Source organism: Zobellella denitrificans (assembly GCF_002407485.1).
Taxonomy (GTDB): Bacteria; Pseudomonadota; Gammaproteobacteria; order Enterobacterales; family Aeromonadaceae; genus Oceanimonas; species Oceanimonas denitrificans.
The window spans coordinates 2,043,520-2,100,140 of the sequence record NZ_CP012621.1 but is presented as its reverse complement, the minus strand read 5'-3'; the positions used below and the strand labels follow the sequence as shown (position 1 = coordinate 2,100,140).

Here is a 56,621-nt window from a genome sequence, read left to right as displayed (position 1 = left end):
GCTCGGCATGCTGATTTCCCGGGCGCCGGGCTTCGGCACCTTGGTGTGGCTGCGCGCCCTGCAGGGCTTTTTCCTGGCCGGGCTGCCGGCCACGGCGGTGGCCTACATGGGGGAGGAATTTACCCCCAAGGCGCTGGTGACCAGCATCGGCATCTACATCGCCGCCAATTCCGTCGGGGGCATCGCCGGGCGGGTACTGGGCGGGCTGATCGCCCAGTGGGCGGGAGGCTGGCAGGCCAGCTTCCTGATGCTCGGCGGGCTCAGCCTGCTGCTGTGGCTGCCGCTGCTGAAGCTGCTGCCCCGCTCCCGTCATTTCGTGCCGGCGGCCAGGGGGGAGGGCGCCAGCGCCCTGCTCGGGCATGTGCGCAATCCCCTGCTGTGGCCGGTGTACCTGGTGGGCGGGCTCAACTTTATGGTGTTTCTCAACCAGTACACCTATGTGGCCTTTTACCTGGCGGCGCCCCCCATCAGCCTGGCGCCGGCGGCCCTGGGGCTGTTGTTCCTGACCTACCTGACCGGTACCTTCGCCTCCGGCATCAGCGGCTGGCTTATCCACCGCTTCGGCCTGTGCCAGACCCTGCTGCTGGCCATCGGCATCATGGCGGTGGGCAACCTGGGGTTGCTGAGCGAGCGGCTGCCGCTGATCCTGCTGGCGCTGCTGGTGGACAGTTTCGCCTTTTTCCTGGCCCACGCCTGCGCCAGCAGCTGGGTGGGGCGCAGCGTGCAGCAGCACCGGGCGCTGGCGTCGTCGCTTTACCTGGTGTTTTACTACCTGGGGGCCAGCCTGGGCGGGCTTTATCTCTACCCGTTCTGGGAAGGGGCGGGCCTGCCCGGGGTGGCGATGGGCATGATGCTGGTGCTGGGGGTGACGGCGGGGCTGAGCCTGCGGCTGTGGCGCCTGGAGCGGCGGGTGCCGGTCAGCGCCTGAAGTAGTCCGCGGGTACCGGCACCACCTCATTCCGGGCGATTTCCGCGGCAATGGTGTCCGCCAGGCTGTGCAGATGGAACTTGATCTGACAGGGGGGCAGGGCCAGGGTCAGCTCCGGCGGGTTCTGCCGCAGGCTACTGGTGTCGAAGGACACCCGGGGATAGTCCCGCAGCAGTCGCTCCAGGCTCGCCACCACGATTTCGCCGTGCTCCAGGCCGGGGTGGTGGACCTTGCCCGGCTTGGGCGCGGCCAGCTCCAGGCAGGGGACGGGGCCAAAGGGGCTGGCCAGCGGCTGGTGCAGCCGAAAGGTGACGATGGGCCTGCCGCCTATCATGCCTTCCACCAGCACCTCGCCCGCCGCCGCCAGTGAACGGCGCAGTTCAAGGTACTGGTCATTGCTTGTCGTTCGGTAACAGACATGGTCCATGGGCCCCAGGTCGAGGGGCAGACCCTGTTGTTCCATCCCCCGGGCCAGGTGGTCGAAGAAAGGCCGGGGATCGCCCAGTATCGGCTCCAGCATGGGCGTTACCACTTGCGCTTGGGCTGGAACAGCACATCGAGTTCGGAGGTGACTTTCTGCTCTTCCCGCTCCTCCTGCTCGCGCATGGCCTTGTCCTGATCCTGGCTGAGTTCGTCAAGCCGGTTGCGCAGGGCTTCTTCCATTCTTTTCAGCTGTTCGTCCTTGTCCGGGATCATGCTGACCGCCTTGACTCCTTTCTCAAGCATTTGCCGGGCCATGTTGATTTCCCGGTTATCGAAGGCCGAGCGTGCCCGTTTGATCAGGTTGGTCAGGTTGATCTTCAACTGGATAAGCTCCAGCCGCCGATCTTCCAATACGAAGTGCTGGGTCCCCAGCTTGCCTTTATTGTGTTCGGCGCGCAGCACCATCCTCAGTCGTTTGACGATCTGCAGCATATGGATGGCTTGCTGATCCGACTCCGGGGTTTTGATCCCTTCGGATTCCATTTGATAGTGATCGCGCAGATGCTGGAACTGTTGTTCGACACCGGCAATGCGGCCTTTTATTTGCGGATTGTCGGGATCCTGCTGTTGCATGGCTTGCAGGCTGCCGAGGATACGTCCGTACAGCACCAGCATCAGGGTTTTGCTGTAGGGTAACTGGCTGGCACTGAGCAAAAGCTCGTCCGTTTCATTGATCTGGTGCTTGTGTTTCAGCATCAGGGTGCGCTTTTCGGTTTCCTGCTTTTGCCGGTATTGTTGAATCACATTGTATAGGATGACCAGAAACAGCAGGGCGCCTATGGCTATGAGTACCAGGGTCAGAATCATCTGTCAGCGGCTCGCTTCGGTTAGGAGGATGGTCTGGATGGAAATGTTAACCCAGTAGCGACGCTTTGGCTAACTTCCCGCGCCCAAGGAGAGTAAAACCGGCGATAGTTCAGGCGATTAGGGGGGATTAAAACGATTCTCTGCGGCCACTATCGAGGATATTCCGCCAAGGTCTGATAGTATTTAGCTAAGTCACCCTAACCCCGAGCCGCCATGAAACTGCAACAGTTGCGCTACATCGTGGAAGTTGCCAACCACAACCTGAATGTGTCCGCCACCGCCGAAAGCCTGTACACCTCCCAGCCCGGGATCAGCAAACAGGTGCGCATGCTGGAGGACGAGCTGGGCATTCAGGTGTTCGAGCGCAGCGGAAAGCACCTGACCCAGGTTACCCCGGCGGGCAGGGACATCATCCGCATCGCCGGCGAGATCCTGGGCAAGGTGGAGAGCATCAAGGCGGTGGCCAGCCAGCATACCCATCCGGATCAGGGCTCGCTCAATATTTCCACCACCCATACCCAGGCCCGTTATGCCCTGCCCGCGGTGATCAAGGGGTTTATCGAGCGCTACCCCAAGGTGTCGCTGCACATGCACCAGGGCACGCCGGCGCAGATCAGCGAGTCGGTGGCCAAGGGCGCCTCCGATTTCGCCATTGCCACCGAGGCCCTGCACCTGTATCAGGATCTCATCATGCTGCCCTGCTATCACTGGAACCGTTGCATCCTGGTGCCCAAGGGGCATCCGCTGGCGGCCATCGAAAAGCCAGGCATCGCCGATATTGCCCAGTATCCGCTGGTGACCTATGTGTTCGGTTTTACCGGTCGCTCCGAGCTGGATATCGCCTTCAACCGGGCCGGCTTCGAGCCCAAGGTAGTGTTCACCGCCACCGACGCGGACGTGATCAAGACCTATGTGCGGCTGGGGATAGGGATAGGAGTGCTGGCCAGCATGGCGGTGGATCCGGTGCAGGACGCGGATCTGGTGGCCATCGATGCCAGCCACCTGTTCGCCGCCAGTACCACCAAGATAGGGTTTCGCAAGGGCACCTTCCTGCGCAGCTACATGTACGATTTTATCGAGCGTTTCGCGCCCCACCTCACCCGGGAGCGGGTGGACAAGGTGATCTCGCTCAAGGCCCCGGACGAAATCGACAAGCTGTTCGAGGGGATAGAGCTGCCTTATCGGTAGCCGGGTTGGAGCGCGGGCGGCCCGCCCGCATTGGGGCTTGCACCGGGTTTCCCGCAGTGCGGGAATGCAGGCGGGCCGCCTGCGCCCCATGTCAGCTTTACTCCCCCAGTCCCTTGCCGGCGTCTTTCTTGGCGATCAGCTCAATCTTGTAGCCGTCCGGGTCTTCCACAAAGGCGATGACGGTGGTGCCGCCCTTGACCGGGCCCGGCTCCCGGGTCACCTTGCCGCCGGCGGCGCGGATCTGCTCGCACATGGCGTAGATGTCGTCGGCTTCGATGGCGATATGGCCGTAGGCGGTGCCCAGATCATAGCGGTCGGTGCCCCAGTTGTAGGTCAGCTCCAGTACCGCTTCGTCCTTTTCCTCGCCGTAGCCGACAAAGGCCAGGGTGTACTGGTATTCGGTGTTTTCGCTGGTGCGCAGCAGTTTCATGCCCATGATATCGGTGTAAAAGGCGATGGACTTGTCCAGATCGCCGACCCGCAGCATGGTGTGCAAAATACGCATATTCAAGACTCCCGGTAGTTGAATGTAAAATCAGTCCGTTATGGTTATTCCACCATGTCCAGTATGGTGTCGATAATGTCGGTGATGGTAATAAGCCCCACCAGGCTGTTGTTGTCGAGCACCAGTATGCGGTTGAAACCGTAGCTGGTCATCAGCCGGGCCACGTGCTTGATGGCCAGGTCCTGGCCCACGGCGATGGCCGGCTTGGCGCAGACATCGTAGACATTGATAAGATCGATGTCGCCGCTTTCCGCCACTATGGTCTTGATGATGGTGGAGTAGGTGATAAGGCCGTAGGCGTCGTGCTCGTTGGCCTTGTCCACCACCAGGCATTTCACCTTGTGCCGTTTCATCAGGCTCAGGGCTTCCCGCACCTTGGCGAAGGGGGAGACGGTGATGACCTCGGTCACCATGATATCTTTTACCAGCATGTGGGTGCTCCTTAACTACCTGGCCCATCAACCGGGTATCACACACAGACACGCCGTAAACCCATCCATGGGGGCTCCGCCGCGCCATCCCTGGCGCGGAGGGTCTGCTTAGCGATACCCGGTCGCTGTTCCGGGTTATCTTCTGTTTAAAAGTCATCCTTGATAAAGCGTTCGAACTGTTCGAGCTGGGCCGCCTCTATGCCGCCCAGGTGCTCCAGGGGCAGGGTCAGCACCACGCCCTTGGAGGCGCCTTCTTCCTTGTCCTTCGGGATGATGGCAAGCTCCGCCTGAATGGCCTTCAGCACATGCAGCGACAGGTTCTTCTCCAGCACCATCAGCAGTATGCTCTGGGAGCCCTCGTAGGTGAGCCCGAAAAAGGTCTTCTTGCTGCTGGTGCCGATGCCCCGGCCATTCATGATGGTCACGCCGCCGGCTCCGGCCTCCTTGGCCGCATCGATGCAGCCCTGCTCCAGCTCTTCGGGCACTATGGCCACCAGTAACGAAAATTTCATGAAGATGCTCTCCGGTATTTAAATAGCAGATCCGCTGCGATGGCGTAGATCATCACCGTCACTATGGGGTAGATGGAGGCGAAGGCGATAAGGCCAAAGCCGTCGATCAGCACGTTGCGCCCCTCGATATGGCTGGCCAGGCCTATCCCTAAGGCGGTGATCAGCGGCACCGTCACCTCCGAGGTGGTGACCCCGCCCAGATCGAAGGCCAGCGCCAGTATGTTGCGCGGGCAGATCCAGATCAGCAGCAGCACCAGCAGGTAGCTGCCGATGATGAAGTGGTGGATGGAGCCGCCGCTGATGATGCGGTGCACGCCCAGGGTAATGCCCAGGGCCACCCCCAGGGCCACCACCAGGCGGATGGCCCGGGCGCTCAGTTCGCCGGGGGCGGCCTGTTCCGCCTGGTGGCCCACGGCGATCAGCGCCGGCTCCGCCATGGTGGTGGCGAAGCCGATGGCGAAGGCGAACAGGTAGATATAGAGCACCCGATCCTGGCCGATCAGCTGTTCGGCCATGCGGGTGCCGATGGGAAAGAGGCCGAGCTTGAGGCCGACCACGAAGGCATAGAGCCCCACCAGCACCATCAGAAAGCCGAAAAACACCCGGGTCGGGTTGGACAGGGAACGCTTGAGCACCAGGTACTGGAAGAACAGCACCACCACCAGTATGGGGGTCACGTCCCGCAGCATCAGAACGAGGTCGAAAACGACCCTTAGCCAGGGGGAATGGATAACGGTGTCCTGGATGTCGTTCGCCGGCACTGGCAGGGGGGCCGCGCCCAGGCTGTAGGTGACGATGCCGTAGAGCTGCACGCTGACCATGGGCACCATCACCGCCAGGGCCACCAGGCCGAAGCCGTCCATCAGCGGGTTGCGGCCCTTGATGGAGGCGGCCAGGCCGATGCCCATGGCGGCGATCAGCGGCACCGTCACGATATTGGTGGTGACCCCGCCCGAGTCGTAGGCCAGGCCGACGATTTCGGGCGGGGCGAAGAAGGTCACCAGCACCACCAGGCTGTAGCCGCCTATCATGTACCAGTGCAGGCCCTGGCCGAGGATGATGCGCAGCACCCCGGCGGCCATTACCAGGCCCACCGACAGGGCCACGATCAGGCGCAGGGTCAGGGCCTGGATGCGGCCCTGGCTGACCAGCTCGGCCTGGGAGGCCACCGCGATCAGCGCCGGCTCGGCGATCACCGCCGAAAAGCCCATGGCGAAGCCGAAACAGAGCAGTATGGGCACTGAGCCCTTGCGGGCGAACTGGTTGGCCAGGCTCTTGCCGAGGGGAAAGATGCTGAGCTCCAGCCCCTGCAGGAAGAGGGCGATGCCGGCCGCCACGATAAGCAACCCCAGCGCCATGCCGGCGGCGTCCTCCGGCCACTGGCCGAGCAGCAGCTGGAACAGCAGCACCACCCCTATGATGGGCAGCAGGTTGTTCAGGGCATGTAAAAAGGCGCCGGCAAAGAGCCTGAGGGTATGCAAGCCATGCTCCTTAGGTTACTCGGTTGAACCCCAGTCTACCCCCGAACAGGGGGACGGGTCCAAGCCCGGGCTTCAGGAATCGGGATATTGCTTGTCTTTATACTCGCACAGATCCTCGATGATGCAGGCGCCGCAGCGGGGCTTGCGCGCCAGGCACACATAGCGGCCGTGCAAAATAAACCAGTGGTGCACGTCCAGCTTGAATTCCGCCGGCACCCACTTCAGCAGCTTCTGCTCCACCTCGTCCACGTTCTTGCCCGGGGCGAAGCGGGTGCGGTTGGCCAGGCGGAAGATATGGGTGTCCACCGCTATGGTCGGCCAGCCGAAGGCGGTGTTGAGCACCACGTTGGCGGTCTTGCGGCCCACCCCGGGCAGGGCCTCGAGGGCTTCCCGGTCTTCCGGCACCTCGCCGCCGTGTTTTTCCAGCAGTATGGCACAGGTCTTGATGACATTTTCGGCCTTGGAGTTGAACAGCCCTATGGTCTTGATGTGCTCCTTTACCCCGTCCACCCCCAGGGCCTGCATGGCGGCGGGGGTGGGGGCGGCGGCAAACAGGCCCTTGGTGGCCTTGTTGACGCTCACGTCCGTGGCCTGGGCCGAGAGCAGCACGGCAATCAGCAGCTCGAAGGGATTGGCGTAGTTCAGCTCCGTGGTGGGGTGGGGGTTGTCCGCCCGCAGCCGCTCCAGGATCTGGCGGCGTTTTTCCATGTTCATAACGAGGTGACCCTTGCTCTGGTGATCTCGGCCTTGGGCGCCGGGGCGCGGCGGGCCGCCAGGCGCCCGTCCAGCCAGTTTTTGGCGGCGATCAGCATCCCCAGGCCGATAAAGGCGCCGGGGGGCAGTATCGCCAGCAGGAAACCGTTGTCCAGGTGCAGCACATCGACGCGCAGCCCCGCCGCCCAGTCGCCCAGCAGCAGCTCGGCGCCGTCGAACAGGGTGCCCTGGCCCAGCAGCTCGCGCAGCCCGCCCAGCACCAGCAGCACGGCGGTAAAGCCCAGGCCCATCATCAGGCCGTCGAGGGCGGCCAGGGGCGGGCTGTTCTTGGAGGCGAAGGCCTCGGCCCGGCCGATGATCACGCAGTTGGTGACGATAAGGGGGATAAAGATGCCGAGCGACTGGTACAGCCCGTAGGTATAGGCGTTCATCAGCAGCTGCACGCAGGTGACGAAACTGGCGATGATCATCACGTAGATGGGAATACGCACCTCGTTCGGCACCCAGCGGCGCACCAGGGAGACGGTGAGGTTGGAGCCTATCAGCACCAGCATGGTGGCCAGCCCCAGGCCCATGGCGTTGGTCAGGGTGCTGGTCACCGCCAGCACCGGGCACAGGCCGAGGATCTGCACCAGGGCCGGGTTGTTCTTCCACAGCCCCTGGCGGATGATGTCTTTCTGTTGTTCGGTCATAGGGTCTCTCCGCAGCGGGGAGCCTGGCTCAGCAGCCCGGGCTCCTGTTCCAGCATCAGCAGCACCTGGCGCACCGCCTTGACCACCGCCCTGGGGGTGATGGTGGCGCCGGTGAAGGCGTCGAACTGGCCGCCGTCCCGGCGCACCGCCCAGCGGGGGTCTTCCTCGCCGATCAGTTCCATGCCGTCGAAGGCCAGCACCCAGGGGGATTTTTTCAGTTCTATCTTGTCGCCCAGGCCCGGGGTTTCGTTGTGGGCCAGCACCCGCACGCCCGAGAGACGGCCGTCGGCGTTCACCCCCACCACCAGCTTGATGGCGCCGCTGTAACCGTCGGGGGCGATGGCCTCGATGGCATGGCCCCGCACTTCGCCGTTTTTCACCGCGGTAAAGGCGGGCAGGGGATCCCGGCTGCCGAGGTAGTGTTCGCTGGCCACCAGGGCGCAGTGGTTGAACAGGGGCTCGTCGTGGCTGTCGGGGGGCAGCAACTCGTTCAGTACCAAGAGCAGTTGGGCCTGCTCCTGGGCCACTATAGTGTGGCGGGTCAGGCTGTGGGTAACGGCCACCAGGGCGGTACAGCCCAGGGCGAACAGCGCCAGGACGAGGCCGTTCTTGCGCATCATCTCCAGCATCAGCGGGCCTCCCCGTAGGTCTTGGGCTTGGTCAGGCTGTCTATCATGGGCACCGTCATGTTGGCCAGCAGCACCGCGAAGGCCACCGCGTCCGGATAGCCGCCGAAGGTGCGGACAAGGTAGATCAGCAGGCCGATCAGGGCGCCGTAGACGAGGCGGCCGCGGAAGGTGGTGGCCGCCGACACCGGGTCGGTGGCGATAAAGAAGGCCCCCAGCATGGTGGCGCCGGAAAAGAGGTGCATCATGGGGCCTATGGTGCCATCGGGGGAGACCATAAAGCCTACCAGGCTGAGCAGGAAGAGGGTGCCGAGCATGGCCACCGGGATGGGCCAACTGATGAGCCGCAGCCGCAACAGGGCGAGGCCGCCGGCCAGGTAGGCCAGGTTGACCCACTGCCAGCCGATGCCGGCCAGGCCGCCGAACACCGGGCCGGCCAGGATTTCACTGCCGGTGTGGCCCTGGGTGAAGCCGGTTTTCAGGGTATCGAGCGGGGTGGCCATGGTGGTGCCGTCGGCCAGCTCGCGCAATTGGTGGGGGGCGAAGCCGTCCAGGGTGAAACCGGTGAAGATAGCCGACAGGCTGTCCAGCAGCCCCGGCGGGTAGGTCTGCAGCGCAAGCGGCGGCAGCCAGCTGGTCATGGGCAGCGGAAAGGACACCAGCAGCAGCACATAGGCCACCATGGCCGGGTTGAACAGGTTCTGGCCCAGGCCACCGTAGAGCTGCTTGGCGACGATGATGGCGAAGGCGGTGCCGATCACCACCAGCCACCAGGGCGCGAGCGGCGGCACGGCGATGCCGATCAGCAGCGCCGTCAGCAGGGCCGAGTTGTCCCTGAGGGGAGCGAAGCGCCGCTTGCGCAGGGCCAGCACCAGGGCTTCGGCGGCGTAGGCGGTGGTCACGGCCAGGGCTATCTGGACCAGGCTGCCCCAGCCGAAGAACCACCACTGCACCAGTATGCCCGGGATCAGGCAGTAGCAGACCCGCCGCATCAGGGTGGCGGTGTTCAGGGGGGCGTGATCATGGGGTGAGCTGCTGAGTGTAAACGCCATTAGGACTCGTCTTCTCGATCGGGTTGAGAGGGGGTGGCCTGCTGCTGGGCCCGGCGGGCCTTGGCCCGCTCCACGGCGGCCTTGATGGCCGCTTTTTTGGCGGCGTCGGCATCCTGGGTTTCAGCCGGCTGTTCGGCCGCAGGGGGGGCAACGTCTGCTCCGGCCGGGGCGGCTTCGCCTTGCTGCTCGGCCTTGCGCGCCTTGGCGCGGGCGATGGCGGCGGCCACGGCGGCCTTTTTGTCGCCGTCGGACTTTTCCGCCGCCGGGGCGGCTTCGCCTTGCTGCTCGGCCTTGCGCGCCTTGGCGCGGGCGATGGCGGCGGCCACGGCGGCCTTTTTGTCGTCGTCGGACTTTTCCTCCGCCGGGGCGGCCCCGGCTTGCTGCTCGGCCTTGCGCGCCTTGGCGCGGGCGATGGCGGCGGCCACGGCGGCCTGCTTGTCGTCGTCGGACTTTTCCGCCGCCGGGGCGGCGTCGGCTTGCTGCTCGGCCTTGCGCGCCTTGGCGCGGGCGATGGCGGCGGCCACGGCGGCCTGCTTGTCGTCGCCGGATTTCTCCGCCGCCGGGGCGGCCTGAGCCTCCTGTTGGGCCTTCAGTTCCCGGTTGCGACGGGCTTCTTCCTTGCGCGCGGCGCGGGCGGCGGCCATGTCGTCGGGGCTCTGCTCCTGCTGGCGGGCCTTGACCCGGGCCAGGGCGGCGGCCACCGGATCCTCGCCACCGGCGGCCACCTGCTCGGCCATGCGTGCCTTGCGTTCGGCGGCGGCCTTCTCCTGGCGGACCTGGCGCTCGGCCTTTTCCCGCTCCAGCCGCGCCTGGCGGGCCTCGAAGCGGTGCTTGGCCCGCTCCGCCAGCTCCGCCTCGCGCTGGGCCTGGCGGATATCGGCCTTGGCCACCCGGTAGTACTGCACCAGGGGGATCTGGCTGGGGCAGACATAGGCACAGGCGCCGCACTCGATGCAGTCGAACAGGTTGTGGCTGTTGAGCTTGTCGTGCTCCTGGGCGCGGGCAAACCAGTACAGCTGCTGGGGCAGCAGGCTGGCGGGGCAGGCGTCGGCGCACTGGCTGCAGCGGATGCAGGCCAGCTCCTCGCCGGGCGGCGGCAGTTCGGCCCGGGTCGGCGCCAGCACGCAGTTGCTGCCCTTGATGATGGGGGCGCTGGCGCTGTGCAGGGTAAAGCCCATCATGGGGCCGCCCATGATGATGCGCTGCTCCGGCTCGGGAGCGAGCCCGTAGCGCTTGAGCAGGTAGCGCACCGGGGTGCCGATATGCACCCAGGCGTTGCCGGGTTCGGCAAAGGCGTCGCCCGCCAGGGTGACCACCCGGCGGATCAGCGGCTCGTCGTCCAGCACCGCCCGTTTCACCGCGAAGGCGGTGCCCACGTTCTGCACCACCATGCCGATGTCGGCGGGCAGGCCGTTGTGGGGCACCTGGCGGCCGGTGAGGATCTCGATGAGCTGCTTCTCGCCGCCGGAAGGATACTTGGTGGGCACCGCCACGATCAGGATCTGGTCGTCGCTGTTGGCCGCGCGCAGGGCGGCCAGGGCCTCGGGCTTGTTGTCCTCCACCGCCAGCACCGTCACCCGGGGCTGGACGATATGGCGCAGTATGGCGATGCCCTCGAGGATCTCGGCGGGGTGTTCGCGCATCAGCCGGTCGTCGGCGCTGATATAGGGCTCGCATTCCACCCCGTTGATGATCAGCGCCTCTATGGCCTTGCGCCGGGGCATCAGCTTGACGTGGGCCGGAAAACCGGCGCCGCCCAGGCCGGTGATGCCGGCGGCGTGGATGCGCTCCAGCAACACATCGGCATTGAGTGCCTGGTAGTCGGCGATGGGGAAGCGCGGCCGCCACTGATCTTCGCCGTCGGGCCTGAGCACCAGGCAGGGGCCGTCCAGCCCCGAGGGGTGGCACAGGGGCCTGTCCTCGATGGCGATGATGATGCCCGAGGTGGGGGCGTGCACCGGTATCATCATGGGGTTGAGCGGCTCGGTCAGGGGCTGGCCCTTCAATACCCGCTCGCCGGCCTTGACCTTGAGCCGGGCCGGCTGGCCGATATGCTGGCGCAACTGCAGCACCAGCTCGTCCGGCAGGCCGGCGTCGCCGATGGGGCCCTGGTTGGCCGGCGCCTTGCGTTCGGGCGGATGGATGCCGCCGTGAAAACCGTGCAGCTTGCCTGCGTTCAGATCCTGTAACAGCGACATCTTACTCTACCTGCTTGATGGCGATGGGTTGCAGTTGCCATTTCCAGTTGTCGGGGGTGGCCGGCAGCGGGATCATCTCGATACAGTCGGTGGGGCAGGGATCCACGCACAGGTCGCAGCCGGTGCATTCGTCGCGGATCACGGTATGCAACGCCTTGGTGGCGCCGACGATGGCGTCCACCGGGCAGGCCTGGATGCACTTGGTGCAGCCGATGCACATGTCCTCGTGGATAAAGGCCACCTTTTTCACCGGCTCGGCGGCTTCCTCGCCCATGGCCTGGGGCTCCACCCCCATGAGATCGGCAATCTTGCGCATGGTGGCGTCACCGCCGGGCACGCACTTGTTGATGTCGTCGCCGTTGGCGACGGCCTCGGCGTAGGGGCGGCAGCCCGGGTAGCCGCACTGGCCGCACTGGGTCTGGGGCAGCAGCTCGTCGAGCTGGTCCACTATGGGGTCGGACTCCACCCGGAAGCGGACCGCGGCAAAGCCCAGCACCAGGCCGAAGATCAGCGCCAGCAGCGCCAGTACCGCGATGGCGATTAAGATATGCATCATGTTACAACTTGACCAGTCCGGTGAAGCCCATAAAGGCCAGCGACATCAGGCCGGCGGTGATCATGGCCAGGGCCGCGCCCCTGAAGGGGGCCGGCACATCGGCCCCGGCCAGGCGCTCGCGCATGGCGGCGAACAGCACCAGCACCAGGGAAAAACCGAGCGCGGCGCCGAAGCCGTACACCAGGCTCTGCATAAAGTTGTGCTGCTCGTTGATGTTCAGCAAGGCTACCCCCAGCACCGCGCAGTTGGTGGTGATCAGCGGCAGGAAGATGCCCAGCAGCCGGTACAGGGTGGGGCTGGTCTTGTGCACCACCATCTCGGTGAACTGCACCACCACGGCGATCACCAGAATAAAAGACAGGGTGCGCAGGTATAAAAGTTCCAGCGGCAGCAGTATGTACTGGTTGACCAGGTAGGAGCAGGCGGCGGCCAGGGTCAGCACGAAGGTGGTGGCCAGCCCCATGCCGATGGCGGTTTCCAGTTTTCCCGACACCCCCATAAAGGGGCAGAGCCCGAGAAATTTCACCAGCACGAAGTTGTTGACCAGCACGGTGCCGACAAACAGCAGCAGGTATTCAGACATGATCACTCGGCGATATTAAATGGCGGCCGGTATTATCGGCCTTTATGCCTCGTTTAACAATGCCACATATTCTATGGGATTATGACAAGGTATTGATTAACATGCCGATAACCGCCAGGGTGCAGAGCGCGAGCGAGCCGTAGTGCATCACCGGCCTGGACACCAGGTGCAGCGTCTGCACCGCCAGCCAGTTGCCGAGCAGGGCCGCCGGCACCAGGGGAGCGGCCTGCAGCAACTGGGCCTGGCCGAAATAGCCGCCGCCGATCAGCGCGATCACCGACATCAGGCTCGACACCAGGAAAAAGCCCGCCAGGTTGGCGCGGATGCGATGCATGTCGGCGCCGTGCAGCACCAGCACCATGGGCGGCCCGCCGATGGTGGTGCTGGTGCCCATGACCCCGGACAGAAAACCGCCCAGGGAGAGGGTGGCGCCGTTGGTGGGCAGGGCCAGGTTGCACAGCCGCACCAGCACCCCCAGCATGATGGTGAAGGCGATAAGGATGGCCAGCCACGACTGGGACATCACCCCCAGCAGCCAGACCCCCACCAGGCTGCCGGGAATGCGGGCCAGCAGCGCCGGCGCCAGCAGGTTGAGTTCCAGCCCCTTGCGAAAACGCCAGCCGTTGATCAGGCACATCATCAGGATCACGAAGGACAGGGGGCCGGGCACCAGGGCCGGGTCCAGATAAAACATCAGGGGCGCGGCGATGATCGCCATGCCGAAGCCGATGGCGGTCTGCACATAGGCGCCGGTAAAGCAGGCCAGGGCGGCGAGCAGCAATACCTGGGGATCGAGTTCGATAATGTCCAGCATGTCAGGGCCTTGGAACAGCAAACAGGGTGCCATTATGGCCAATGGCGGCAGGTGGGGGAAGGATGAGCGGGGCTGGCCTTATGGATATTCCGGGTTGGCACCACCGGAGCGCAGGCGGCCCGCCTGCAATGTCATTGCATAGGTGACCGTTGACCCGTCATTGCGGGCGAGCCGCCCTCCCTACGGAGGACAAGACCCGCGCTCCTGACGGTTTCACACCTGGAGCGCAGGCGGCCCGCCTGCTTTGCCGCGCAGCGGCAACCCCTGAAACCCGGGGTTGGGATTGGGAACTCAGGACTTTTCTTCCTGCTTCTGCTCCGCCTGTTGCTGTTGTTCCGCTTGTTTCTTGTCCTGCTCTTTGTCCTGGCCGCCGCAGGCGCCGCAACATCCGCTCATGCTGTTCTCCTCTGGGTTGATGATGTACGGGAGCATAACCCCGTGATGACGAAGGCGCTTTGATCGGGAACAAGAAAGGTGTATTCAGGATGATAGTTAAGGAAGGGGGGAACGGAGGTAAAGCCAGGCAGGCGGGGGCGCCCGCCTGGCGCACCCTCAGAACAGGGTGTTGGACAGCTGGTACATCTCTTCGTTGAAGGGACGCTTCAGGTGCTTGATGCAGTCGATGATGTCGTGGTGCACTATCTGGTTGTTCTGCAGGCCCACGCAGCGGCCGCCATAGCCCTCGAGCAGCAGCTCCACCGCCCGCGCGCCCATGCGGCTGGCCATGATGCGGTCCTGGGCGGTGGGGGTGCCGCCGCGCTGGATATGGCCGAGGATGGTGGCGCGGGTATCCCGGCCGGTGGACTCCTGGATTTCCCGGGCCAGGGCGTTCACGTCGCACACGTTTTCGCAGATGGCCACGATGGCGTGCTTCTTGCCTTTGGCCACCCCTTCGTGGATTTGCTTGATCAGCTCGTGCTTGTCGAAGGCGATTTCCGGCACGATAACGTACTCGGCGCCACCGGCCACGGCGGCGGAGGAGGTGAGGTCGCCGCAGTGGCGGCCCATGATCTCCACCACCGAGATGCGGTTGTGGGAACTGCAGGTGTCGCGCAGCCGGTCGATGGCCTCCACCGCCACGTTCAGCGCGGTGTCGAAACCGATGGTGAACTCGGTGCCGGCGATGTCGTTGTCGATGGTGCCGGGAATGCCGATGCAGGGAAAGCCCATCTCGGTCAGGCGCATGGCGCCCATGTAGGAGCCGTCGCCGCCGATCACCACCAGGGCGTCGATGCCGTGCTTCTTCAGGTTTTCGACCGCTTCCACGCGCACCTTCTCTTCCTTGAACTCGGGAAAACGGGCCGAGCCGAGGAAGGTGCCGCCGCGGGTGATCACGTCGGATACGCTGTGGCGCTCCAGCTGCTTGATGTCGTCCTGGTGCAGGCCCAGGTAGCCGCTGTAGATACCGAACACTTCCAGGTTGTGGTGCAGGCCGGTCCGCACCACGGCGCGGATGGCGGCGTTCATGCCCGGGGCGTCGCCGCCGCTGGTCAGTACCCCAATTCGTTTAATCATCAACTTGGCCTCAATTCAAAATCGTGGTTGAAACCCGGAAAAGGGGGCATATGTAGTAAAGTTACCGATATGCCCCGACGTTGTCAGGCGCCTGCCTTGATAATGGCAGCAAATTCGTCCGCCTGCAGGGCGGCACCGCCCACCAGGGCACCGTCGATGTCGTCCATGGCGAACAGGCCGGCGGCGCTGGCGCCCTTGACCGAACCGCCGTAGAGGATCTGCACGCCGGCGGCCACGGTGGCGTCCTGCTGGGCCAGGAAGGCGCGGATGGCGGCATGCACGCCCTGGGCAATCTCGGGGGTGGCGGTCTTGCCGGTGCCGATGGCCCACACCGGCTCATAGGCGATGACCGCACTGGCCAGGGCCTGGATGCCGCTTTGGTCGATTACCGCCTGCAGCTGGCGCTCCACCACGGCCTGGGTTTCATTGGCCTCGAACTGCTCCAGGGTTTCGCCGATGCACAGCACCGGTACCAGGCCGGCCTGCTGGATGGCGGCGAACTTGGCGGCCACCACGGCGTCGGATTCCGCGTGCAGGGTGCGGCGCTCGCTGTGGCCCACCAGCACGTACTGCACCCCGAACTCGCCGTACATGGCCGGGGAGTTTTCGCCGGTGAAGGCGCCCTGGGTGTGGACGTCCGCGTCCTGGGCGCCCAGGGCGATGGTGCTGTCGGCCAGCAGCTCCTGGGCCTGGCCCAGGAACAGCACGGGCGGGCACACGGCCACGGCCACGTTGCCGGCCTCGGCGGCGGGCGCCTTGAGGGCGTTGATCAGTTCCGCCACCATGGTCTTGCTGCCGTTGAGCTTCCAGTTACCCATTACCAGTGTTTGTCTCATGAGTTGTTTCCTTTCAGTTAAATAACGTCATTATAGGGATTTGAACCGGACGAAACCAAGAGCCAGGGCACGGTTTGATGTAATTTTTCGACTTTTGTATGTTTTTGATCAAATGCTGCTCAGCCCGCGCCCCATCGCCGCCACAGCAGGCCCAGGTATTCGTGCCAGGCCAGTTCGCTGCGCCACAGGTAGCGGGCCTGGGGCAGGTAAGTATAAAGCGGCAGGGCGGCGCTGCTCTCCTTGGCCTGGTGATCGACCGGGGCGGCGAGGGGGTGGGCGCCGGCGGCGGCGAACAGCGCCATGGCCCGGGGCATGTGGCTGGCGGAGGTGACCAGCAGCGCCCGGCGCCCGGCAATCAGCGGGGCCATGGCGTCGGCCTCTTCCGCCGTGTCTTTCGGCTCGGGCAGCAGCAACAGGCGCTGGGGCGCGATGCCGAGCGCCACCGCCACCTCGCCGTAGAGTTCGGCGCTGGTGCGGCCTTCGCCGCCCGCATAGCCGCTTAACACCAGCCGGGCCTGCGGGTAGGCGTGGGCCAGGCGCACCCCTTCGGTGATGCGGTAGATCCCGGCCTGGCCGAGCTGGCTCAGCAGCGGCAGGCGCGGATCCGCCACCTGGGCGGCGCCCAGCACCAGTATGTCCTGCACCGGCTCGGCGGTGATCTCATGGGGAGGATAGCGCGATTCCAGCGGCGCCATCAGGGCGTTGGCCACCGGGCGGGTGGAGAGCAGCAGCAATGTTGCCATGGAAAGGACAAGCAGGCAGATCCCGCTGCGCTTTTGCCGAAACAGCAGCAGAAATACCCCGAAAAACCCCAGGATCAGCAGCAGGGGCAGCGGCAATAACAGGCTGCCCAGCCACTTTTTAGCCAAAAACATCGTCTCCATGCACGCACGCGTTTGTTAACCGTGAGGGTTGTGCCAGAATAGCCTCCCCCGAGTCACGAAGAAACACCCAGGTGCAGCGCAATACCAGTTTCGACGGCAAGAGCCATACCTTTTCCCGCAATATCTACGGCACCACCAAGGGCCGCATCCGGCTGGCGGTGCTGGAACGGGATCTGGATGAGCTGCTGCAGGGCCTGCCCCCCGGCCCCCTGCGCATCCTGGACGCGGGCGGCGGTTTCGGCCCCCTGTCCCAGCGCCTGGCGGCCCGGGGCCACAGCGTGGTGCTGTGCGATCTTTCCGCCGAGATGCTGGCCCTGGCCCGGGCCCAGGTAACGGAAAAGGGGCTGGATGAGCGCTTCGACTTTATTCATGGCCCCATCCAGTCGTTATCGGTGGACGAGCTGGGCCGCTTCGACCTGATCCTGTGCCATGCGGTACTGGAGTGGGTGGAGGATCAGGCGGGGCTGCTGGCCACCCTGGGCGCCTTGCTGGCGGACGGCGGCCACCTGTCGCTGATGTTCTACAATCGTGACGGCCTCTTGTTCCACAGCCTGGTGATGGGCAACTTCGACTATGTGCACGCCGACCTGGTCAAGAAACGACGCCAGAAACTGACGCCGGCCTGGCCCTGCCGGCCGGACCTGGTTTACCGGTGGCTGACGGAGCTGGGCTTTGCTATAACCGGGCGCAGCGGCGTGCGGGTGATCCACGACTATATGGTGGAGCGCGAGGTCAAGCATCAGCGCCCGGACGAACTGATAGCCATGGAGCTGGCCCACGCCCGCCGGGAGCCCTTTGTGCACCTGGGCCGCTATATCCACGTGCTGGCGCGCAAGGGCGCCGGGCCGGCCCCCGAGTGAATGGCCCCCCGCCTTCGCGGAGGTGACGGAAAGCGCCTTCGCCGCCGCCGTAGCCGCCGCTTCAGCCGTCGCTGTAGCCGCCGCTGTAGCCGGCGGGAAAGGCAGGAAAGACGTGAAAACGCGAGCCGGGTTTCCCGCTGTTTGCGAGCTTGCGCCACGTAAACGGGCGCCTACCCAGTTTGGGTAGCCGCCGCCGTAGCCGTCGCTGTAGCCGCCGCTTCAGCCGGCGGGCGGGAAAGGCGGGAAAGGCAAAAACGCTGGTCGTTGCCCCAGCAAGAACAAAAGCCGCCGGGCAAGGCCGGGCGGCGCCAACGGTGAAGAGAGCAGAACGATGACGGAAATGTCCCGCACCCTGCCGGACTGGATCGGCTGGGTCAGAGAGGAAAACTTGGGGCTGAACCTGCCCCCCGAGCGGCTGGCCTTCCTGCTGGCGGTGCATATCGTCGGCCGGGGCGGCGAGCAGCCGCAGCTGACCGAGGCCGAGCTGCACCATGCCTTCGGCTACGTCAGCAAGGGCTTCGCCCAGGCCGACGACACCCTGGCCAGCCGGGCCAACAACGCCATCAACGATCTGGTGCGCCAGCGCCTGCTGAGCCGCTTCCAGGGCGAGCCGGGGGAGGGCGAAAGCCTCTACCGCCTGACCCGCCTGGGGTTGGCCATCGTCGAATTCTTCGCCGCCCAGCGCGAGGTGAGCCAGATCAAGCTCTCGTTGTTGCTGGCGCAGATCGCCCAGGATCTCGACAAGGTGGCCGAGGCCATCGCCGCCGAGCCGGACGAGCAGGCCTGGGCCCAGGAGGTGGAAGGCCGGCTCAAGTACTCGGTGGCCGAGCAGCTGGCGCGCATCGACGACACCCAGCGCGCCATGGACGAGCAGCAGAACGCGGTCAAGGCCAACATTGCCGCCCTGCTCAACAAAAACTGGCACGAGGCCATTTCCGCCTGCGAACAGCTGCTGCGGGAAACCGGCCACACCCTGCGCGAGCTGCAGGACACCCTGGACAAGGCCGGCCACGGCCTGCAGCAGAGCCTGCTCAATATAGAGGAGCGGCTGCAGCAAAGCGTGCGCGGCATTACGGTGGCGCCCCTGTGCCAGCAGCTGCAGGCGCGGCTGGACGCCATCATCCACTGGGGCAGCCAGTGCATCGAGCTGTGGTCCCGCTACGACCGCCACGTGCACCGCTTTATCCGCACCGCCATCGACATGGACAAGAACCGCGCCTTCAGCCAGCGGCTGCGCGAGTCCATCCGCCATTTCGACAACCACAACTGGCGGCTGCGCCTGGCCCAGGCGCAGCCGTTGCTGGAGCTGCGCGACGAGACCATGGCCGCCTACGCCGAGGAAGTGACCGGCGAGCTGCCCGAGGAGCTGGAATACCAGGAGATGGTGGACCTGGCCGCCGAGCTGTCGGGCCGCATCCGCGAGCATTTGCAGGACTTTCCGCTCACCGGCCGGCCGCTGGATCTGGCCCAGGTGCTCAGGGACTACCTCAACGATTTTCCCCATTACCAACATTTTGATCTCGCCCGCCTGCTGATCGACGAAGCGGTCAAGCTGGGCCATGCCGACGCCGAACGCCAGGGCGCGGCCATGCCGGACTGGCAGACCATCAATGCCCACGGGGCCAAGGTACAAGCACATGTCATCGACCAATACTGAACTCGCCCTGGACCCCCGCCTGGCCCAGGCCATCGCCAACCCGCTGTTTCCGGCGCTGGACAACCAGCTGCGCGCCGGCCGCCACGTGACCGCCGACGAGCTGGAGCAGCACTCGCTGCTGCAGGAATACTTCACCGAGCTGGAGGCCTTTTACCAGCGCTACCAGGTGGAGCTGGTGCGCGCGCCCGAGGGCTTTTATTACCTGCGGCCCCGCTCCACCAGCGAGCTGGGCACCTCCATCCTCTCCGAGCTGGAGATGCTGGTGGGCAAGGTGCTGTGCTACCTCTACCTGAGCCCGGACCGGCTGATCAATGAAGGGGTGTTTTCCCTGGCCGATCTGCAGGAAGAGATTTTGACCCTGTCCAACGAGCAGGCGCTGCTGCGCATGGTGAACCAGCGCGCCGGCGGCTCCGATCTCGACAGGCGCAAGCTGGCCGACAAGCTGAAAAGCGCCATCCGCCGGCTCAAGCGCCTGGGCATGGTCAGCGCCGTGGGCACCCAGGACAAGTTCCGCATCACCGAGGCGGTGTTCCGCTTTGCCGCCGACGTGCGCAGCGATGAGGACCCGCGCGCACTGCAATTGCGCATGATAAAAGACGGCGAGGCCGTGGCCGGCGCCGACAACGAAGAAGAAGAGCAGGAGAACGACCAGTGAGCAGCGTTAACAGAGGCAAGTTTCACTCCCTGACCATGGTCAACTGGAACGGCTTTTTTGCCCGCACCTTCGAGCTGGACGCCCTGGTCACCACGCTCTCGGGCGGCAACGGCGCCGGCAAGTCCACCACCATGGCGGCCTTTATCGCCGCGCTCATCCCCGACTTGAGCCTGCTGCACTTTCGCAACACCACCGAGGCGGGCAGCCAGTCCGGCAGCCGCGACAAGGGCCTGTACGGCAAGCTGCAGCGGGGCCACTGCTATTCGCTGATTGAAGTGGACACCTCCCAGGCCGAGCGGGTCTGGTTTGGCGTGCACCTGGAGCAGGTGGCCAACCGGGACAACAAGGTCAACATGGTGCCCTTTGCGGTGCAGGGCTTGTCTGAAGGTGTGAGCCAGGGCCGGGCCCCCACCGAGCTGCTGCTGAACCGCCTCGACGACGGCCGGGGCCAGGTGCGCTCGCTCAACGAACTGAAGGCCGCCGCCAATGAGGCGGGCCTGCGCTTCACCCGCTTCAATACGGTGAGCGAGTATCACAATTTTCTGTTCGACATCGGCGTGACCCCGCGCAAGCTCAAGGATCAGCGCGACCGGGTGAAGTTCTACCGGCTGATCGAGGCGTCCCTGTACGGCGGCATTTCCAGCACCATCAGCCGCAGCCTCAAGGACTACCTGTTGCCGGAAAACGCCGGCATCCGCAAGGCCTTCAACGACATGGAGGCGGCCATCTTCGAGAACCGCCGCACCCTGGAGGCCATCCGCGAAACCCAGCGCCAGCGGGACCTGTTCCGCCAGCTCATTACCGAAACCACCCACTACGTGGCCGCCGACTATGTGCGCAACAGTGCCGAGAAAAAGCGGCTGTCCGGGCAGGCCCTGGCCGCGCGCAAGGCCCTGGCCGAGGAGCGGCGCATCCTGGCCGAAGAAAAGGCCCGGCTGATTTATCTGGCCGACGAGCTGGACAACCTCTCCGCCCGGGAGCGCATGCTCACCGAGGAGCTGGACATCGCCTCCGAGCACCTGGCCCGGGTGCTGAGCGGGGTCAAGCTCAACGAGAAGATCGAGTCCTACCAGCAGGAGCTGGACGAGCTGGAAGAAAAGCTCGCCATCCAGGAGGAAATGCTGGCCGAGCTGCAGGACGAGCATGAAGAGGCCGCCGCCACCAAGGCCTGCGCCGAGGAAGAGGTGGACAGCCTCAAGAGCCAGCTGGCCGACTACCAGCAGGCGCTGGACACCCAGCAGACCCGTGCCATCCAGTACCGCCAGGCCCAACAGGCGCTGGGGGAGGCCAAGGTGCGCTGCGGCCTGCCCGAACTGAGCCCGGAGCAGGCCAGGGAAGAAGAGCTGCGCCACCAGGGCCGCGAGCAGGAACTGACCGCCGTGGTGCTGGAGCAGCGCCAGCAGCTTTCCCTGGCCGAAGCCGCCAGGGCCCAGTACGACCAGGCCCTGGGACTGCTCGAGGCCGTGGCCGGCCCGGTGGAGCGGGCCGCCGCCTTTGGCCGTGCCAACCAGCTTATCGAGCAGGGCCGCGACTACCAGGGCCTGCTGGGGCGGGAAGAGGGCATTCGCCGCGCCCTGCAGGACGCCGAGCAGGCCGCCGAGCGCCGGCAGAAGGTGCAGGCGCTGCAGGCGGAGCTGGCCCGCCACGGCCGCACCGTGCACGACGAGGCCGAACTCGAGCTGCAACTGGCGGAGCTGGAGGAACAAAAGGCCGAGGTGGAAGAACAACTGGCCGACGGCGCCGAGGACAAGCGCCAGCTGCAATCGCAACTGGCGCAGATAGCCCCCCAGGTGACCAAACTGCGCGCCGAGGCGCCCGCCTGGCACAAGGCCCAGGCCAAGTTGGAGCGGCTGCGCGAGCTGAGCGGCCAGATGCTGGCCGACAGCGCCGAGGTGACCAATGCCATGCAGCAGGCCCTGCGCGACGAGCACCAGGCCGAGCAGAGCAAGCAGCAGTCGCTGGCCGCCAAGCAGCAGCTGGAGCAGCAGATCCGCCGCCTCGGCAGCGGCGTTGATGCGGATCCGCGGCTGCTCGCCCTGTGCGAGCAGTTGGGCGGCACCCTGCTGGCGGACGTGTACGACGACATCAATGTGGACGACGCCCCCTATTACGAGGCCCTGTACGGCCCGGCCCGCCACGCCATAGTGGTGGCAGACCCCCGGGCGGCGCTGGAGCAACTGCAGGCGCTGGAGGAATGCCCGCCGGATGTGTATCTCATCCAGGGCAACCCGGACGCCTTCGACGAAGACCTGCTGCAGGCCACCGAGCTGGACGGCGCCATCTGGGTGCAGAATGGCGAGCGCCAGCTGCGCTATTCCCGCTTTCCCGCCGAGCCCCTGTTCGGCCGCGCCGCCCGCGAGGCGCGCATCGAGATCCTCGGCGCCGAGCTGGAGGCGGTGAGCGCCCGCTATGCGGAGTCCGCCTTCGCCCAGCAAAAGCACAGCCGGCTCTACCACCAGCTGAGCGAGTTCGTGAACGAGGGCCTGCAGCTGGCCTTCGGCCCCAGCCCGGAAGACGCCCTGGCCGAGTTGGCCGGGCAGCAGCAGGAGCTGGAGCAGGCGCAGGCCCGGCTGGCGGAGCAGCAGGCCCAGTGGCAGCAGAAGCTGGCCCTGCTGCGCGAGCAGCAGGGGCTGCTGCACAAGCTGCTGCCGCTGGCCGCCTGGCTGGACGCCGGGGGGCTGGAAGAGCGCCTGGCCGCCGCCCGCGCCGAGGCCGACCGGCTCAAGGCGGCGCGCGACTTTATGGCCGCCCACGGCCAGCGCCTGGGCCGGCTGGCCGAGCAGGTGCAGGTGCTGCGCCAGGATCCCGCCGGTTATGACGCCCTCAAGGCCCGGGTGGAGGAGGCGGAAGCCGAGCTGACCGAAGCCCGCGCCCGCACCTATGCCCTCAACCAGCTGGTGGCGCGGCTGGCGCACTTCGCCTACGCGGACGCCGAGCAGCTGCTGAGCCAGAGCTCGGCCATGAACGACAGCCTCAAGGCCAAGCTGGTGCAGGCGGAGGAGGCCCGGCGCAAGGCCGGCCTGCGCGCCGAGCAGCTGGCCGGGCGGGTGAGCGACGCCCTGCAGGCGCGCACCGCCCTGGTGACCGGCCGTGACGCCCGAAGCCAGACCCTGAACGAGTTCCGCGAAGAACTGGCGGCGCTGGGCATCGTGCTTTCCGCCGACATGGAAGACAAGGCCCGCGAGGCCAAGCGAGAGCTTGAAAACGAGCTGGTGCACACCCGCGGCAAACGCAGCCAGAGCGAGGCCCAGCGCCAGGTGACCAAGCGCGAAATAGAGTCGCTCAGCCAGCGCCTGGGCAAGGACGGCCAGGGCTACTTTGCCGCCCGCAAGGTGCTGGTGGCCCACAAGGCCAACTGGGCCAGGGTGGAGCGGCTGGCCCGGGAGCACGGGGTGGAGCGCAGCCTGAGCCGGCCGGAGCTGGCCTACCTGGACGCCGAGGAGCTGAGATCCATCTCCGACAAGGCGCTGGGCGCCCTGCGCATGGCGGTAAACCACGACGAGGAGCTGCGCGACGCCCTGCGCCTGAGCGAGGGCAACCGCAACACCCTGCAGAAGGTGCAGTTCTACATACTGGTGTTCAGCTACCTCAAGGCGCGCATCCGCCACGACATCATCCGCGCCGACGATCCGGTGGAGGCGCTGGAAGAGATGGAGGTGGAGCTGGGCCGGCTGGCCGACGAGCTGAGCCTGCGCGAAGGCCAGCTGTCGCTCTCCTCCCATGAGGTGGCGGCCAAGATCACCACCATCATCCGCCGGGAGCAGAACCGCATCCGCCTGCTCAACCAGGGCCTGCAGAACATCAGTTTCGGCCTGGTGGCCGGGGTGCGGCTCAACGTGAACATCCGCGACACCTACCAGCGGCTGCTGGAGGCCCTGAGCGACCCGGAGGGGCGCCACCAGGACCTGTTCAACAGCAAGGAGCTCAGCTTCTCCGAGGCCATGGGCAAGCTGTTCCAGCGGCTCAACCCGCAGCTGGAGCAGGGCGATCGCAGCCCGCAGGTGCTGGGCCAGGCGCTGCTGGACTACCGCAACTACCTGGATTTGGACATCGAAGTGCAGCGCGGCGCCGACGGCTGGCTGCGCGCCGAGAGCGGGGCGCTGTCCACCGGCGAGGCCATCGGCACCGGCCAGGCCATACTGCTGATGGTGCTGCAGAGCTGGGAGGAGGAATCCCGCCACCTGCGCGCCCGGGAGGTATTGCCCTGCCGCCTGCTGTTCCTGGACGAGGCCGCGCGCCTGGACGCCCGCTCCATCGCCACCCTGTTCGAGCTGTGCGAACGCCAGGACATGCAGCTGCTGATTGCCGCGCCCGAGAACATCAGCCCGGAAAAAGGCACCACCTACAAGCTGATCCGCAAGGTGCACGGCAAGCAGGAGCATGTGCACGTGGTGGGCCTGCGCGGCTTCGCCGGCGCCGCCTGAGCCAAAACGCCCGCACCCGCGGGCGTTTTATATTCCAAACCGTCCTGCCGTAGTGAGCGTAGGGTCGACTTCAGTCGACCAATAAACCCCAAGACCAATAACCCCCAAACGCCCGCACCCGCGGGCGTTTTTATGTCAAACCGTCCTGCCGTAGTGAGCGTAGGGTCGACTTCAGTCGACCAATAAACCCCCAGCACCCGCGGGCGTTTTTATGCCAAACCGTCCTGCCGTAATGAGCGTAGGGTCGACTTCAGTCGACCAAGAACCCCACCTAGCTCCCATAGTGCAAACCAAAATGCCCTGGCTGCTAAAGTTTCATTTGAATTCCGCACCCACCCCGGCAAAATACCCCATGACCACAGGGAAGAAGAGAGGCAAGGTCGCCCGCAAGACCCGGGCGGTAGCTTGCCCGCAGCGCAGGGGCCCGCAAGATACCAATCTGGAGCCATCGTTAAAGCCGATATCCTGAACACGAAGCCGCAGGCACTCTGTGATCCTGAGCCCGCTGCCGTAAAGCAATGAAAAAATCAGCCGGCTGCGCTGGTCAAGCTGTTCCAGGATCAAGGCTACCTCCGCCTGGGTGAGTACAACGGGAATACGCCGGTACTGAGTAGCATGCTGGAAACCAAGCTCTCCCAGCTCGATATTCAGCACCTTGTGGTACATAAAGGCCAGCGCGTTCAGGGCCGTTTTCTGGGTGTTTACCGCCACATGCTGCGCATTGGCCAGCCAGGAAAGAAAGGCGCGTACCTCGGGCGCTCCCATCTCGGCCGGATGTGACAGATGATGGAAACGGATGTAGCGCTTTATCCAATGCAGATAAGTCTTTTCGGTGCGGAGACTGTAGCCCCGCAGCCGCAGCTCTTGCCGGATGCGATTGAGAAAAGGACTGCTCCCCATGGTTGTTCTTCCGGTTGGTGAACTATTGTATTTACTGTATAAGTATACAGTATATTTTGGGTTGTCCAGATTTTATAAGTAAATTGATGGAGTGCCGTGCGCATATATCTCCAAGACTTAAGTTAAAGTCCAATTTTATCAAATGGTTACAAGATGATTTCTGTAGATTTTGCGCATGGTTGAACGCAAATATACGCATGCGCGGTTTTTGCAGCGGCTGATGGTCGATGAAGTCAAAAATGTGATTTAAATCATTTGATTAGCTTGCTATCCTCACATAAAAACGTGAGTGTATATGCGCATGCGCAGTATTAAAATGTTAGGCTACAGGAGAAAGCGGTGCTAGATAATAAAGTAAGATATTTTATTTGGAATGTTATTCATCCTGTAAACGAGATATTTCACCTTGTAGGTAAAAAATCCCTTCCTATATACAATGATGAGCAGTATTCACTGCTGCAAGAAAAGCTGGGACGGGTGTGCGCAAAAATATTGCATGTGTTTGAACAGCCGGAGTTTTCAACAGAATATGGCATAGCAAAGCGCAATGAGTTAAACAAAGAGGACGGAGCTTTTCACCGTGTCTTGAGCCTTGGAATCAAGGAAAAGCACGGACGTGTGAGCAATCAGAACTACTCAGAATTTGATTTAGTCATTCCTCTGTGCGCCTATGTCTTCACCGATAGCAAGGCTTATGATTACTTCTACTCTCCTCAACTTCGTGACGAAGGTGGTAGGGAATACAGTATTCTAGAGGATCTTGAACATTGCATTAATTCGCTAATCGCTCTTTATGATCTTAGGATTCAATTTAATATAGAACTGTGTGCTATTGAGCCTAAATACTCTGTTGAAAACGAAACAGTAAACCTACACACGATAGACTCATACAACTACTTTGAGAATGGAATGACTTCAAGTTGCAACTTGCGTACATTTGAGTTCAGTGGCAACAGTTGGGTTCCAGCCGACCTACCATTTTCGATCGATTTTAGGTTAGTAAAGTCGGAGTCAGTAGCCTAACAAGGCGTTAAAGAGGGACAGCCAACGCGTGGGATTTTTATTATGCGTTGGTTTTTGTGATTATGGTGTTATGCGGAAGCTTGGCAGTAGCGTTGGCTGCCCCTTAACGCGGCGTTAGAAGATTTAAGCCTGTTGGTAGGGAGTTGAAATGGAAGAAAATGAGTTCGAGATAAAAATAGACTTCAAGCCAGGAGAGGGCGACCCTGCAAGAATATTCAAGGCCATGTCTGGCCTTATTGACTCTTTTCAATCCTTAGATTCCCATTTGGCATCTTCGTTTGATGTAGCTCTGGATGCATCATTGGTATTAGATAATATTTCCGCTGGCTCCATAAAGGCTAAGTTTAGAGATCTCATCGAAGGCCTTCCTGACGAGGCATTGAAAGAAGCCGAGTGGAAGAAAATACTAGGTCATTTTTTGCTCAAAGCTAAGTATGCAATTCTGGAATGGCTAAAAGATAAAAAAGAAATATCCCACCGTGATGATGTTAGGGTCTTAGAGCGAGAGCTTGTTAAAATTGCAGAAGAGACAGATTTGAAGCAACTGCCTGCCTATACGTCACCATCTGCTGAGGTTCTACTTTCAGACATACTTGGTGTGCAAGAAAGTTTGGCGTATCTATCTGAGGGTGACTCAGCCACTTATCGGTACGGTGAAAATGTAGTTAATTTCAACCGTGAGCTTCAAATTTCTAATGAAATCGTTAGAGATGTCTTAACCAAAGAGGTGGTTCAGTCCTCTGGCAAACGTGTAGTAAAAGTGAAAAAGCCTGATTATCTTGGCCAGTCCATGTGGGGCTTGCAGTATGACGGTCGTTCAATTGATGCAAAAATAACAGATACTGATTGGCTTTTTTTGTTTCAAGGGCGGAAGTTAGACGTTAAGCCAGGCGACTCGCTACGAGTGATGCTTTACGAGGAAATATCATATGGATATGAAGGTGAAATTGTGCACCGCCATTATGAAGTCGAAAAGGTTTATGAAATCGTTAAGCCGCCCAAGCAAGGCAATATCAGCTTCTAACAATGCCAGGCACAGCGACGGCTTTTTCGTTGCGGCTTCGCCTTCACTACAAAGCCGCGCGTGCTGGCGGCGTTAGTTGCTAATGGAGTTATCGTTGAGTAGTAGGATCATTGAAGTTGTTGAGTACCAACTAGCTTGGGCAGCTGATTTTGATTCAGAAAAGCTGTCTTTACAATGTACTTTGGGTAGTTGTGCTTTAAGTATTGAGCATATTGGAAGCACTGCGGTAGTTGGCTTAGCAGCCAAACCAGTGATTGATATACTTATCGAAGTATCAAGTTTAGCAGCTTTAGATGCTAATCAGGATGCTATGGAATTACTTGGCTATATTGCAAGTGGTGAGAATGGTATTGCTGGCAGGCGTTATTACCAGAAAGGTGGAAATTATCGTACCCATCATATTCATGCATTTGAAATAGGTAACGGAAATTTAATCTGCCATAGGGCGTTTAGGGATTATTTAATAGCTCACCCTGAAATAGCAGCAGAGTATGGAGATCTTAAAAAAGCTGCTGCTTTGCAATGTAAAAATGATAGTGTTTTATATACGACTTTGAAAAATAGCTTTATTCAAAAACATGAAACCTTGGCTTTATCATGGCATGGCAACTAACAAGCGCCATCAAAAACGCGCCCTTTGGGCGCTCGACTCGCAACAAGTTGCTCGCGTTTGTGGCGGGCGTTAAGTGCCCGAGTTACCCACGAACAGTAGACACCTTCTATAGTTAGGTTTACCCCTGTTTTGCTATTCATACCAGCATGCTTTGCTTTGAATATGGCACCTGGCCCCAATAATCTTCTTTCGATGGCTAATGCAAAGCGTTATGGCGTCAGGACTGCTTGCTATGCCGGTATTGGTCGGCTGGTCGCATTTGTAGGTATGATCACGCTGGCTGCTACAGGACTGGCAACAGTGCTGTATACGTCGGAAAAATTGTTTCTCGCCATAAAAGTCGCCGGAGGAGTCTATCTACTTTGGCTGGCCTATCAGCTATGGACCGCAGATCCAACTGAGAGCGATAGCGAGGCGCTGGGAGGGAAAAGCCTTTTTCAACTGGCGAGACAGGAGTTTTTGCTGGCGGCTGGAAACCCCAAAGCCATTTTGATTTTTACGGCTTTCCTGCCTCAGTTTGTTGATCCGGCGGGTTCTGTTGGATACCAGTTTTTGATTCTAGGCGTGCTGTTTTTAATGCTTGAGTGGGTAGCCATAGCTGGGTATGCATTCTTTGGTAAAGCATTGCAGCATTGGTTATCCTGCCCTTCTATGCGTCGCCTGTTTAATAGAGTTTGTGCCGGGCTACTTGGTAGTGCTGGGGTTGGGCTTTTACTGGCTCGTCGTGAATGAATTAACAAAGTAATGAAATTCGCTTTTTATCGAGTTCGTTCAGAACACCATTATCGTCATATTAACAATAGTAACCAAAATCAATATCTCCAGAGAAAACCATGATTAGAAAGAACCAACCCCAGGACACCGAGGCCGTGCTGAATATCTGGCTGGCGGCTTCGATAAAGGCCCATGACTTTATTTCCTCCGAGTTTTGGCTGTCCCAGCTTGAGAATATGCGTCGTCTTTATCTGCCGGCCTCCGAGGTTTATGTTTACGAGCAGGATGGCGACGTGGTCGGTTTTTATGCCCTTAAGGGTAGCGTGCTGGCGGCCATTTTTGTCGATCCCGCGCATCAGGGGCGGGGCATTGGCAAGGCGTTGCTGCAACATGCCAGGGCGCAGCGCAAGGCGCTGTCGCTCACCGTGTACAAGGCCAATCAGGCCAGTTGCGCGTTTTACCTGAAGCATGGCTTTAGCATAGAGGGCGAACAGCAGGATCCCCACACGGGGCATCCGGAGCTGCTGATGACCACAAGTGATTAGCCAACGGGAATATAGCAATTCGCCACGGGCGCGATAGCGACAGGAATCAGGTTCCAGCTCTGCCTCGGGCAGTATTTCACCAGGATAGTTTTTAAGGTTTATGGATATCAATATGGAGAATGTAAGTTGAGCATTAAAAATCTGAGCGTGACCCTGAAGCTTTGTTTGGGCTTTGGGTTGCTGTTGTTCTTTGTGCTCTTGTTGTCCCTGTTCGGGTTTTATGGGCTGAAAAATAATGAGGCAACGCTTAACCGCATCAGCCAGATAGGGAATTTGTTCGACGAGATAGTCTTTACCCGTGAAGACAATTACCAGCAGGCTCTGTCGGGTGACTATCATGCCGGAGAGTCGCACCATCAGCGCCGTCAAATCCTCCAGGAGGCCATCAACCAGCTGCACTCCGACACCCAAACCGGTCGCTGGCCTTCCGAGGACATGGCGGCGGTGGAAAAACTGAAAACGGATCTGGCGCGCTACCTGAAAGAACGAGAGGCCGCCCGTACGCAGTCCGCCCTGCTGGCCGCCAACGAATTGCTGTCCGATCTGCAGGACAACGCCAACGAGCTGTATTACGCCGAGGAGGAGCGTGCCGCCGCCCAGGCCGAGCAAGTCTATTACCTGCTCGCTGGCATCACCCTGGTGATCCTGGCCATGGGCGGCGTGGTGACCCTGGTGATCAGCCGGCAGATCGTGCTGCCGCTGAAGCAGGCCGTCGACATTTCCCGGCGTATCGCCAAGGGCGATCTGGTGCTGGAGGCGTCGGATGCCAATCGCCGGGATGAACTGGGCGCGCTGCTTGCTTCCCTGGCGGTAATGAACGGCAGCCTGCGTACCGTCGTTTCGCAGATCGGCTCCGCGTCCTATGAACTCACCGCCTCGGCCTCGCAATTAACTTCCGTGACCGACCGTACCCAGGAAAGGATCAACGATCAGAAGAACGAAACCTATTTTATCGCCACGGCGATGGGTGAAATCGCCACCACGGTACAGGAGGTGGCACGCAACTCCGAGGATACGGCCACGGCCGCCAGGGGCGCGGCCGAAGAGGTCGTCAACGCCCAGGCATTGTCACAGCGGGCCATTGTCCAGATAGAGTCGCTCGCCTCGGAGATCACGAGCTCGGCCGATTTCATGAACCGGCTGCAGCAGGAATGCGGGCGTATCGGCAGCATCCTCGACGTGATCAAGGAGGTCGCGGATCAAACCAACCTGCTGGCGCTTAATGCGGCCATCGAGGCCGCCCGTGCCGGCGAGGCCGGCCGGGGCTTTGCCGTGGTGGCGGACGAGGTGCGCAACCTGGCCCAGCGCACCCAGGTGTCGTCGAATGAAATCGGCAAGCTGGTGTCGGGACTCCAGGCCATTGCCGACGAAAGCACCCGTACCATGCAGGAGAGTGTGAAACATACCCAGGCTTCCGTCGCCGCCGTCCGCGATACGGGAGCGGCCCTGGCCGTGATCACCCGGCAGGTGGCCGATATTCAGCAAATGAGCGAGCTGATCGCCACTGCTACCGAAGAGCAGGCCGCGGTCACCGCCGAGAGCAATGGGCGGGTCTCGACGGTGCGGCAGTCGGCCGAAGCCTCCGCCACCGCGAGTGCGGAAATTTCGTCTGCCAGCAGCCGGCTGGCGGGGCTGAGCCAGGAGCTGAATGGGTTGGTCAGGCATTTTAGCAACTACTGAGGCAGTGGCGTGCAACCGGGATCCTATGGGTGTCACCATTGCGCGCCGCTATCCCCGGATAGAGGGGGTGTTCATGCAAGCCAGGAGGAAATGATGAAAGGTAAATGTCTTTGCGGCTCGATAGAAGTGGTAGCGAATGACCATAACGAAGTGGGCCTGTGCCACTGCTCCCTGTGCCGGCGCTGGTCGGGCGGCCCCATGTTTGCGGTGCATTGCGGTACTGAGGTGGCGTTCAACGGCGGCCAGCCGGCCAGGTACCGCTCGTCCGACTGGGCCGAGCGCGGTTTCTGCCCCCACTGCGGCACCCACCTGTTCTACCATCTGCTGCCCACTGGCGAATACATCCTGCCCGCCGGCCTGTTCCAGAAGCAGGAGTTCAGCCTGACCAATGAGATCTTTATCGATGAAAAACCGGCCTACTACGAGCTGAAAAACGACACCCGCAAGCTGACCGGGCAGCAGGTGTTCGAGCAATTTGCGGCCAAAGACTGATTTAAACAAAAGGGATAAAAATGAAAAGAATAGGATCATACCTCGCCCTGGCGGTGCTGGCAGGATGCGCCCAACATGCCCCGCAAGAGGCGGCTTATACCCCCGCCGACTGCCTGGGCAGCACGGCGCTGCCAGCGGCGGTTGCCAGCCAGTTCGACGCCATCGAGGATCCCGTGCTGCTCCAGCAGGCATTGGGCAAGCCCGAGCAGGGAAAGCTCTGCCAGGGGCAGGTTTACCGGAGCAAGGCCGATACCCGGGTGGAAATATTCCGGGCCTGGAACAGTACCAATCCCAACAGCCAGTACGGGCAATGGTGGGCCTTCAATAAACCCAGCGGTCCGGTCGCGCAATACCGGGCCGATTATGAGATCTGCTACCAATGGTCTCCGCTGGACAAGCTGGCCAGCTGTACCCTCAAGGCCGGGAGCAGGGTGGTCGTCGGCACCGGGCAAAGCGCACAGTGCTCGGAATACCTGACCTACCCGGTGTCCGAAACCCAGCAGATCTTCATTGTGGATGCCGCCGACGCGGTCGCCGACTGCAGCATCAGCGATGGCATGCTGAGCTGGAATCCCTAAGGGCACCGATCAGTTTAAAACGTGATCAGTACGATATCTCACCTGTAGGCGCCCGTTTACGTGGCGCAAACCGGCCAACGGCGTGGGGCGTGGACATTGGGCGCCGTCTTCCCGTCGGTTTGTGCCGGCTAAAGCGGCACCTACAGTAGCAGCTACGCAAGGATAGCACTGAGCCTCGTTGTATGATTTTTAAACTATATGGTGCTCTAGAGTCTTTTCCTGCGCTTGCTTACACTGATTTTTCGGGACCGTATTAACGCAACGGATGGCTGCAATGACAAAAACCAGGGCTCGGCTCTACCGCCAGCTGGCGCCTGAAGGATGGGAGCGATTCGGTCTTTCGCCTACCAACAAGCTGGTCTGCCTGTTGATCCTGCTGGCGGCCTTCACCGCCGTTATCGAAACCGAAGCCGGCATCCGGGATGCCGCTCCTTTTGTGTTCGATACGCTGGAAGCCGGCTTTGCGATCCTCTTCACCGTCGAGTACCTGGCGCGCATTTACGCGGCGGGAGAGGATCCGCGCTATGGCGGAATAGCCGGACGTCTGCGCTATATGCTGAGCTGGTGGGCATTGGTGGACTTGCTGGCGATACTCCCGTTTTTTCTCGGCTTTATTGCCATCAACAATGCCTTTTTGTTGCGCCTGTTACGGATTGTCCGCCTGTTGCGCCTTTCCCGACTGGGACGTTTCAGCCAGGCCTGGTCGGCGCTGGCCGAGGCGGTAAAGGCCCGTATGCACGAATTGCTGTTAAGCCTGGGATTGGCGGGGTTGTTGCTGTTGTTTTCGTCCGCCTGCCTCTATGTGGTGGAGGCGGCGCACCAGCCCGAGGCCTTTGGCAGCGTGCCTCGCGCCTTGTGGTGGAGCATAGCGACACTGACTACGGTGGGCTATGGTGATGTTACGCCCATCACGGCCTGGGGCAAGCTGTTTGCCGGTGTTACGGCCATCGCAGGCATCGGCCTTATCGCCATGCCCACCGGCATTCTGGCTGCCGCCTGCAGCAATGCGTTTCAGAAAAAAAACGCCAGGGAAGAGCAATGAAAGAAGACGCTACCTGAACAGCTCGGGCCAGGAAACGTGCCCGACTGGGTTTGTTTGGAGCTGTATTGTCATGTTTACCGTTATCTACGAATTCGAGGTAAAGGAAGGGCGGGAACCGGCCTTTCGCGAGGCCTGGCTGGCGCTGACCCGGCTTATTTACTGGCAGGCCGGCAGCCTGGGCTCACGCCTGCATCACACCAACACTCCCGGGCTGATGCTGGGCTATGCCCAGTGGCCAAGTCGCGAGCACTGGCGGCAGGCGGGCACCTTGAACGGACCCGACACCGCGCGGGCCCGGCAACGAATGGGGGATTGCCTGCTGGGCTCCCGGGTGTTGCACGAGCTGGACGTGGCGGAAGACTTTCTGCAATCCCGGGCCTTCGCCGGCGGGGAAATGAAGTGACGGGGGCATGAAGAAAAGTGAGCTGTCTCCCTGGCGCCGTCTATTCGGGCGCATAAGCCCGCGTTTGCGCCCGGCAAGGCCGTGAGGCGCATTAAACGCGATATACCAATAGCCCATTAACGGAGTCTGTGTGAACAACAGCACCCTCACTGTCGCCCTGGCCCAGATCCAGGTCGGGAAGGGCGATCTCGCCAACAACCTGAAGACCCATCTGGAGTTTATTGCCGCCTCTGCCCGGCTGGGGGCGGATCTGGTGGTCTTCCCCGAGTTGTCCCTCACCGGTTATGAGCTGGAGCTGGCGGCAACACTGGCTCTGGATGCGGGCTCGTCCGTGCTGGCCGAGCTGTCCCGGGCGGCGGTGCGGTATCGTATGGTGGTGGTGGCCGGCTGTCCGCTTAAAAACGGAGCGGGCAAGCCCTTTATCGGAGGGGTGATCTGTTTTCCCGATGGTCTGGTGGAGTATTACGCCAAGCAATATCTGCATCCGGGGGAGGAGCAATATTGCGCTCCCGGTCATCGAAATTATCAGTTTTCGGTCAAGGGCCAGCGGGTAGCCCTGGCCATTTGCGCCGACTTCGGCGAGGCCCGGCATGGGCGGGATGCCAAGGCCGCCGGTGCCGAACTCTATCTGGCCAGTGCCCTGATCTCGGAGTTGGGGTTTGCTGCGGATAGTCGGTTGCTTTCTTCCCTTGCGGCCCGGTTGGCGATGCCGGTGCTGTTGTGCAACCATGCCGGCGTCACCGGCGGCTGGGTAGCCTGCGGCAACAGCGGTTTCTGGGATGGTGCCGGCAGGCCGGTGTTCGCGGTCCGGGGCGCGAACACCGGGGTGGTGCTCTGCACCCTCACGCAGGAGCCGCAGGCCGGTCGTTTTTATCCCATTCCGGCTGAGCCGGCTTTCGCGGTCAGCCGGTAAGGTCAACACATCCTCTTCATGGCCATCAACACAAGAAAACACCACCGTCTGCTGGGGCTGCTCCTGCTGCTGCCCCTGTTCGGCTGGGCGCTGACCGGGGCGGTGTTTATACTCAAGCCGGGCTACCAGGGCGCCTATGAACAGCTGGCGGTTAGGGCCCGGCCGCTGGCGGAAGAGGTGCAGATCCGCCCCGAGCCCCACTGGCGGCAGGTGCGGCTGGTGGGCACCCTGCTGGGGGCGCATCTGCTGGTCACCACCGATGGGCGACCGCTGCATCTCGAGCCGGGCAGCCAGCGGCCCTTGCCGTTGCCGGACGAGGCGGCATTGCGGCGGCTGCTGCAGGATGCCGCCTCGGTCAATCCGGCCCGCTATGGTGACATCGTGGAACTCGAAGACAGCCGTGCCCGTACCAGCACGGGGATGAGACTCCACCTGGACTGGAGCACGCTTTCCCTGCGCCAGGAAGGGCGGGACACCCGGCTTATCAACGGCCTGTACCGGATGCATTACCTTCAATGGCTGCCCTGGGCGGGGGCCAACCGGATGCTGGGGCTGGCGGGCCTGGGGCTGCTGCTGGCCATGGCGGGGCTTGGGCTTCGGCTTTGCCTTGGGCGGCGAGGCTAGGCGCGCTACGCGCGAAAGCAGGCGGGCCGCCTGCGCCCCGCCAGCAATGCGCGCATCTGTAAACGTAAACGGCGGTATTATTCTGCCCGCGGGAGACCCGCCCGCCTTAACACCGGGCATGAAGATGCGCCTGGGATCCGGTAAAACTATCCGGGTGCAATGGAAACCGGAGGTGGAGATGAAACTTGCCGATAAATGATCATCATGGAAAATAATCATATCAAACTGTTGCTGCCGTCCCTCGGGCTGGTGCCTCGGGTGTGTGAGGCGATACAGGAAAGCGAGCGGGCCCTGGCGGAATTCCTGCCCTGGGTGAAATACGCCCTTACGGAGGAGGACTGCCGGGAGAGCATGCGCGAGGCCATCGCCAATGCCGAGGGCTTCCAGCGCGAACTGCGCTTTTTTATCGTCGACAAGCGCTTTGATCGGCTGCTGGGCGCCATCGGCCTGATTATCCGCGACAAGTCCGTGCCCTTTTTCGAGCTGGGCTACTGGCTGCGCAGCTCGGCCCAGGGCCGGGGGCATATGGCGGCGGCGGTATCGCTGCTGGAGCGCCACGCCTTCGACGAGCTCGGCGCCAACCGGCTGGAGATCCGCTGTGCCGAGAGCAACCGCAGGAGCCGGGCGGTGGCCGAGCGTGGCGGCTATGTGCTGGAGGCCACCCTGCACAACGAGCGGCGGCTGCCTTCCGGCCGGCTCGACAATACGGTCATCTACGGCAAATTTCCTCCTCGCTCACCGCTGAAAGGGGCATGAAACCGCTGGTCTTGCTCGGGTCGGCCCGTCCGCCTTTTGGCGGCCCGTCGGCTTTTACATTACGCTGAGAGGGCTGAGGCCGGATACGGCGCCTCGCCCGGAGTGGCCCCGCTGTCTGGCGGCCTTGTTTGCAACCACAGGCATAAGGAGAACATCATGAGCGAAAAAGAGCTGTTCCGGCAAAAGATGCAGGCCAAGCTGGACGAATGGAAGGCGGATCTGGACAAGCTCAGGGCCCGGGCGTCCGCCGCCGGGGCCGACGCCAAGCTGGAGCTGAACGAACAGATCCACCGGCTGGAGGCCAAGGTCAAGGAAGGCGAGAAAAAGCTGGCGGAACTGGCGGATACCAGCGAGGACGCCTGGGGCTCGGTCAAGCACGGCTTCGAGTCCGCCTGGGAGGCGCTCAAGACCTCCTTCAAGGAAGCGGCCGACAAGTTCAAGAAGTGACCAACCGCCAGGGGCGGCGGAGGCGCCGGCAGGCAAGCCGCCCAGGGTGCGGCGCCGGGAAATGAGTGGCCACATCCCCTGGCGGGCGGGGCCCGGCGGTAAAAGCCGGATTTATTGCCGGTTGCGCCTTGCATCGGCCTTGGGCTGGACTATTTGTTTTGTCATGGGCCGGCGTTTGTGCCCGGCCCCACCCGCGCCAGGGCGACTCGTGGCGGTAAAGGGCGGTGGCGCCCGCCCCGCACAGAGGACAACAAAATGAACAGATCCGTGTTTACCCGGGGCTGGTTGCTGCCGGCGCTGCTGTTGGCCCTGCTGGGCAGCCCGCCGCTGCCGGCCCAGGAGGCGCCGCCTTCGCTCTATCAGCGGCTGGGCGGTCTGGCGCCCATTTCGGTGGTGGTGAGCGACTTTATCGACGTACTGGTGCCGGACGAGCAGCTCAATGCCAATCCGGCCATCGACGCCGCCCGCCAGCGGGTGCCCGCGCCTTACCTCAAGTACCATGTCACCGCCATGGTGTGCCAGGTCACCGGTGGTCCCTGCGCCTACCACGGCCGGGGCATGAAGGAATCCCACGCCCACCTCAATATCACCGAGGCGGAATGGCAGCGCATGCTGGTGCTGTTCCAGGAGGTGCTGGCCAGGCACCAGGTGCCCGAGCAGGAAACCCGGGAGCTGCTCGACATAGTGGGCAGCACCAAGGCCGATATCGTCAGTACCGCCGCCCAGTAGTCCCCCGTCATCCGGGCCGGCCCGCGCCGGCCCGCCTGCGCTCCACCAGCAAGGCGTACATACCGCTGCAGATACCGCTGTAAATACCGTTGTAAATACCGTTGTAGGTGCCGCTTTAGCCGGCACAACCCGGCACAACCCGGCGCCCAATTTCCGCGTTCCCCACCGTTTTCAGATTTGCGCCACGTAAACGGGCGCCTACAGGAGAAAACTGGTCGGTGCTCTAGCCGGTGGTGCCCGTCGCGGGCGCCAGGCGCCGCCGGGGCCGCCAGAACATCACCAGGTTGCCGGCCAGGATCAGCCCCAGCCCGGCGAATGCCGGCGCCGTCCAGCGGTAGCCTTCGAACAGGGTGGACAGCCCCAGGGCCACCAGCGGAAACAGCAGGGTGGTGTAGGCGGCGGGGCCGGGGCCGATGCGGCCCACCAGGGCGAAGTAGGCGCCAAAGCCCACCACCGAGCCGATAATGGCCAGGTAGAAGAGGGCGCCCAGGTAGCGGGGCGAGCTGTCCAGCACCAGGGGTTGGCCGCTTGCCAGCACGATCAGCAACATGGCCAGGGCGCCGTAGCCCATGGCGTAGGCGTTGGTGGACAGCAGATCCAGCCCGCGCCGCTGGTGGCGCAGGCTGAGCATGTTGCCGAGGGAAAAGCCGTAGGTGCCGAGCAGGGCCAGGCCCAGGCCGAGCAACACCCCGGGGTTGAAGCCATCGCGGTGGATGTCGGGCCAGAACAGGCACAGCATGCCGAGCCCCCCCAGGGCACCGGCAGCCAGCAGGCGGCGGGTGATCGGCTGGCGGAAGAAGAGCACCCCGTTCAGGGCGTTGAACAACACCGCCATGGAAAACACCACGGCGTTCAGGCCGCTGCTGATATGGCCGGTGGCGGTGTAGAAGCAGTAAAAGTTCAGGCAGAACACGCACAGCCCCTGCAGGGCACACAGCAGGTGATCCCGCCAGGCCAGGCGGTGCAGCCGGCGGCACAAGGCCAGCACCAGCAGCAGGGTGAGGGCGGCCAGGGCGAAGCGGTAGAAGATGGAAACGGTCACCGGCACCTCGCCCAGCTGGAAGGCGATGGCCACCCAGGTGGTGCCCCAGATCAGCACGGTCAACAGGTAAAGCGTCAGGTTCATGGCGGTCCTCCTCGTGGAAAGATGCCATCATGCCTGTGGGCGCCGGCCCGGGCGCCCGGATCCTTGCGGCCGCCTTGCAGATTCTTGCGCTTTTTTGCCGGCAAGGCCCGCCGCCGGCTTGGCCCGGCCGCGCCGGCCCTATACCATCAGGGTTGTTGCCCGAGAGGAAGCCCATGCCGTCCCGTTACCACGTACCCCAATACCTGAGCCAGCACAAGGCCCAGCTCAAGGACAGTGTCGATCTCGACGACGGCATCGCCCTGGCACACTGGTACAACGACGACGACTTTATCGAGCTGGAGCGGGCCGAGCACCATACCCTCAGCCTCTACGTGGCCGATGGCTACCAGTCCTACCGCAAAACCGGCGCCGGCTGGCACAACGGCGGGGCGCCGGATCGCTTCTGCCTGATGCCGGGCCAGCATGAGTCCACCTGGGACATCCGCGGGCCGCTGGAATTCGTGCACCTCTATTTCACCGATGCCCATCTGCGCACCCTGGCCGAGCAGGTGTGGGACAAGTCCCCCGCCGGCCTGCTGCTGGAGGAACGCACCTTTGCCGAGGACGAGCGCATCAAGGCGCTCTACCGCCAGTTCCTGCTGGCCTGCGACTGGCGGGACAACAGCGAGCGGCTGGCGCTCAGCAGCGCCGTCACCCTGCTGCTCACCCAGTTGCTCAAGGGCTATACCCAGTACCGCTGGCAGGCGCCGGTGGTCAGGGGAGGCCTGGCGCCGGCCCAGCTGCGGCGGGTAAAGGACTATATCGAGGCCCACCTGGATCAGCCCCTGCCGCTGCGGGTGCTGGCCGGGGAGGCCTGCCTCAGCGAATACCATTTCGCCCGCATGTTCCGCCAGTCCGAGGGGTTGCCGCCGCACCAGTACGTGCTGGCCCGCCGCCTGCTGCGGGCCGAGCAGTTGCTGCGCCACAGCGCCTTGCCGCTCACCGAGGTCGCCCTGGCCTGCGGTTTCAGCTCCGCCAGCCACCTGGCCAACCGTTTCCGCCAGAGCCGGGGCCTGGCGCCCTCCGCGCTGCGCGGCTAGATATGCCCTTTAGTTTAAAACCTGGGCAGCGACGACTCTTGGGGCGCGGGCGGCCCGCCCGCATGAGGGTGGCACCGAGATGGGCGAAGACAGGGTCCAATCCGTAATGCCTGTTCTGCTCCGCGTCTGTTCAACCCCATGGTGTGGTAAGCCAATCCGAGGCTTCGCGCTGCGCGCGAATGCAGGCGGGCCGCCCGCGCCCCAAAGCGGCGCCTGGGGGCCGGAGCGGCTCAGGGCGCTTTGCCCAGTTCCGCCGCCAGTTGGTCGGCCACCTGCTCCCAGGCGGCGCCCAGGGCGCGCACCAGGGCGGGGTAGCCATCGTCGGCCAGGGGCTGTTCGGCGCTGAAGGCGGCCTGGGCCAGCAGCCGGCCGTTGCCGTCCAGCAACTGCCACTGGCCCTCGGCCAGGGCGACCCCGTCGAAGCGGCCCTGGAAGCGGCTGACCTGCACCCGCAGGTCGCGCACCGGCGCGCCCTCCAGCAGCGGCTGGCCCCGGCTCACCACCTGGGATTGGGGCAGGGCGCGGCCGAGCCGCTCCTGCAGCAGCCGCTGCAGCTGGCCGGCGATCTCTTCCCCCCAGAGGTGCTGGCGCGCCTGGTACACCTCGATGTCGTTCAGCTGCATCACGATGCCCTCGCTGTCCAGGTGGCCGGCCAGCCGCACCAGCGCCACCTGGATGGCCAGGCGGCGCTCATACTGCTGTGCCGGCGCCGTGCTCGGCAGCAGGTAGCTGGCGGTGCCGGGCTGGCTGGCGGCGCAGCCGGCCAGGCCGAGCAGGGCGGTCAGCAGCAGGGCAGGGGTGCTCATTCTCATCTGGGGGCCCTCGGTTGTGGGTCTTCGGTCAGTTTCTTGTCAAAGATCAGGGCGTTGGGCTGATCGTTCAGGGTGCGCACCACTGGCTGCAGCTCGCGCATCAGCTTCTCCAGCCGGGACAGGGTCTGGGTCAGCTCGTCGTAGCCCTGGGAGTCGGGGGCGAAGCCCTGCAGGGTGTCGCGCAGCTGGCGCAGGGTGGCGTTGGCGTTTGCCGGCAACTGGCCGGTGGCCGGATCGGCCAGCAGCGCATCCACCGAGGCGGCGATGCCGTTCACTTTCTCCATGGTCTGGCGGGTGGTGGCCAGGGTGTCGTTGAGGGTGTCGAGGAGGGGCTCCACGTCCAGGTTGTTCAGTTTGTCGAGCAGGTTGGACACCTTCTGCTCGATCTGGGCGAAGCTGCCGGAGGTGGTGGGGAACACCGGCCGCTCCACAAAGGTCATGCGCTGGAAGGGCACCACGTCCTTGTGGAAGTTGAGATCCACGAACAGGGCGCCGGTGAGCAGGTTGCCGGCCTTGAGCGAAGCGCGCAGGCCGTTGTGGAACATCCGCTCCAGGCGCTGGTACCACTGGTCGGTGTCTATCTCCTGCTGCTCCTCGTCGAAGCGCTGGGGCTCGATGCGGATCAGCACCGGAATGGCGAAGCGGCTGAGGGAGTCGGGCTGGGGCGCGGTGAAGTTCCAGGGCACGCTTACCACGGTGCCGATGCGTACGCCGCGGTATTCCACCGGGGCGCCGGGACTCAGGCCCCGCACCGTGTCGTCCACCAGCAGCACGTATTCCAGGTACTGGTCGTAGCTGCCCTCGTAGGCGCTGTCTTCGTCGGGGAACAGCACATAGCTGGCACCGGGTTTGGCGGGCCGGCCCATGGCGGCGTTGTCGGGCACGCCGAAGGTGACGCCGCCGCCGATCAGGGATTCGAGTGATGCTACATTGACCCGGAAGCCCTGGGAGTCCAGGCGCACGTCGACCCCGGCGGTGGTCCAGAAGCGGGTGGTGCTGGTCACCAGCACCTCGTAGGGCGACTGGATATAAAGCTGGTGGCGCATCTCCCGTTTCTTGGGATCGAAGCGGCTGTCTTCCACCCGGCCCACGGTGTACCCCTGATAGGTAACGGGGTCGCCGGTGGTGATGGCGTTGCCCACCTGGCTGACCAGGGTGATGCGCAGGCCGGGGGCGTCGGGGGAGGCCACCGGTGGCTGCTCCAGCACGGTGAAGGTGCGCTGGGGCTGGTCGCCGCCGCCCGGCAGCAGCTGGATATAGGCGCCGGACAGCACGGTGCCCAGGCCGCTGATGCCTTCCCGGCCGATGCGCGGCTTCACCACCCAGAAGCGGGTGTCACTGTTGAGCATGGCTTCCGCCTGGGGACTCATGCGGGCGGTGATCTCCGCATGGGCCAGATCGTCCGACAGACTTACCCGCTCGACCCGGCCCACTTCCACGTTGCGGGTTTTGATCAGGGTCTTGCCCGCCTCTATGCCTTCGGCGTTGTCCATGATCAGGGTGATGGAGGGCCCCAGCTTGCTGAGGTTGTCGTAGATCATCCAGACGCCGATCAACACCGCCACCAGGGGCACTATCCAGATGGGCGAGAGGGATCTTTGGGTCCGGCGTTCGGCACGCGGGCTGTCAGGCATGGTCGGGTTCCTTGCAGGCGTTGTCATGGCCGGCGCTCGGCCGGTCGGAAGGCGGTTCGGCGGCCGCGCCGGCCCAGATGGCCCTGGGATCGAACACCATGGCGGCCAGCATGGTCAGCACCACCACGGCGGCGAAGGCCAGGGCGGCGGGGCCGGGCTCGACGGACATCAGCGAGCCGCTGCGGATCAATGCCACCAGTATGGCCACCACGAAGACGTCCACCATCGACCAGCGGCCGATGAACTCGGTGACGCGGTACAGGCGGATACGGGTCAGGCGGTCGAGGCTGTCCTGGCGACGGCTCACCACGTAACAGAGCCACAGCAGCGCCAGCATCTTGCTCACCGGCACCAGCACGCTGGCGGTGAAGATGATAAGGGCGATGGGCCAGTCGCCGTGCTGCACGAACAGCAGCACCCCGCCCATGATGGTGGAGGGCAGGCTGCTGCCGAGGGAGGTGGTGACCATGATGGGGTAGAGGTTGGCCGGCAGGTACATGACGAGCGAGGCGGCCAGCAGCGCCAGGGTAGCCTGGTTGCGCACTCCCCGGTAGGGGTGCAGGGGCTCGTCGCAGCGCAGGCAGCGGCCCTTGCCGCTTTCCGCTATGGGATTGACCAGGCCGCAGGTGTGGCAGCCCGCCAGCCCCTGTTCGGCGGCGGTGAGCCCGGGGCGGGCGCCTTCCGGCGCCATCGGCTCCCGATCGAGGGAGAACCACAGCCAGTCGCTGTCGATGGACTGGGTGGTGAACAGCAGCAGCAGGGCATAGGCGCAGAAGGTCCAGAACGACAGCCCCAGCTCGATATGGGCCATGCCCATCACCTTGATCAGGCTCACCAGGGTGCCGATCACGAAGACGTCGGCCATCATCCAGGGGGTGACGTGGCGCAGGGTGCGGGCGATCTGCCGGCTTCGCGGCAGCGGCCGGCGCAACAGTATGCCCAGGCACAGCCAGGCCACCGAGCACAGGTAAATCGCCGGCAGCACGATAACGGTGAGCAGCACGCACAGGGCCACCAGCGGCTGGTGCAGGCCGATCAGGGTGGAGGCGGTGCTGGTCAGCGCTATCCGGTTGCCGATGCCGCTGAGATCGAAGCCGACGAAGGGAAAGGCGACAGACAGGCCCAGGGTGACCAGGGTGGCCAGGCTCAGCGCCAGGCTGCGTTCGGCCGGGTTGGCGTGGCGGCGCACCAGGGTGTGGCCGCAGCGCGGGCACTGGGCTTTTTCCCCGGCCTTCAGGGGCGGCAGCGACACCAGCAGATCGCATTCGTGGCAGGCGCGCAGCCGCCGCCGGGACACGGAATGGCGCCGGTGACGGCTCGCCGGGCCGGGCAGGAACGCTGTGCTGTGCTCGGTCAAGGTGACGTCGAAGCTCCGAAATACCGCTGTGAGTGCTTGATGGTACGACAATTCGGCCTGCTTGATAAGGTGCAAGCGGCGGCCTGTCCCCGGGGCGGAGACCGGCCAAAAGGTGAGGCGGGCCACAGGCCGGCCGCCTGGCAGGGCCAGTCCTATTGAGTCCGCTGCCACAAAGCGGCAAAATTCCCCCTGGTCCGCCATGTTGCCGGTAACATTTTGAATCCGTCGTAGAGTGGTGTCTTTCCTTTCAGCCGGAGCCTCTCCCGAACATGCCCATCGAAGCCAGGCGAATCGCCCTCCATGTCTACCTGCTGCTGATCGTGACATCTGGTACCCTGATGGGCGCCCTGGGATTCGTTGTCGGCCTCTTTCTGCCCCCGGACGATCTGCTCGGCCGGGTGCTCACCCCCGGAGGGGCCCTGGGCGTCATGCTGTCGGCCCTGGGGCTGTACTGCTGCCTGAACGGCCGCTGCCGGCTCAAGGGGAGCCTGGCGCTGGCCGTCATGATGCTGGGCGGCCTGAGCCTCTGGGATCAGCTGTTTCCGCCGCTGGCCCCGGTCCATCCGTTGCTGGCCCGGCTGGGCTCGTCGTCGTTGCCGATGGCCCTGATGCTGCTGGCGACGGGCCCCTGCCTGCTGCTCGGCAAGGAGAGCCCCCGCGGGCGGCGCTGCTGGCGTGGGACGGGCGCGGTGGCGCTCGTCGCCGGGGCCCTGCTGATGCTGCTGCAATGGACGGGAGAGGCCGCCGCCTGGCAGGGCGCGCATCCCGCCGCGTCCACCATCGTCAGCCTCTACCTGGTGGTGTTCGGGCTGGCGCTGTGGCTGGCCACCGGGCTGGACGGGCCGCTGGCGCTGGGCCGCGGCGCCTACCTGATCGGCACCCTGGGCATGGGGATCACCTGCCTCGGCTGGTACCTGCTGAGCCTGTCCCATCACCTGGAACTCCGCCAGCAGAGCGGGCAGACCGGCGAGAACATGGCGGCGGCGGTCGCCGAGGTGGTCGCCGGCCATGTCCAGTTGCTGCACCGGCTGGGGGAGCGGACCGCGCCCACGGCGAGCCGGGAACCCCAGGCCTCCCATCGGCTCGACGCCGCCAGCTACCTGCGGGATTTTAACAGCATCAAGTTCCTCTGGCTGGCCGACGGCGATGGCGCCGTGATCTGGCGACTGCACCAGCCCGATGCCGGCGTCGACCCCTTGGCCGCCGGGTCGGCGGCGCTGCACGACTGGCTGCGGGTCCCGTCCCCCGAGCCACGGCTGCTGGTGCTGAGCGGCCTCTATCCGGAGCCGGACCCCGCCGCCATCCTGATCAGCCTGCCGCTGGCGGCGGCGCCGGAGCCGGGGATGCAGTTGCTGGCCAAGGTCAGCCTGACCGAGGTGCTGCGGCACAATGTGCACATGAAACTGGCGCCGTTCGCCGTCCATGCCTACCTGGATGGACGGGAGCTGCTGGATTTGTCCGAGTCTGGCTCGCATCGGCACGGGCTGGAACTCGCGCGCCGCGGCCTGCGCCTGCCCCATGGCCCCGAACTGACCCTGGTCACCTACCTGGACGACCGGCGGGCGCTGGCCCTGGCCGCCCACCTGCGGCTGCTGATGGCCCTGACCGGCTTTTTCCTGAGTTTTCTGGCGGCGATCAGTTTCGAACTGGCCAAGCTGTCCCGGCGCAAGGGACAGGCGTTGCAGCAGGCCAGGCAGCACCTGGAGCGTCAGCAGGGCATCGAACAGATGATCTCCCGCGGCCAGCCCCTGGCGACCATCCTGGATGAGATTTGCCGCCTGCTGGCGGTACAGTTGCCGGGCAGCCGGGCCGAGGTGGTGATGCCGCCGGCGGGGCGGGAGGGCGAAGGCGAGTGGTACCCGGTACTGAGCGGCGGTGGTGCCGAACTGGGGGGGCTGCGGATAGTGCCGGGGGAGGGCGAACCGGGCCGGGAGCGGCAACAGCATGTCGAGAACGCCGTGGCCCTGGTGGCGCTGGCGCTGGAGCGCGAGCAGAACCACCGGCTGCTGCTGGAAAACGAACAGCGTTACCGCTCCCTGTTCGATTACAACCCCGACGCGGTGTTCTCCCTGGATCTCGAGGGCATCTTCACCAGCGTCAACCCGGCGTTCTGCGAGTTGCTGATGCTGACGGCGGACAGCGTCGTCGGCCGTTCTTTCCGGCTGCTGGTGGAGCCCGCCGAGCAGGCCCTGGCCGAACAGGCCTTCCGGCAGGTGGTGACCGGCCTTGCCCGCCGCTACCAGCTGACGGCCGACAACGGTCGGGGCATCCGGGTGGACCTGGATGTCACCAAGCTGCCGATCGTGGTCAACGGCCGGATCACCGGGGTGTACTGCATCGCCAAGGACATTACCCGCCAGCAGGAAGATGCCCGCCGCCTGGCCCACCACGCCGGGCATGATGCCCTGACCGGCCTGCCCAACCGCTCCCTGCTCGAGCAGCGCATGGCACTGCTGGGGCGCGGACAGGGGACCCTGGTGGTGATGTTCATCGATCTGGACGGCTTCAAGCCAATCAACGACAGCCTGGGCCACGGCGTGGGGGATCGCCTGCTGGTGGAAGTGGCGCGGCGGCTCGAGGGGCTGATGTCGGTCAACGACATGGTGGCCCGTTTCGGCGGCGACGAGTTCGTGGCGCTGCTGGCCGGGCTGGACGGGCCGGAGGCGGCCGAACGGCTGGCCCGGCGTGTGCTGGCGGCCCTGGCGCAGCCCTATCGCATCGGCCATAACGAACTCTTCATCACCGCGAGCATCGGCCTGGCCGGGCGCGCGGCGGAGCGGAACGAGGCCGGGCCGCTGCTGCAGCAGGCGGACATGGCCATGTATGAAGCCAAGCGTCAGGGGCGCAACCACTGGCAGTGGTACAACGAGGCCCTCAACAGCGTCATGGTCCGGCGGGTGGTCCTGCGCAACGAACTGCAGGATGCCATCGACCATCATCATCTCGAACTCTACTACCAGCCCCTGTTCAATCGCCAGGGCGAGGTGCCCGGGGTGGAGGCGCTGCTGCGCTGGAAGCATCCGCACAAGGGCTATATCTCGCCCGCCGAGTTCATTCCCCTGGCGGAGGAAACCGGCCAGATCATCGCCATCAGCGAGTGGGTGATGGCCCGGGCCTGCCGCGATGCGGCGCAGCTGCGGGAGCTGGGCGACTACCGGGTGGCGGTGAACCTGTCGCCGCTGCAGTTCTACCGCTCCAGTTTTCTCGATACCCTGAGGGCCAAGCTGCGGGAGGCCGCCCTGCCGGCGAGTGCCCTGGAGCTGGAGCTGACCGAAGGCATACTGATGGACGACGCCCAGCACGCCATCACCCTGCTGGAGGAGATCCGCGCCATGGGCATCCGGGTGGCCATCGACGATTTCGGCACCGGCTTTTCCAGCCTGAGCTATCTCAAGCACCTGCCGGTGCACAAGGTAAAGATCGATCGCAGCTTTATCCAGGACGTGACCGAGGCCTCCCATGATGCCGCCATCGTGCGCGGCATCATGGTCATGGCCCATGAGCTGGACCTTGAAGTGGTGGCCGAAGGCATCGAAACCCGGGCACAGTTTGAACGGCTCCGGGGGGACGGCTGCGACCTGTTCCAGGGGTTTTATTTCGCCCGTCCCATGCCGCTCGATCAGTTGCGGTCATTTTTGCTGGAAACGCGATCTGCTCACTTGACGACCGTTAACAAATGATGAAAATAACGCCGGTTCTTCGCCGGCTGCGGCGAGGAAAATGGCTCCGAAAGAGCCTGTTCGGCCCGCTCAGGGGTCAGTTTACCCATTGGAGTGACCAGCTTGCCGCTTCCCCCCTATCCCGATGATGAAGCCCGACGGCGGCAGTTGCTGCAGGATCTGGCCATACTGGATACCGCGCCGGAGGAGGGCTTTGACGCCCTGACCCGGCTGGCGGCGGAGATCTGCGGCTGCCGCATCGCCCTGATCACCCTGGTGGACGAGGCGCGGCAGTGGTTCAAGTCCCGCCAGGGGCTGGCTGTCAGCGAGACCCCGCGGGACATCGGCTTCTGCAGTCTCGTCCTGTTGCAGGGCGAGCCCCTGGTGGTGCGGGATGCGGCCCGGGAGCCGCGCTTCGCCCACAATCCCCTGCTCGCGCAGCAGGGGGTGCGGTTTTATGCCGGGGTTCCCCTGGTGGTGCAGGCCGGGGTCAGTGCCGTCGGCACCCTCTGCGTGGCCGATCCCCATCCCCGCCCCGAGGGCTTGAGCGAGCTGCAGCTGCTGCAACTGGGCACCCTGGCCGAGCTGGTGAGCGAGCGGCTGCGCAGCCGCCTTATCATCCGCCGCCTGCGGGAGTCGGAGCGGGCGCGCAATCGCCAGTCCCAGTTGCTGGAGGCCATCAAGCGGGCGTCCGGCATCGGCTTTGCCCTGCTGGATCAGGCCGGCACCATCGTCGAACTCAACGACAAGGTCGCCAGCATCCTGGAGCAGCTCCCCGAGACCCTCAAGGGCACGGACCCCCTGGCCCTGACCCTGCCCGCCGCCCGGGCAGGGGTGGCACGGATGATCAACTGCTGCCTGGCGGAGGGACTCAGGGTCAACGGCGACTGGCCCCTGCTGAGCAGGCAGGGGGCGCTGCGCATCGCCGGGGTCAACGCCGAGCGGCTGTGGCTGGATGACCAGCCCTACCTGTTCTGTGTGCTCGGCGACAAGACCCAGGAGCGGCTCGAGGAAACCCTGCGCGATACCCAGGCCCGCACCCTGCGCGAGGTGACCCTGGAGAATTCCCTGTCCGAGATCCTGGCGTCCATCGGCAATGCCATCGTCTATCACAGGCCCGGTGCCCGGGTGCTGATAAGCCACCTCACCGACGACAGCCTGGACATCGAGTACCTGTCCCATCCGGAGCTTGAGGGGCTCCGGGTGCCGCCGCTTGCGGGAACCCGGCCGGTATTCCACGATGCCGGCCAGTCGCCGTTCACCCAGGAGGTGGCGGAGGTGGGGGCCTGGTGGCGGTTCCCGCTGCTGAGCGAGGATCGCCTGCGGCTGCTGGGGGATCTGTGGATATTGCCCCGCCAGTCCACCCGGCCCGCGGCTTCCGAGTTCGTCTTCCTCGAGGGGCTGGCCCGGGTGGCGGGTTTTGCCATGGAGCGCCAGGATCAGTGGGAGGCGCTGCGTGAACGGGCCGAGTACGACGCCCTGACCGGCCTGGCCAACCGAACCCTGCTGGTGGAACAACTGGGTCAGGCGTTGTATGAAGCAGCCGAGCACCGGCAGCAGCTGGCGCTGCTGTTTATCGATCTCGACGATTTCAAGCAGATCAACGACAGCCACGGCCACCATGCGGGGGACAAGGTGCTGACCTGCCTGGCCGAACGCATGAGCGAGACCCTGCGCAAGACCGACATCATCGCCCGCCTCGGGGGCGACGAGTTCGTGGTGGTGTTGCCCGAGGTGGAACTGGACAGTGCCCGGCGGATAGCGCAGAAGCTGCTGGAGGCGCTGTGCCAGCCGATCAAGTGGGAAGAGCGGTTCCTGCCGGTCAGCCTGAGCATCGGACTTATCCTGTCGCGCCCCGGAGAGCTGGACGAGCAGGCCCTGATCCAGCGGGCCGACGCCGCCATGTACCGGGCCAAGCAGGCGGGCAAGAAGCAGGTGGTGCTGTTGCCGGCCTGAGCGGAGGCCGCCGCTCGCCGTGATCCCGGTTTTCTTTTCCGGCAAAGATTCATTTATATCCATTTCAAACGGCGATGTTTTCTCTATAATGTTGGGCTTGTTGCCAATTCAGCCGTTTCCGGACACTAAGATGACCCAAGCCAAAGCCATGACCCTGCTGCTGGTGGATGACAGCAGAGTAGCCCGCCTCAGCCTGGTGCGTCAGCTGCAGAGTCTGCCGCTGGCCCTGGACATTCTGGAAGCCGCCTCGGCGGACGAGGCCGAGGCCCTGATGCAGCAGCGGCAGGCCGATGCGGCCCTGATCGACTTCAATATGCCGGGGCGCGATGGCATCGAGCTGGCCAGCCTCTTCCGTCAGCGCCACCCCCGGATGAAGCTGGCCCTGGTGACCGCCAATATCCAGGACGCCCTGGTGAAACGGGCCCGGGAGCTGGACATGACCTTCGTCGCCAAGCCCGCCAGCCTGGACGATCTGGCCCGTTTCCTCGAGGTCGCCTGATGACACTGAGCCTGACCGCCGATGAACACGATGTCATCGTCGAGCTGATGAACATCGGTGTCGGCCGGGCGGCCGGCGCCCTGTCGCAGCTGGTGCAGGACGAAGTACTGCTGTCGGTGCCCCAGTTGCAGTTCCTGACCCCGGCCGAGGCCAGGGACATCTTCTGCCGCTCCATGCCCGGCCTGCTGGCCGGGGTGATGCAGGGGTTCCGGGGCTTTATGAGCGGCCGCGCCGCCCTGCTGTTTCCCGAGGAGCGCAGCCTGGAGCTGGTCCGGGCCATGCTGGGGACGGACCTGTCCGCCGACGAAATCTCCGAGCTGGAGCAGGAAACCCTGGCCGAGCTGGGCAACATCCTGCTCAACAACTGCCTGGCGACCCTGGCCAACCTGCTCAACCAGCAGATCCAGACCGAGCTGCCCCAGGCGTTCAATGTGGATACACCCCACCTGTTGAGCCGGCTGTCGCCCGCCCAGGACGACGAGGGCTCCATGATCATGCTGGTGCAGATCGACTTCAGCCTGCGTGAAAGCGCCCTGCAGGGATACCTGGCCTTTCTGATCGACCTGCATTCGGCGGACACCTTTATCGAGGCGCTGCGTCGCTATCTGGCCGGACTCGAGTGAAGTCAATCGCCATGGATGAGGCACCGAATTACCCGGACCGGCTGGCACTGGCCACCCTGGATCATATCGAGAGCGGCATCATCATCCTCGATGGCGCACGGCGGGTGTGTTTCTGGAACCAGTGGCTGGAGCAGCACAGCGGCATCGGTGCCGGCGAGGCACTCGGTTGCCGGCTGGAACAGCTGTTCGGCGAGCTGCCGGCGGTCTTGCTCGACGCGGTGCGCGACGCCTGCGAACACCGGCTGTCCCGGCTGCTTTCCCACCAGCTGCATCCCCGCTTGCTGCCCCTGCACTGCCGGGCGGCGTCCGGCCGTGGCGGCCCGCTGTTCCACTCCATGCTGTTGCGTCCCCTGGCGCAGACGGAGGGGCTGACCCTGGTGCAACTGCTCGACGCCACCAATGCGGTGCGGCGCGAGCGGCACCTGCGCGACAAGGAACAGGCGTTGCGCAAGGTGCACCAGCACCTGTCGGAAGAAAAGCAGTATATCGACACCGTGCTCAAGACCATCAGCGCCCTGGTGGTGGTGACCGATATCCAGGGACACATCCTCAGCATCAACCGCAGCTGCGAGCAACAGACCGGGTTCAGCGAAGAGGACGTGCTGGGCCAGCCGCTGAAGGTGCTGTTCAGCATCGACAGCTTCAACCGGCTGCTCGAGGGCCCCTGGCAGTATGACGAACCGCTGCCCTTCACCTGCCGCATGCACAATGCGGCGGGGGAGCTGATGCATATCCGCTGGACGGTGAAAAGCGTCGGCGAGGCGGGCCAGCCGCCCCGTTACCTGATCTATACCGGCCAGGACATCACCGAACGGGAGCGGGCCGATGCCCTGCTTCGCCTGGAGCGGGAGATCCTGGAAATGGCGACCGCCGGCGAGCCACCGGAGCGGACCCTGGATCACGTTTGCCTGGCGCTGGAGCGTCAACTGGAGCAGTGCCGGGTCGCGGTGCTGCAACTGGCGGAGGACGAGCGCCTGCGGATCAGCAACGGGCCCGGCCTGGCGGAGGATTTCGGCCGGCGGCTGGCGGCGTTGCAGACCGAGAACCTGCTGCGCATTCTGCAGCCGGGGCTGCGGGATGGCCGCTTGCAGGTATTTGTGGCCCAAGGCCCGGCGCCGCGCTGGCAATCCTGGCTGGCGCTGGCGCGGGATCATGACATCGCCGGCTGCTGGCTGATGCCCATCCATGCCGGCGCCCGGGTGCCCCAGAGCCTGTTTGCGGTCTTTCCCCGCCAGCGTGTCCACCCCTCTGCCCACGAACAGATGGTGATCCAGCGTATCGCCCACCTGACGGCGCTGATCCTGGAACGCCATCTGCAGCAGGAGCGGATCCGCTACCTGGCCCTGCACGATCCCCTGACCGGCCTGGCCAACCGCAGCCTGCTGAATGAGCAGTTGCTGCGCAGCATTCACCGGGGCCGCCGGGAAGGGCAGCCCTTTGCGCTGCTGTTCATCGATCTGGACGGCTTCAAGGCGCTCAACGACACCCACGGCCATGACGCGGGGGATGCTTTCCTCGCCGCCCTCGGACATCGGCTGAAAACCAAGCTGCGGGCCACCGACTGCTGTGCCCGTACCGGGGGCGACGAGTTCGTGATCCTGCTGGAGGCGGTGGCCGACGAAAAAACCGCCCGGCGCGTCGCCGAGTCGGTGCTGCGGCTGATCTCCACGCCGCTGGAGTGGGGCGGGCATGCCCTGCAGGTGTCGGCCTCCATCGGCCTTGCCCTCTACCCGGAGGACGGTGACGGCGCCGATGCCCTGCTGACCCGGGCCGACAACGCCATGTATGGCGCCAAGGCCGGGGGCAAGGGCTGCATAGTGCGCCTGCCGGGCTGAGCCGCCGCCAAGAAAAAGCCCCGCCGAAGCGGGGCTTTTGTCGTCGGGGGGAGGGCTCAGATCACCGCGGCGATGGCGTCGCACAGGGCGTCGATGTTCGACTTGGTGATGCCGGCCACGCTGATGCGGCCGGAGCCGACGATGTAGATGCCGAACTCGTTCTTCAGCCGCTCCACCTGCTCCTTGTTCAGGCCGGAGAAGGAGAACATGCCGTTCTGGCGGGCGATGAAGCTGAAGTCCTGATCCACGCCGCGGCCGGACAGTTTTTCCACCAGCAGGGTGCGCATTTCCTGGATACGGTCGCGCATTTCGGCCAGCTCGTTCAGCCAGTCCTGGTACAGCTCCGGATCCTCGGCCACCAGGGCCACCACGGCGGCGCCGTGGGAGGGCGGGTTGGAGTAGTTGGCGCGGATGATGGTTTTCACCTGACTGAAGGCGGTGTCGGCCATGGCGGCGTCGCTGGCGACCAGGGTGAAGGCGCCGACCCGCTCGTTGTACAGGCCGAAGTTCTTGGAGAAGGAACTGGCGATCAGCAGTTCTTTATTGTGCTCGGCGAAGACCCGCAGGCCGTAGGCGTCTTCCTCGATGCCCTTGGCGAAGCCCTGGTAGGCGAAGTCGAACAGCGGCAGCCAGCCTTTCTCGGCGGACAGCCTGGCCAGTTGCTGCCATTGCTCGGCGGTGGGGTCGATGCCGGTGGGGTTGTGGCAGCAACCGTGCAGCAGCACCACGTCGCCGGCCTTGGCCTGGGCCAGGTCGGCCAGCATGGCGTCGAAGTCCAGATCCTTGGTGTCGGCGTTGTAATAGCCGTATTCCTTCACCTCCAGGCCGGCGGCGGTAAACACGGCCCTGTGGTTGGCCCAGGTGGGGTTGGAGATCCACACGGTGTTGCTGTCGAGCTGGCGGGCGATGAACTCGCCGGCGATGCGCAGGGCGCCGGTGCCGCCCGGTGCCTGGGCGGTGCGGGCGCGGCCGGCTTCGGTCACGGCGGAGCCGGCGCCGAACAGCAGCTGCTGCACCACGCGGCCGTAGGCCTCGGTGCCTTCAATGCTGAGGTAGTTCTTGGTGGTCTGCTCCTGCACCAGGCGGGCTTCGGCTTTTTTCACGCAACGCAGCACCGGGGTCTGGCCGGCTTCGTCTTTGTAGATGCCCACACCCAGGTTGATCTTGTCGGTACGGGGATCCTGGCGGAACGCGTCGGTAAGGCCCAGGATGGGATCGGCAGGGGCGGCGGTGACCTTCTCGAACATGGTAGTGTTGATTCCTTGTAATGATAAATAGGGTCCGGGTCGCGGGCTGCGACAGCCCCTAGTTATAACACTTGCGCCCCCATTAAAAAACGGCTTTCACCGGGGAATTTATGCCCGGGCCTTCAGCGCCGGATGCACCAGCAGCCAGTAGCCGGACAGGGCCAGCCAGGTGCACAGGCTCATCACCAGCGCCATGGGCAGGGCCGAGGGCACATGGCTGGCATTGACCGCGAAGGCGGCCACCGCGCCCAGGCCAAAGCGGGTGGTGCCGGCCAGTGCCGAGGCGGTGCCGGCGCTTTCCGGAAAGTGGCTGAGCAGGCCGGCCATGGCGTTGGCGCCGATCAGGCTGATCTGGGAGATCACCAGCATCACCGGCAGCACTATGCCCCAGAGTCCACCCAGGCCGGTGGCGGCGTTGAAGACGAGGAGGATGGCGCCCAGGCTGGCATTGACCAGCCCGGTCTTGAGCAGCCGATCGCTGCCCAGGCGCTTGACCAGCCGGCTGTTGCCGAAGGTGAGCGCCATCATCAGCAGGATATTCAGGCCGAACAGCAGGCCGTAGTGCTGGGCCGGGACCCCGAACAGCTCGATGTACACCAGCGGCGAGCCGGAGATAAAGGCGAACATGGAGGCGGTGGTCAGGGCGCCGCACAGGATGTAGCCCAGGGCCGCCCGGTGGCTCAGCACCTTGCCGTAGTTGCGCAGTATGGGCAGCAGCCGGAACGGCTGGCGCAGCTCGGGATTGAGGGTTTCCGGGATCTTGAATGCCAGGGTGACGGCGACCAGGGCGCCGATGGCCGCCAGCAGCACGAAGATGCCGTGCCAGTGGGCCACCAGCAGCAGGTAGCCGCCGACGATGGGGGCGAGCAGGGGGGCCAGCGTCATCACCAGTATCACCATGGACATGACCCGGGCGAACATGTCCCGTTCGAACATGTCGCGCAGCAGGGCGTTGAGCACCACGGATCCGGCGGCGCCACCGATGGCCTGCAGCAGGCGGAAGGCCATCAGCGCTTCTATGCTGTCGGCGAAGGCGCAGCCGATGCTGGCCAGGGTAAAGAGCGCGAGGCCGCCGAGCATGACCGGCTTGCGGCCCACGCTGTCGGCCAGGGGGCCGTAGAACAGCTGGCCGAGGGCGAAACCGGCGAGGAAGACGCTGATGGTGAGCTGGGCCTGGGCCACCGGTACGCCCAGATCCCGGGCGATGGTGGGCAGGCTCGGCAGGTACATGTCGATGGCGAGCGGCGTCAGGCCGGCGAGGCTCGCCAGCAACAGCAGCAGGGAAAGGGGCAGACCCATGAGGAACATCCAGAGGTAACAAGTGCAACCAATTTAAACATGATAAGCATTATCATGCAAAGGAAGTGCGCCTCAGGGCCGGTAGGGGTAGATATGCAGCCGGGGAATGAGCGGCTCGTCCTTGATGCGGGCTTCCCGGCGTTTGCGGGGGGTGGCCGGCGGATAGTCCGCAAGCGCGGTCAGCGCCGGCGGCTCGTCCTGGCACAGGATAAGCGGCAGGTGGGCCTTGACCTGCTGCTGGCGGGGGCGGATCTCCTCCTCCTGCCAGCGCACGTTGACCATGGGGTGGGTCTTGACCGGCCGGCGCAGGCGCAGCTCCACCCCCGGCGGCAGCCGCTTGACGTCGTAGATTTCCCGGTCCACGCATTGCAGCCAGGTCCGGGCGTCGACCAGGGGCGGAGGTTTGAGCCGGGACTCGGTGAGCTGGCGCACCAGCTGCTCTTTATCCACTTTCTGGATGATCTGCTTGTTGGCCCAGGTAAAGCCCAGCCGGGAGGCGGGGCGGGGCAGCAGCACCAGCTGGCGGTAGACCTGCAGGGTGATGAGGCCGGGCAGGGTGTCGTGCACCAGGGCGAACTTCTTGTCGCGGCCCTCGGCTTCCTGCACCAGCGCCCGGAACGCCAGCTTGAGCCGGTTGACCTCGTCCACCAGGGCGGCGGTGTCCTCCCCGAGGGCGGCGGGCAGCAACAGCAGGCCGGGCAGGCGGAAGCTGGCCTTGGCCGAGCAGTCCGGTTGCAGGTGCCACTGGCGATAGGCCGCCAGGGCGGCGTGCAGGGCGGCATCGCCTTGCAATGGGCTTACGGGGATCCGCGCCACCGGCTCGTGCTCCTGGCCGAGCGGCACGGGCGGCAGGGCATAGCAGCGGGCGAAGGGGCTGGCCCCGGCCAGGAACTGGCAGAGGGCGCTGGTGGCGCTTTCCAGCTCGGCAAAGGCGTGACGCAGGCGGGCGGCGAGGGTGAACATGATTTATGCCAACATACTTTGGGTGCTTTTGAATCTAGCAGGCGAGACGGCGCGGCGCAAGCAGCAGGATGAGGTGGCGCGCCAGGCCGGCAGGGATGGGGCAGTAGATACACCTATTTTACATAATGTGTGCGCGGGCGAAATCAAAAGAAAAAGGGGTCCTAGTCAATTAAAAAGTGACTAGGACCCCTTTTAGGGCGGGCGGCTTACTTGTGCCGCGCTTTCAGCTTATTGACCACGTCGGTCAGCTGCAACCCTTCCTGCTGCAGCAGCACGGTCAGGTGGTAGAGCAGGTCGGCGGACTCGCTGACCAGCTCTTCGTGGTCGTGCACCGTGGCGGCCAGCGCCGTTTCCACCCCTTCCTCGCCCACCTTCTGGGCGATGCGCTTGGTGCCCTTGGCGTAGAGGCTGGCGGTGTAGCTGGTGGCCGGATCCGCGCCCTTGCGGCTGGCCAGCACCTGCTCCAGTTCGGCGAGGAAGCTCAGGGACGGCAACTGCTGGTCGTTGAAACAGGACACGTTGCCCAGGTGGCAGGTGGGGCCGATAGGCTCCACCATCGCCAGCAGGGTGTCCTGATCGCAGTCGGTGCTGAGATCGCGCAGCTGCAGCACGTGGCCGGAGGTTTCACCCTTGGTCCAGAGCCGGTTTTTGGTGCGGCTGAAGAAGGTGACCTGGCCGGTGGCCTGGGTCTTTTCCAGCGCTTCCCGGTTCATGTAGCCGAGCATCAGCACCCGGCCGCTGTGGCAGTCCTGCACGATGGCGGGCATCAGGCCGTCGACCTTGTCCCAGTCCAGCTGGTTGGCGTCAATCACGGATCACCACTCCTTCTTGCTTGAGGTATTGCTTGAGCTCACCGATATCGATGATGCCCTTGTGGAACACGGAAGCGGCGAGGGCCCCGTCCACGTCCGCCTCGAGGAAGGCGTCGCGGAAATGCACCATCTCGCCGGCGCCGCCGGAGGCGATCAGCGGCACCTGGCACAGGGCGCGCACCCGTAGCAGCTGCTCGATGTCGTAGCCCTGGCGCACGCCGTCCTGGTTCATCACGTTGAGCACGATTTCGCCCGCGCCGCGCCGCTGCACCTCTTCCACCCAGTCGAAGGTGCTCCACTTGGTCACCTGGGTGCGGCTCTCGTCGCCGGTGAACTGGTGCACCTGATACTGGCCGCTGGCCTCGTCATAGTAGGAGTCGATGCCTACTACTATGCACTGCACGCCGAAGGTGTCCGCCAGCTCGGTGATCAGTGCCGGGTTGGCCAGGGCCGGGGAGTTGATGGAGATCTTGTCGGCGCCGAATTCGAGGATGCGGGCCGCGTCCTCGATGGATTTGATGCCGCCGGCCACGCAGAAGGGGATGTCGATCACCTCCGCCACCCGGCTGACCCAGCTCTTGTCCACCACCCGCTCCTGGCTGGAGGCGGTGATGTCGTAGAACACCAGCTCGTCGGCGCCCTCGGCGGCGTAGCGCTCGGCCAGGGGCACGATGTCGCCGATGATCTCGTGGTTGCGGAACTTCACGCCCTTGACCACCTGGCCGTCCTTGACGTCCAGGCAGGGGATTATGCGTCTTGCCAGCATGAAATGGCCTCCTTGACGGTGAACTTGCCCTCGAGCAGGGAGCGGCCCAGGATCACCCCGGCCACGCCGGTGCCCTTGAGCGCCTCGATGTCGCCGATGTTGCCGATGC

55 protein-coding genes (2 of these 55 only partly in view) are annotated in these 56,621 nt (G+C 64.0%); 27 read left to right on the top strand and 28 right to left on the bottom strand.

From position 1 onward, the window contains the following. Positions 1–928, top strand: the 3' portion of a protein-coding gene (locus AN401_RS09965) for an MFS transporter (protein ID WP_096780351.1). 263 nt of this gene lie to the left of the window's left edge; only the last 928 of its 1,191 coding nucleotides appear in the window; its start codon lies beyond the left edge, outside the window; its stop codon occupies positions 926–928. On the opposite strand, the gene AN401_RS09960 is transcribed toward AN401_RS09965, so the two are convergent. Beyond that, positions 918–1,448, bottom strand: coding sequence for a VOC family protein (locus tag AN401_RS09960; protein WP_232513278.1), 531 nt, complete (start codon positions 1,446–1,448; stop codon positions 918–920). The genes AN401_RS09965 and AN401_RS09960 overlap by 11 nt on opposite strands. Positions 1,449–1,453: 5 nt before the next feature. Beyond that, entirely contained in the window at positions 1,454–2,218 is a 765-nt protein-coding gene (locus AN401_RS09955) for a DNA repair ATPase (RefSeq protein ID WP_094038143.1), read from the bottom strand. Positions 2,219–2,431: 213 nt separating this feature from the next. Between AN401_RS09955 and cysB the strand changes: the two genes are divergently transcribed. Continuing rightward, on the top strand, positions 2,432–3,406 hold the full coding sequence (gene cysB, locus AN401_RS09950) for an HTH-type transcriptional regulator CysB (protein ID WP_094038144.1): 975 nt from the start codon (positions 2,432–2,434) through the stop codon (positions 3,404–3,406). Between the two features lie 97 nt (positions 3,407–3,503). On the opposite strand, the gene gloA is transcribed toward cysB, so the two are convergent. The 15 genes from gloA to AN401_RS09875 form a co-directional block, all read right to left on the bottom strand. After that, positions 3,504–3,911: a lactoylglutathione lyase gene (gloA, locus tag AN401_RS09945; RefSeq protein ID WP_096779234.1), complete on the bottom strand. Its 408-nt coding sequence runs from the start codon at positions 3,909–3,911 to the stop codon at positions 3,504–3,506. A gap of 44 nt (positions 3,912–3,955) precedes the next feature. Further along, entirely contained in the window at positions 3,956–4,342 is a 387-nt protein-coding gene (locus AN401_RS09940; protein ID WP_094038146.1) for a CBS domain-containing protein, read from the bottom strand. A 146-nt stretch (positions 4,343–4,488) separates the two neighbouring features. Further along, complete coding sequence (locus AN401_RS09935) at positions 4,489–4,854, bottom strand: transcriptional regulator (RefSeq protein WP_094038147.1); 366 nt, start codon at positions 4,852–4,854, stop codon at positions 4,489–4,491. Further along, complete coding sequence (locus tag AN401_RS09930) at positions 4,851–6,335, bottom strand: DUF1538 domain-containing protein (protein ID WP_094038148.1); 1,485 nt, start codon at positions 6,333–6,335, stop codon at positions 4,851–4,853. The genes AN401_RS09935 and AN401_RS09930 overlap by 4 nt, the downstream gene beginning before the upstream one ends. A gap of 72 nt (positions 6,336–6,407) precedes the next feature. Further along, the gene (gene nth / locus AN401_RS09925; protein ID WP_094038149.1) at positions 6,408–7,049 is read right to left on the bottom strand and encodes an endonuclease III; all 642 of its coding nucleotides are present in this window, start codon (positions 7,047–7,049) and stop codon (positions 6,408–6,410) included. Beyond that, positions 7,046–7,741 (bottom strand): electron transport complex subunit E, encoded by a 696-nt coding sequence (locus AN401_RS09920; protein ID WP_094038150.1) that lies wholly within the window; start codon positions 7,739–7,741, stop codon positions 7,046–7,048. Before AN401_RS09920 ends, nth begins: the two co-directional genes overlap by 4 nt. Next, positions 7,738–8,370 carry an electron transport complex subunit RsxG gene (gene rsxG / locus AN401_RS09915; RefSeq protein ID WP_096779233.1) on the bottom strand — a complete coding sequence of 211 codons (633 nt, stop codon included), beginning with the start codon at positions 8,368–8,370 and terminating at the stop codon, positions 7,738–7,740. The genes AN401_RS09920 and rsxG overlap by 4 nt, the downstream gene beginning before the upstream one ends. After that, positions 8,370–9,419, bottom strand: a complete 1,050-nt coding sequence (rsxD, locus tag AN401_RS09910) for an electron transport complex subunit RsxD (protein ID WP_094038152.1) — start codon at positions 9,417–9,419, stop codon at positions 8,370–8,372. The genes rsxG and rsxD overlap by 1 nt, the downstream gene beginning before the upstream one ends. Beyond that, positions 9,419–11,617, bottom strand: a complete 2,199-nt coding sequence (rsxC, locus tag AN401_RS09905) for an electron transport complex subunit RsxC (RefSeq protein WP_096779232.1) — start codon at positions 11,615–11,617, stop codon at positions 9,419–9,421. The genes rsxD and rsxC overlap by 1 nt, the downstream gene beginning before the upstream one ends. A 1-nt stretch (position 11,618) precedes the next feature. Then, the gene (gene rsxB / locus AN401_RS09900; RefSeq protein ID WP_096779231.1) at positions 11,619–12,173 is read right to left on the bottom strand and encodes an electron transport complex subunit RsxB; all 555 of its coding nucleotides are present in this window, start codon (positions 12,171–12,173) and stop codon (positions 11,619–11,621) included. 1 nt (position 12,174) lies between these two features. Beyond that, positions 12,175–12,756 (bottom strand): electron transport complex subunit RsxA, encoded by a 582-nt coding sequence (gene rsxA, locus AN401_RS09895; protein WP_094039902.1) that lies wholly within the window; start codon positions 12,754–12,756, stop codon positions 12,175–12,177. Between the two features lie 79 nt (positions 12,757–12,835). Beyond that, the gene (locus AN401_RS09890; RefSeq protein WP_094039881.1) at positions 12,836–13,570 is read right to left on the bottom strand and encodes a sulfite exporter TauE/SafE family protein; all 735 of its coding nucleotides are present in this window, start codon (positions 13,568–13,570) and stop codon (positions 12,836–12,838) included. Between the two features lie 552 nt (positions 13,571–14,122). Continuing rightward, on the bottom strand, positions 14,123–15,085 hold the full coding sequence (gene pfkA / locus AN401_RS09885; protein WP_094039882.1) for a 6-phosphofructokinase: 963 nt from the start codon (positions 15,083–15,085) through the stop codon (positions 14,123–14,125). Positions 15,086–15,168: 83 nt separating this feature from the next. Further along, positions 15,169–15,921 (bottom strand): triose-phosphate isomerase, encoded by a 753-nt coding sequence (gene tpiA / locus AN401_RS09880; RefSeq protein ID WP_096779230.1) that lies wholly within the window; start codon positions 15,919–15,921, stop codon positions 15,169–15,171. Between the two features lie 119 nt (positions 15,922–16,040). Further along, positions 16,041–16,796 carry an ElyC/SanA/YdcF family protein gene (locus AN401_RS09875; protein ID WP_232513425.1) on the bottom strand — a complete coding sequence of 252 codons (756 nt, stop codon included), beginning with the start codon at positions 16,794–16,796 and terminating at the stop codon, positions 16,041–16,043. An 80-nt stretch (positions 16,797–16,876) separates the two neighbouring features. On the opposite strand from AN401_RS09875, the gene AN401_RS09870 reads away from it, so the two are divergent. The 4 genes from AN401_RS09870 (at position 16,877) to mukB (ending at position 24,401) form a co-directional block, all read left to right on the top strand. After that, positions 16,877–17,665, top strand: coding sequence for a methyltransferase domain-containing protein (locus AN401_RS09870; RefSeq protein ID WP_096779229.1), 789 nt, complete (start codon positions 16,877–16,879; stop codon positions 17,663–17,665). A 331-nt stretch (positions 17,666–17,996) separates the two neighbouring features. Then, complete coding sequence (gene mukF / locus AN401_RS09865; RefSeq protein ID WP_096779228.1) at positions 17,997–19,322, top strand: chromosome partition protein MukF; 1,326 nt, start codon at positions 17,997–17,999, stop codon at positions 19,320–19,322. Continuing rightward, the gene (gene mukE / locus AN401_RS09860) at positions 19,303–19,977 is read left to right on the top strand and encodes a chromosome partition protein MukE (protein ID WP_096779227.1); all 675 of its coding nucleotides are present in this window, start codon (positions 19,303–19,305) and stop codon (positions 19,975–19,977) included. Before mukF ends, mukE begins: the two co-directional genes overlap by 20 nt. Then, positions 19,974–24,401, top strand: coding sequence for a chromosome partition protein MukB (gene mukB, locus AN401_RS09855; RefSeq protein ID WP_232513424.1), 4,428 nt, complete (start codon positions 19,974–19,976; stop codon positions 24,399–24,401). Before mukE ends, mukB begins: the two co-directional genes overlap by 4 nt. A 315-nt stretch (positions 24,402–24,716) precedes the next feature. Here mukB and AN401_RS09850 read toward each other — a convergent pair whose 3' ends face one another. Then, positions 24,717–25,301, bottom strand: a complete 585-nt coding sequence (locus AN401_RS09850) for a phage integrase N-terminal SAM-like domain-containing protein (RefSeq protein ID WP_096779226.1) — start codon at positions 25,299–25,301, stop codon at positions 24,717–24,719. A 339-nt stretch (positions 25,302–25,640) separates the two neighbouring features. Here AN401_RS09850 and AN401_RS19780 point away from each other — a divergent pair, with 339 nt between their 5' ends. The 15 genes from AN401_RS19780 (at position 25,641) to AN401_RS09780 (ending at position 36,884) form a co-directional block, all read left to right on the top strand. Beyond that, positions 25,641–26,324: a hypothetical protein gene (locus tag AN401_RS19780; RefSeq protein ID WP_157772228.1), complete on the top strand. Its 684-nt coding sequence runs from the start codon at positions 25,641–25,643 to the stop codon at positions 26,322–26,324. 148 nt (positions 26,325–26,472) lie between these two features. After that, positions 26,473–27,348: a hypothetical protein gene (locus AN401_RS09845; RefSeq protein WP_096779225.1), complete on the top strand. Its 876-nt coding sequence runs from the start codon at positions 26,473–26,475 to the stop codon at positions 27,346–27,348. A 94-nt stretch (positions 27,349–27,442) separates the two neighbouring features. After that, complete coding sequence (locus tag AN401_RS09840) at positions 27,443–27,961, top strand: GrpB family protein (protein ID WP_096779224.1); 519 nt, start codon at positions 27,443–27,445, stop codon at positions 27,959–27,961. A gap of 162 nt (positions 27,962–28,123) precedes the next feature. Then, positions 28,124–28,693, top strand: a complete 570-nt coding sequence (locus AN401_RS09835; protein ID WP_096779223.1) for a LysE family translocator — start codon at positions 28,124–28,126, stop codon at positions 28,691–28,693. Between the two features lie 101 nt (positions 28,694–28,794). Then, positions 28,795–29,220: an N-acetyltransferase gene (locus tag AN401_RS09830; protein WP_096779222.1), complete on the top strand. Its 426-nt coding sequence runs from the start codon at positions 28,795–28,797 to the stop codon at positions 29,218–29,220. A gap of 126 nt (positions 29,221–29,346) precedes the next feature. After that, positions 29,347–30,900, top strand: coding sequence for a methyl-accepting chemotaxis protein (locus tag AN401_RS09825; protein ID WP_096779221.1), 1,554 nt, complete (start codon positions 29,347–29,349; stop codon positions 30,898–30,900). Positions 30,901–30,993: 93 nt separating this feature from the next. Next, positions 30,994–31,392, top strand: a complete 399-nt coding sequence (locus AN401_RS09820) for a GFA family protein (RefSeq protein WP_096779220.1) — start codon at positions 30,994–30,996, stop codon at positions 31,390–31,392. A 20-nt stretch (positions 31,393–31,412) separates the two neighbouring features. Then, the gene (locus AN401_RS09815; protein ID WP_096779219.1) at positions 31,413–31,970 is read left to right on the top strand and encodes a hypothetical protein; all 558 of its coding nucleotides are present in this window, start codon (positions 31,413–31,415) and stop codon (positions 31,968–31,970) included. Positions 31,971–32,235: 265 nt separating this feature from the next. Continuing rightward, positions 32,236–33,012 (top strand): potassium channel family protein, encoded by a 777-nt coding sequence (locus AN401_RS09810; RefSeq protein WP_198401859.1) that lies wholly within the window; start codon positions 32,236–32,238, stop codon positions 33,010–33,012. A 70-nt stretch (positions 33,013–33,082) separates the two neighbouring features. Then, on the top strand, positions 33,083–33,415 hold the full coding sequence (locus AN401_RS09805; RefSeq protein ID WP_096779217.1) for an antibiotic biosynthesis monooxygenase family protein: 333 nt from the start codon (positions 33,083–33,085) through the stop codon (positions 33,413–33,415). A gap of 130 nt (positions 33,416–33,545) precedes the next feature. Further along, the gene (locus tag AN401_RS09800) at positions 33,546–34,328 is read left to right on the top strand and encodes a carbon-nitrogen hydrolase family protein (RefSeq protein ID WP_096779216.1); all 783 of its coding nucleotides are present in this window, start codon (positions 33,546–33,548) and stop codon (positions 34,326–34,328) included. 18 nt (positions 34,329–34,346) lie between these two features. After that, a complete protein-coding gene (locus tag AN401_RS09795; RefSeq protein WP_096779215.1) occupies positions 34,347–34,952 on the top strand; it encodes a PepSY domain-containing protein in 606 nt (201 codons plus the stop codon). A gap of 204 nt (positions 34,953–35,156) precedes the next feature. After that, positions 35,157–35,708, top strand: coding sequence for a GNAT family N-acetyltransferase (locus AN401_RS09790; RefSeq protein WP_096780349.1), 552 nt, complete (start codon positions 35,157–35,159; stop codon positions 35,706–35,708). A 156-nt stretch (positions 35,709–35,864) separates the two neighbouring features. Continuing rightward, positions 35,865–36,155: a sll1863 family stress response protein gene (locus AN401_RS09785; protein WP_096779214.1), complete on the top strand. Its 291-nt coding sequence runs from the start codon at positions 35,865–35,867 to the stop codon at positions 36,153–36,155. Between the two features lie 255 nt (positions 36,156–36,410). Then, on the top strand, positions 36,411–36,884 hold the full coding sequence (locus tag AN401_RS09780; protein ID WP_096779213.1) for a group I truncated hemoglobin: 474 nt from the start codon (positions 36,411–36,413) through the stop codon (positions 36,882–36,884). A gap of 223 nt (positions 36,885–37,107) precedes the next feature. On the opposite strand, the gene AN401_RS09775 is transcribed toward AN401_RS09780, so the two are convergent. After that, complete coding sequence (locus AN401_RS09775; protein ID WP_096779212.1) at positions 37,108–38,010, bottom strand: DMT family transporter; 903 nt, start codon at positions 38,008–38,010, stop codon at positions 37,108–37,110. 173 nt (positions 38,011–38,183) lie between these two features. Here AN401_RS09775 and AN401_RS09770 point away from each other — a divergent pair, with 173 nt between their 5' ends. After that, positions 38,184–39,050, top strand: a complete 867-nt coding sequence (locus AN401_RS09770) for a helix-turn-helix domain-containing protein (protein WP_096779211.1) — start codon at positions 38,184–38,186, stop codon at positions 39,048–39,050. A gap of 230 nt (positions 39,051–39,280) precedes the next feature. On the opposite strand, the gene AN401_RS09765 is transcribed toward AN401_RS09770, so the two are convergent. The 3 genes from AN401_RS09765 to AN401_RS09755 are packed head-to-tail and all read right to left on the bottom strand — an operon-like array spanning position 39,281 to position 42,853. Then, on the bottom strand, positions 39,281–39,856 hold the full coding sequence (locus tag AN401_RS09765; protein ID WP_232513423.1) for a PqiC family protein: 576 nt from the start codon (positions 39,854–39,856) through the stop codon (positions 39,281–39,283). 2 nt (positions 39,857–39,858) lie between these two features. Further along, a complete protein-coding gene (gene pqiB / locus AN401_RS09760; RefSeq protein WP_094038159.1) occupies positions 39,859–41,496 on the bottom strand; it encodes an intermembrane transport protein PqiB in 1,638 nt (545 codons plus the stop codon). Beyond that, entirely contained in the window at positions 41,489–42,853 is a 1,365-nt protein-coding gene (locus AN401_RS09755; protein WP_232513422.1) for a paraquat-inducible protein A, read from the bottom strand. Before AN401_RS09755 ends, pqiB begins: the two co-directional genes overlap by 8 nt. Positions 42,854–43,122: 269 nt before the next feature. Here AN401_RS09755 and AN401_RS09750 point away from each other — a divergent pair, with 269 nt between their 5' ends. The 5 genes from AN401_RS09750 to AN401_RS09730 all read left to right on the top strand — a co-directional run bounded on the left by AN401_RS09750 (position 43,123) and on the right by AN401_RS09730 (position 51,425). After that, entirely contained in the window at positions 43,123–46,533 is a 3,411-nt protein-coding gene (locus tag AN401_RS09750; RefSeq protein ID WP_096779208.1) for a putative bifunctional diguanylate cyclase/phosphodiesterase, read from the top strand. Between the two features lie 102 nt (positions 46,534–46,635). Beyond that, positions 46,636–48,468 carry a sensor domain-containing diguanylate cyclase gene (locus tag AN401_RS09745; protein ID WP_198401858.1) on the top strand — a complete coding sequence of 611 codons (1,833 nt, stop codon included), beginning with the start codon at positions 46,636–46,638 and terminating at the stop codon, positions 48,466–48,468. Positions 48,469–48,598: 130 nt separating this feature from the next. Then, positions 48,599–48,967 (top strand): response regulator transcription factor, encoded by a 369-nt coding sequence (locus AN401_RS09740; protein ID WP_096779206.1) that lies wholly within the window; start codon positions 48,599–48,601, stop codon positions 48,965–48,967. Then, the gene (locus AN401_RS09735; protein WP_094038164.1) at positions 48,967–49,590 is read left to right on the top strand and encodes a chemotaxis protein CheC; all 624 of its coding nucleotides are present in this window, start codon (positions 48,967–48,969) and stop codon (positions 49,588–49,590) included. The genes AN401_RS09740 and AN401_RS09735 overlap by 1 nt, the downstream gene beginning before the upstream one ends. Then, positions 49,587–51,425, top strand: a complete 1,839-nt coding sequence (locus AN401_RS09730; protein ID WP_157772226.1) for a sensor domain-containing protein — start codon at positions 49,587–49,589, stop codon at positions 51,423–51,425. Before AN401_RS09735 ends, AN401_RS09730 begins: the two co-directional genes overlap by 4 nt. Positions 51,426–51,481: 56 nt before the next feature. Here AN401_RS09730 and AN401_RS09725 read toward each other — a convergent pair whose 3' ends face one another. From AN401_RS09725 to hisA, 6 genes are all read right to left on the bottom strand, one after another. Further along, positions 51,482–52,672 carry an amino acid aminotransferase gene (locus AN401_RS09725; protein ID WP_096779204.1) on the bottom strand — a complete coding sequence of 397 codons (1,191 nt, stop codon included), beginning with the start codon at positions 52,670–52,672 and terminating at the stop codon, positions 51,482–51,484. A gap of 108 nt (positions 52,673–52,780) precedes the next feature. Next, on the bottom strand, positions 52,781–53,971 hold the full coding sequence (locus AN401_RS09720) for a Bcr/CflA family multidrug efflux MFS transporter (protein ID WP_096779203.1): 1,191 nt from the start codon (positions 53,969–53,971) through the stop codon (positions 52,781–52,783). A 72-nt stretch (positions 53,972–54,043) separates the two neighbouring features. Continuing rightward, complete coding sequence (locus AN401_RS09715; RefSeq protein ID WP_096779202.1) at positions 54,044–54,934, bottom strand: DNA replication terminus site-binding protein; 891 nt, start codon at positions 54,932–54,934, stop codon at positions 54,044–54,046. A 206-nt stretch (positions 54,935–55,140) separates the two neighbouring features. After that, positions 55,141–55,746 carry a bifunctional phosphoribosyl-AMP cyclohydrolase/phosphoribosyl-ATP diphosphatase HisIE gene (hisIE, locus tag AN401_RS09710; protein WP_096779201.1) on the bottom strand — a complete coding sequence of 202 codons (606 nt, stop codon included), beginning with the start codon at positions 55,744–55,746 and terminating at the stop codon, positions 55,141–55,143. Then, positions 55,739–56,512, bottom strand: a complete 774-nt coding sequence (gene hisF, locus AN401_RS09705; RefSeq protein ID WP_094038174.1) for an imidazole glycerol phosphate synthase subunit HisF — start codon at positions 56,510–56,512, stop codon at positions 55,739–55,741. Before hisF ends, hisIE begins: the two co-directional genes overlap by 8 nt. Next, positions 56,494–56,621, bottom strand: the end of a protein-coding gene (hisA, locus tag AN401_RS09700) for a 1-(5-phosphoribosyl)-5-[(5-phosphoribosylamino)methylideneamino]imidazole-4-carboxamide isomerase (protein ID WP_094038175.1). It continues 610 nt past the right edge of the window; 128 of the gene's 738 nt are visible here — the last part of the coding sequence; its start codon lies beyond the right edge, outside the window; its stop codon occupies positions 56,494–56,496. The genes hisF and hisA overlap by 19 nt, the downstream gene beginning before the upstream one ends.

Bases quoted from the DNA above. Each gene is read 5' to 3' on its own strand.
- AN401_RS09960 (WP_232513278.1), bottom strand. From the start codon at position 1,448: ATGCTGGAGCCGATACTGGGCGATCCCCGGCCTTTCTTCGACCACCTG.
- AN401_RS09955 (WP_094038143.1), bottom strand. From the start codon at position 2,218: ATGATTCTGACCCTGGTACTCATAGCCATAGGCGCCCTGCTGTTTCTG.
- cysB (WP_094038144.1), top strand. From the start codon at position 2,432: ATGAAACTGCAACAGTTGCGCTACATCGTGGAAGTTGCCAACCACAAC.
- gloA (WP_096779234.1), bottom strand. From the start codon at position 3,911: ATGCGTATTTTGCACACCATGCTGCGGGTCGGCGATCTGGACAAGTCC.
- AN401_RS09940 (WP_094038146.1), bottom strand. From the start codon at position 4,342: ATGCTGGTAAAAGATATCATGGTGACCGAGGTCATCACCGTCTCCCCC.
- AN401_RS09935 (WP_094038147.1), bottom strand. From the start codon at position 4,854: ATGAAATTTTCGTTACTGGTGGCCATAGTGCCCGAAGAGCTGGAGCAG.
- nth (WP_094038149.1), bottom strand. From the start codon at position 7,049: ATGAACATGGAAAAACGCCGCCAGATCCTGGAGCGGCTGCGGGCGGAC.
- AN401_RS09920 (WP_094038150.1), bottom strand. From the start codon at position 7,741: ATGACCGAACAACAGAAAGACATCATCCGCCAGGGGCTGTGGAAGAAC.
- rsxG (WP_096779233.1), bottom strand. From the start codon at position 8,370: ATGCTGGAGATGATGCGCAAGAACGGCCTCGTCCTGGCGCTGTTCGCC.
- rsxD (WP_094038152.1), bottom strand. From the start codon at position 9,419: ATGGCGTTTACACTCAGCAGCTCACCCCATGATCACGCCCCCCTGAAC.
- rsxC (WP_096779232.1), bottom strand. From the start codon at position 11,617: ATGTCGCTGTTACAGGATCTGAACGCAGGCAAGCTGCACGGTTTTCAC.
- rsxB (WP_096779231.1), bottom strand. From the start codon at position 12,173: ATGATGCATATCTTAATCGCCATCGCGGTACTGGCGCTGCTGGCGCTG.
- rsxA (WP_094039902.1), bottom strand. From the start codon at position 12,756: ATGTCTGAATACCTGCTGCTGTTTGTCGGCACCGTGCTGGTCAACAAC.
- AN401_RS09890 (WP_094039881.1), bottom strand. From the start codon at position 13,570: ATGCTGGACATTATCGAACTCGATCCCCAGGTATTGCTGCTCGCCGCC.
- pfkA (WP_094039882.1), bottom strand. From the start codon at position 15,085: ATGATTAAACGAATTGGGGTACTGACCAGCGGCGGCGACGCCCCGGGC.
- tpiA (WP_096779230.1), bottom strand. From the start codon at position 15,921: ATGAGACAAACACTGGTAATGGGTAACTGGAAGCTCAACGGCAGCAAG.
- AN401_RS09875 (WP_232513425.1), bottom strand. From the start codon at position 16,796: ATGTTTTTGGCTAAAAAGTGGCTGGGCAGCCTGTTATTGCCGCTGCCC.
- mukF (WP_096779228.1), top strand. From the start codon at position 17,997: ATGACGGAAATGTCCCGCACCCTGCCGGACTGGATCGGCTGGGTCAGA.
- mukE (WP_096779227.1), top strand. From the start codon at position 19,303: ATGTCATCGACCAATACTGAACTCGCCCTGGACCCCCGCCTGGCCCAG.
- AN401_RS09850 (WP_096779226.1), bottom strand. From the start codon at position 25,301: ATGGGGAGCAGTCCTTTTCTCAATCGCATCCGGCAAGAGCTGCGGCTG.
- AN401_RS09845 (WP_096779225.1), top strand. From the start codon at position 26,473: ATGGAAGAAAATGAGTTCGAGATAAAAATAGACTTCAAGCCAGGAGAG.
- AN401_RS09835 (WP_096779223.1), top strand. From the start codon at position 28,124: ATGGCACCTGGCCCCAATAATCTTCTTTCGATGGCTAATGCAAAGCGT.
- AN401_RS09830 (WP_096779222.1), top strand. From the start codon at position 28,795: ATGATTAGAAAGAACCAACCCCAGGACACCGAGGCCGTGCTGAATATC.
- AN401_RS09820 (WP_096779220.1), top strand. From the start codon at position 30,994: ATGAAAGGTAAATGTCTTTGCGGCTCGATAGAAGTGGTAGCGAATGAC.
- AN401_RS09815 (WP_096779219.1), top strand. From the start codon at position 31,413: ATGAAAAGAATAGGATCATACCTCGCCCTGGCGGTGCTGGCAGGATGC.
- AN401_RS09810 (WP_198401859.1), top strand. From the start codon at position 32,236: ATGGCTGCAATGACAAAAACCAGGGCTCGGCTCTACCGCCAGCTGGCG.
- AN401_RS09805 (WP_096779217.1), top strand. From the start codon at position 33,083: ATGTTTACCGTTATCTACGAATTCGAGGTAAAGGAAGGGCGGGAACCG.
- AN401_RS09795 (WP_096779215.1), top strand. From the start codon at position 34,347: ATGGCCATCAACACAAGAAAACACCACCGTCTGCTGGGGCTGCTCCTG.
- AN401_RS09790 (WP_096780349.1), top strand. From the start codon at position 35,157: ATGGAAAATAATCATATCAAACTGTTGCTGCCGTCCCTCGGGCTGGTG.
- AN401_RS09785 (WP_096779214.1), top strand. From the start codon at position 35,865: ATGAGCGAAAAAGAGCTGTTCCGGCAAAAGATGCAGGCCAAGCTGGAC.
- AN401_RS09780 (WP_096779213.1), top strand. From the start codon at position 36,411: ATGAACAGATCCGTGTTTACCCGGGGCTGGTTGCTGCCGGCGCTGCTG.
- AN401_RS09775 (WP_096779212.1), bottom strand. From the start codon at position 38,010: ATGAACCTGACGCTTTACCTGTTGACCGTGCTGATCTGGGGCACCACC.
- AN401_RS09770 (WP_096779211.1), top strand. From the start codon at position 38,184: ATGCCGTCCCGTTACCACGTACCCCAATACCTGAGCCAGCACAAGGCC.
- AN401_RS09765 (WP_232513423.1), bottom strand. From the start codon at position 39,856: ATGAGCACCCCTGCCCTGCTGCTGACCGCCCTGCTCGGCCTGGCCGGC.
- pqiB (WP_094038159.1), bottom strand. From the start codon at position 41,496: ATGCCTGACAGCCCGCGTGCCGAACGCCGGACCCAAAGATCCCTCTCG.
- AN401_RS09750 (WP_096779208.1), top strand. From the start codon at position 43,123: ATGCCCATCGAAGCCAGGCGAATCGCCCTCCATGTCTACCTGCTGCTG.
- AN401_RS09740 (WP_096779206.1), top strand. From the start codon at position 48,599: ATGACCCAAGCCAAAGCCATGACCCTGCTGCTGGTGGATGACAGCAGA.
- AN401_RS09735 (WP_094038164.1), top strand. From the start codon at position 48,967: ATGACACTGAGCCTGACCGCCGATGAACACGATGTCATCGTCGAGCTG.
- AN401_RS09725 (WP_096779204.1), bottom strand. From the start codon at position 52,672: ATGTTCGAGAAGGTCACCGCCGCCCCTGCCGATCCCATCCTGGGCCTT.
- AN401_RS09720 (WP_096779203.1), bottom strand. From the start codon at position 53,971: ATGGGTCTGCCCCTTTCCCTGCTGCTGTTGCTGGCGAGCCTCGCCGGC.
- AN401_RS09715 (WP_096779202.1), bottom strand. From the start codon at position 54,934: ATGTTCACCCTCGCCGCCCGCCTGCGTCACGCCTTTGCCGAGCTGGAA.
- hisF (WP_094038174.1), bottom strand. From the start codon at position 56,512: ATGCTGGCAAGACGCATAATCCCCTGCCTGGACGTCAAGGACGGCCAG.